Origin of the sequence: Aerosakkonema sp. BLCC-F183 (genome assembly GCF_041929145.1) — a bacterium.
Classification (GTDB): Bacteria; Cyanobacteriota; Cyanobacteriia; order Cyanobacteriales; family Aerosakkonemataceae; genus Aerosakkonema.
Genome location: NZ_JBHFNU010000048.1, coordinates 1 through 57671 on the forward strand (window position 1 = coordinate 1; position 57671 = coordinate 57671).

Sequence of the window (57671 nt, forward strand, 5' to 3'; positions counted from 1 at the left end):
GGGTGTAAGCACGATGGCTTTCAACCTCAACGGTTTCAACTTTAACCAATCGGTTGTGGATTCGCAAGGTCGCGTGATTGGAACTTGGGCTGATATTATCAACCGCGCTAACCTGGGTATGGAAGTAATGCACGAGCGCAACGCTCACAACTTCCCTCTGGATTTGGCTGCTGGTGTTTCTGCTCCTGTGGCTATGACTGCTCCTGCTATCAATGGCTAAGTTTAGTGTTTAGCTAATCGAAAAGCGCTCTCCTTTTAGGGGGGCGCTTTTTGGTTTGGAGGTTATAGCCTATAGCGCTAGTGTATTTACATATAACGGCAAGCAGCATCAGCTGCGTAAACTTACGTGGATGACCTGTTTTTGATTTGTGCCTTATCCTAAAAACAGGAGTTGTGCAAACTTTGCATCTTTGACGTTCTCACCGCCCTAAAAGTGCGGTGATTCTAAAAATCACTTTTTAGGTTTTCTCTGTAAAAGTAGATGGCGAGAGCAATTGAGAAAATAGAGCAGGATATAGCGGCGCTGGAAGAAGCAACTTCTGCGATCGCACAAGACTTCTACAACACTTACGAACGTTATCTCAACGGCTTGGGGCAAGCAATGCGACAGCAGCTGATCCTCGCAACTTATCACCTCTGCACCCAAGCATATCCCCAAGCATTCCTCAGTTTATCTTTCAGTCAGCGGCAGCAATTGCAGAAAGCAATCCGAAAGCTGGCCGAAAATGCCAAACAACAGTTGCTGGAAGTATTACATCCACCCAAATCCGGCTTATTGGCTCATCTTCCCACTCATAACACCAACTTTGACGAGTTGGTAAGCCGATTGTTTGGCAACCGAGCAGAAAGGGCCCCAAGTCCTGAAGCAGAAGAAAAAACAGCCCCAGGGGAGAGCGAAGAGAGAGAAGAAAAAGAAAGTTCCCCCTCCGTGTCTCTCCTCCCTCTGAATTCAGGCGAAAATCTTTCATTTGTTTCTGAGAATCTTGTAGCGAATGCTTTGTCCGTAGCCAATAGCCAGTCCCCAATCACCAAGCCAGACGAATTAGCCTTCTGGCAGGAGAAATTAGAGGGAGCGATCGCTAAAATTATCCAAAAAGTCTCTCGCGACACCAATCGCCTTTTACAGCAGTCTGGCATATTGCCTAAAAAATTGCCCGAACCAGTGTTAGAAGCAGCTGCCAAAGTAGAAGCATCAGGTGAAAGCGTGCCAGGGCCGCCTAACCTATTAAACTTGGTAATAGAAACCCAAGACGATTCTGCTGCGGACAAATTAGGCGAACAGGAATCGGAAAGTTCCACCCTGATTCAATTAACTGCTATTCATCTGCGCTTATCGGAAATTGAGTTTACCGATCCCAAAGTAGCCACTGTGAGACACCAAATTCGCAGCCTCTCAGCAAAACTGAACAACCTGGGGCGAGATTATCACAAAAAGCAGCGCGAAAAGTCGATCGCTGAAGCGGAAGGCGCTTGGCGTGTCAGTTGGTTCGATGAATAATCACTCATCCGTCATCAGTCATTTGTCAAAATTTAGTTGATATTTCTTAATTAACCGAAAAAAAGTGGTTTCAAGCCCCTAAATTTATCCGTGGGGTCAATCCAAAATCCAAAATCCAAAATCCAAAATCGAATGACCAATGACAGAACAGACTGGGTGCGTTTGCACAAAGCCCTCGAAGTAGAAGAAAAAAACGGCTTCACAGACTTGATGGGGAAGCAATACCGCTTCAGCGAGTTTCTCTGCCTGGAATTTGGGAAAATTCCCAACAATCTGGCCACCGAATGGCGACGCGAGTGGCTGGAGAAAGCCGATCGATTTGCCCGTTATGCCAATCTCACAGTGGAAGAGCGACAAAACCTCATAACCCAAACTCGTCAGTTTCTTCAGCAGATAGAGCAAGGTACGGAATCGGAAGGGCAGAGGGAAAACCCCACCCCCAACCCCTCCCCGTCTACGGGGAGGGGAGGAAGAGCAAGGGAGAATTTATCTTCTCCTGTTTCTCAATCACCACCTGCTAATAATCGCAAATCAAAAAACTTTTCGTTCTCGGCGATTTCGCTTGAGCAACCTCTCAGCAGTTTGGCAGAAGTAGGTTCGAGAAAATCACAATATTTAGCAAGGTTGGGATTGCTGACGGTACGCGACCTGCTATTCTACTATCCCCGCGATTACATCGACTATTCGCGCCAAGTCAGCATTTGCGATTTAATCGCCGGGGAAACAGTGACAATTGTGGGAAAAATCAAGCGCTGTAGTTGTTTTACCAGTCAGAAAAATAAGAAATTAACGATATTAGAAATTTTGCTGACAGACGGCCCGGATAAGATTAAGGTCAGCCGATTTTTTGCGGGTACTCGCTACACGAATCGCGGTTGGCAAGAGTCGATCAAAAATCGCTATCCAGTCGGTGCAGTAGTTGCGGCTTCTGGTTTGGTGAAAGAAAGTAAATACGGCTTGACTTTGGACGACCCGCAAATAGAAGTTTTAGCCAATCCGGAAGATTCGATCGAATCGATTAATATCGGTCGGGTAGTACCGATTTATCCTCTGACTGAAGGAGTGCCGGCTGACTTGGTGCGACAAGCGGTAATGGCAGCACTACCAGCAGTAGAGCAGTTGCAAGACCCCCTACCAGCAGTATTGCGGAATCAGTATGGATTGATTGGGTTACAAAATGCGATCGCCAACATCCATTTTCCCGCAGACAGCGCCGCCAAAGATGCCGCCCGTCGCCGATTGGTTTTTGATGAATTCTTCTATCTCCAGCTCGGATTTCTCAAACGCCGTCAAAACCTCCGCCGCACCCAAGCTAGCGCCATCCTCGCTCCTACAGGTCAACTGATCGAAGAATTCCACAAAGTACTGCCGTTTAAATTAACGAACGCGCAACAACGAGTCATTAACGACATCCTCAATGACCTGCAAAAACCGGAACCGATGAATCGATTGATACAAGGGGATGTCGGTTCCGGTAAAACGGTAGTCGGTGTAGTCGCCATACTCGCCGCGATTCAATCCGGCTACCAGGCTGCTCTCATGGCTCCTACGGAAGTACTCGCAGAACAGCACTACCGCAAACTGGTAGGTTGGTTTAATTTGCTACATCTTCCTGTAGAACTGCTCACCGGTTCCACCAAAACAGCAAAACGCCGCGAAATACACGCCCAGCTGCAAACAGGGGAACTGCCGCTTTTGGTGGGTACGCACGCTTTAATTCAGGATACCGTGAATTTCGATCGACTCGGTTTGGTCGTAATTGACGAACAGCATAGATTTGGTGTCCATCAGCGGGCAAAGTTACAGCAAAAAGGCGAACAACCTCATGTTTTAACAATGACTGCAACGCCAATTCCTCGGACATTAGCACTCACTTTACACGGCGATTTGGATGTCAGTCAAATCGATGAATTACCACCCGGACGAGAAGCGATTAATACAGTAGCTTTATCCGCGAAAGAACGCACCCAAGCCTACGATTTGATTCGTCGCGAAATCGCACAAGGGCGTCAAGTTTATATTGTACTGCCGCTAGTAGAAGAATCGGAAAAATTAGATGTGCGATCGGCTGTGGAAGAGCATCAACGCCTCTCCGAAAGTATTTTTCCCGAATTTCAAGTCGGCTTGCTTCACGGTCGCATGAATTCCGCAGAAAAAGATGAAGCAATTAATTTATTTCGCGATAATCAAACCCAAATACTTGTTGCCACTACTGTGATCGAAGTCGGCGTAGATGTACCCAATGCTACGGTAATGATGATCGAAAATGCCGAGCGTTTTGGTTTATCTCAGTTGCATCAATTGCGAGGTAGAGTCGGGCGCGGTGCAGCCAAATCTTATTGTTTGCTTATGAGCAGTTCTACAACTCCCGATGCGCGTCAGCGACTGAATGTTTTAGAACAATCCCAAGATGGATTTTTCATATCAGAAATGGATATGCGTTTTCGCGGCCCAGGAGAAGTTTTAGGTACTCGTCAATCAGGATTGCCCGATTTTGCTTTAGCCAGTTTGGTAGAAGATCAAGAAGTTTTGGAAATAGCCCGAAATGCAGCTGAAAAAATTATTTTAAGAGACGAAGGTTTGCAGCGATGGCCGTTATTAGAAGCGGAGTTAGAGTATCGCTATCAAAAGTTTATGAGCGGCACAATTTTAACATAATTCTCACAACTGCTTATTTGTACAGAGAAACCGGATTTCTTCAAGAAACCCGGTTTCTGTTCTGGGATAAAAAACCTGCACTCTCAACTATGACGCCAGATAGTTTTCATAATTGCAAGAATGTGAAAATCTTGTGGGGTGGGCATCGCCGCCGCCCTATTTATACAACTTAGATGCGTCGCAACTTAATAATCTAAACGCCAAATTTGACAAGCTGCCTTAGCCATTTTATTTTGTCTTTCTTCAATTTGTTTTGGCCCCCAAACTGGGTAATCTAAAATCTCTTGCGTAATCTTCAACTTTGAACTTTGATAAGCTTTAGCACACTTATCCTGAAACGAATTATTTCCTAATTTGCGATTAACTGATGAATCCAGCAGAGTCATGTTACCCAGTCTGTAAATATAGAGATTTGGATCTGCTTTCGAGAACTCTCCTAGCCAGGTATCTTTAGGACTTTGGGGTAAAATATGCTCTAGGTTTAACTCTGTTCCATTTGGATTCGCAACTAATTCTTTGTTTCCTGTATAATAACTGTTGATTTCGCTCAGGATGTAGCGTGCTAGCTTAGAACTGTTTGCTCCTAACATCTTTTGTGCGAACGAATTACCAAATTCTGTATCTTTGGGATAAATTTCCTTCAGTTGTTCAAAGATAGCTTTAACCGTTTTGGGCTTTTGTTCTCGAATATATTTGACAATCTTACCGTATGCAGATTCCAGTTTAGCGGGAGTATATCCGCAGATAACGCTGTAGCGAAAAGAAAGAATAACTATCATTTTGAGAACTTTCGGGAACATTTCCGCTGGCAAGTTATCTTTCGCCGCCAACAACACAGAATAACATTGGCTTAGTTTGAAAATATTTAATCTTTCTAGGTCATATTTAACATTCACATCATAAGAATCCCAAACAAAACTTTGGGAATTTTCCAGTGCGCCATAAACTTGAGCGGCTTCGCTCAATCCATTGAGAAAATTCAAAACATCTGATGAAGTTTTTAACTTACTGGCCATTTGGCGATATAAATCTTTCTCCGTCACGCTTTCATAGCTTGATAACCAGTAATGGCGGATAAATTTCGTTAATTCAAAATTGTCCGCTCGGAAATTGATTTCTTTCCATTTACTCTGCACTTCTTTAATGTGGTTTCCCGCCCTTGAAAAAAGATAATTTTTCAGTAAATCTGCAACAGACAGATCCAAACCTCTATCATTCAAAGTCTCGAAAATAAGGTAGGAATTGGCTTCATCAGCAACGGCAATGACGATAGCAATCAATTTATCTCCCACGCATTCTTCCAGTTGAAGTAAAACTTCTCCCACATCAACTGCTTTTTTGATACGTTCTTGAATGCGCTTGTATAAGCATAAATAGGAATCAATTATTAGTTTTTTAGATTTTTCTAAATGCTTATTTTTGGCAATTTGACGTAAGGATTCAATTCCTTTTGATTCTACTATATTCTCTTGATAGAATTGATTGTTGTTCTCGTTGAGGACTAGCTTTGGCTCTGTCTTGCGCGTCCGCAAATTTAAGGAACCCAAATACTTTCCTGAAATTTCTTGAGCTAATTGGTTATCCCCTTGTTCTTTGGCTATATCTCTGAGTACGCACATCAATATTGAAATCGTTGAGAGACGCTGTTGTCCATCTATTAACTGGAGTTCAGGCTTTCTAGAGTTATTAACAACAATCGAGCCTATAAAATGTTCGGTGCGTCCTTCATCAATAGTTTCAGTGATGTCTTGCCAAAGCTGCTCGACTTCTGTTTCTGTCCAAGAGTAATCTCTCTGGAAACTGGGTACGGAATAGGAGTTATTACCTCGAAGCAATTCTCCGAAGCTGAGCAATCGACTGTCAATACTGGTGGTAGACATGAGAATATTCCTGTAAGTTTATGAAGCACACATTGCACTTTAATACTTCACAAACTTGCCTTTATCCGGATGATTTTAGTAAGTTGTCTATGGCGATTAACATAATTTAACTTGGTGACAGCAGCATTCCGGTGGCCCAAGAGCGATCGCATTTTCTATTCTCATTGGCAAGACAGCATATTACCCGCTACCAGTTCAACCGTATTTACATTGTTGTATAAAATTACTGCTCCCTAGCAGCCATACTGTTGACTAATCTCATCTTTTACGTCTTATTGCAGGATTTACCTAGCTGTATCATAATTCCCTTTGTTTACAGTCAGGTAAAATATAAAACTCCGTGCCATCTCACCTAGCCAACTTAAACGCCTCTCCAAAAGCGGAATCTTCTGATGTCAGTTCAGAACTCCCATTTACCCTTCAAGAATTAAAATCTGCCATTCCCGCTGAGTGCTTTCAGCCATCCACCTGGAAATCCCTTTCTTTCTTTTTTCTAGATGTATCCGTAATTACAGTTTTTTATGCAATAGCCCACTTTCTCGACTCCTGGTGGTTTTGGCCAGTATTCTGGGTGATGCAGGGAACCATGTTTTGGGCCTTGTTTGTGGTAGGCCACGATTGCGGTCACGGTTCCTTTTCCAAACATAAATGGCTGAATAATGCGATCGGGCATCTAGCTCATACTCCCATACTTGTTCCCTTTCACGGCTGGCGCATCAGCCACAGAACTCACCATCAAAACACAGGCAATATCGATACCGATGAAAGTTGGTATCCCGTTACAGAAAGCAAGTATCGCCAGATGAATTGGTCTGAAAAGCTCATCCGCTTTCAAATTTTGCTGCTTGCTTATCCTCTCTATCTGTTTAAACGTTCTCCTGGCAAGAAAGGCTCTCATTTTCTGCCTAGCAGTCCTCTTTTTAAACCCGCTGAAAAATGGGATGTCATCACCAGTACTGTATGCTGTACTTTGATGGTAGGCTTATTAAGCTGGCTCACCTATGAATATGGCTGGCTATTTCTGCTGAAATACTATTTCGGCCCCTATGTCGTTTTTATAGTTTGGCTTGATTTAGTAACTTTTTTACACCACACGGAGGCTGATATTCCCTGGTATCGCGGTAAAGATTGGTATTTTCTCAAAGGTGCCCTTTCTACAATTGACCGAGATTATGGGTTTATCAATAACATTCATCATAATATTGGTACCCATGTAGCTCATCACCTGTTTCTCAACATTCCTCATTACCATCTCAAGACTGCTACTGAAGCGATCAAACCAGTACTGGGCGATTACTATCGAGAAAGCCGGGAGTCGATCTGGAAATCTTTCTTAGGTTCCTACAAAACTTGTCATTTCGTGTCAGATACGGGAGCGGTTGTTTACTACCGTTCTAAACAAGAACTGTAAAAAGGTCAAAGTTCGATCGCCAAGCCTTTTTCTCTGGATTGGTGGGCGATCGCTCTGAAATACCGATCTTTATGCGATCGTTACCCAATCTTCGGTTAGCAATCGCATTTTTTTATGCTTTAGCGCTACTTATAGTGTAATTTTGGCAAAATTATTTTGAGAATTTTATCCTAAACCAAATATTGTCGCAATATGAGGTAACAGCGTATTACAAGCTTCGCTAAAATTATTAGCTTTCGGTACTTCTGCCATCATCCCTCTCAACATTCCAATTGCCGATCGCGCCGTATTCTTCTTTTCTTCAACTTCAGGATTATTAGCCGCTTCAGCTAATGCCTTTACTTGCTCTAATGCCGTCGCTTTATTCTGGGGTTTCAAATTTTCGTCAGCCTCAATCATTTTTTCCAATCGCTCTAATAATTCTCTGCTTCCCTCTTGTTCCGGCGGTGGGGAAGCTGGTAACTCATCAATTGCATTTGTTGCGTCACTGCTAATCTTACCTAAATTTATCAATTCTTCTTCATTACCCAGATCGCGATTCGCCACACCAGTAACATCGTTTTGGGTATTTATGCTAATTCCGCTAATTTCTGGCATAATATCTCCGTCGATAGATTCTTACATTAAAGCTATGCTTTTTAATTTCAACATCTATCCAGAGATTAAACCCGATCGATCGCAGCCAAATTAATCTGAAAATAACTAAAAAATTATTTCAGTATATTAGTTAAAAGAAACTGTCAACCGTCCGCTTTGACGACGCTCAATGCTGATTGCTGATTGCTCGTTAAACGGCGCTCATGCAGAGGGAACGATCTCAAGCATACACTCTCCCATCTGCGCCTATCACCATCAACAACCGCCCGGACAGGGATTGACACAGGCAATATTTGCCGTAGGAATCGCGTCAATTTTTTCAGTGCTAAAATTTACTCTCCATGCTTGCCTTACCTTAGTATACAAATCCGCATCTTCAAATCCTTGAATTTGAACAATAGCAATAATTCGATTGTCCGCTTTCCCTCTAATTTGACAGTTAACTTGTTGTAACCATTCCTCCGGACGAAGTTTCGGTACTACCCGAACATCCAAAACTGCCTCAACAGGTTCGCCAGAACCATCAGGTCTTTGTTGCATACGCAGTTTTTTTTCTAAAATTAATATACCGCCAAAAGCAGTTTTTTCTGCTTCTGGATCTATCGAAGTAATGCCATACTGACAAGTAGCTTCGCCTATACAACTCCCTGATTTGTACCAACTTGGCAGCGGCTCAGAACTTGCAGGAGACTGAAGTCTTTTTTGCCCCCATTCTAAATAAATGGCAAGCGCCCTACTTTTGTAAGCATTTGCGGGATCTCTTTGTTGGGTAAATAAAGTAGCAGATCTTTGTAAATCTGCGATCGCCCCTCGATAATCTTCTCTATGAGTCTTGCTTACACCTCGGTTATAAAAGTCTTCTGCCCTAGTTTGAACTATTTCTTCCGCTGATGGCGCTATAGGAATTCCGCACAGTAATATAGCAATTCCTAAAACTGAGCTTGCTTTTGGTAAATAGTTCATAATTTTCGCTCTTTCCTAGTTGCTATACTAAATTATTAACTTTGTTAAATCTAAAACATTGCTGTATGAATAAGCAATACAAATACCAGGCTACCGGAGTAAATTTAGTTTATATAATCACAAAAGCCCAGCACAGCCAGGTTTTGCATAAATTTTACGCTAAATTACCAGATAAAGTACGGAAGACCCAGTTTTATTGCAAACTATTTATCAATCCTGTATAAGTCCGATCTGTTTGTCGTGCGATCTAGATTGCTATGTACCGAAAATTGTTTACGTCGGGTGAGTTGGGAAACCGTTTGGGTCGCCAGGGAATCTGGTCTGACCGCTTGTGGGTATTAGGATTGCTAATAGCAGCAATTACAATTTATGCTATTAATCTGGGCAACCTACCCTTGCGAGATTGGGATGAAGGAATTGTAGCTCAAGTGGCTCGCGACATTTGGCGGGCACCAAGCGGCTCAATGCGCTGGCTTTACCCAACCTTGGGGGATACGCCATACATCAACAAACCGCCACTCGTACATCTCCTCATTGCTTGGGCGTATTCGGTTGGAGGCGTTAACGAATGGACAACGCGCTTTCCGGGAGCAATTTTAACCGCTCTCTCCGTTCCGCTGCTGTACGGTATCGGGCGAGAAATTTTTCCCCAACGCCTACCCGCCATTTTTTCGGCTTTGATTTACCTAACCTTATTGCCGATTGTACGCCACGGGCGATTGGCGATGCTGGATGGTGCAGTAATGTGCTTTTTTCTATTTATGGTGTGGTGTTTGTTACGCAGTCGCCGTAACTTACGCTACTGTCTTGGCATTGGGATTGGCTTCGGATTGATTTGTCTGACTAAAGGTATTTTGGGTTTATTATTAGGTGCGATCGTCCTCCTATTTCTGGCCTGGGATACACCTCGACTCTTAACATCTTTTTATTTCTGGATTGGTATCCTGATTGGCAGTTTTCCAGTCGCTTTCTGGTATATAGCGCAGATCCTGCACTACCGTCAGACATTCATCAGTGAAGGTATTGTCGGCCAATCCTTGCAGCGTATTTGGGCACCCGTAGAAAATCATGCAGGGCCACCTTGGTATTACCTTCTGGAAATCTTGAAATACAACTGGCCTTGGCTGCTTTTTTTGCCCCAAAGTTTGCGCTTAGCTTGGGAAAATCGCAATCTCGGTTGGGCAAAGTTAGTCCTGATTTGGAGTGGCGTTTACTTATTGGTAATCTCGGTAATGAGTACAAAACTGCCTTGGTACGTATTGCCGATTTATCCAGCTTTAGCATTAGCACTGGGAACCTATTTGGCAGAAGTTTGGCATTGGCCAACCACAAAATCCTATCCCCGCGCTTGGAGCGTTAGTTTAGTACTGTTAGCTTTAATAGGTTGGGGTGGAAGTATTTACTTTGGTGGATTCTCTGCAAAACCAGAACAAGATATACAGATTATGTTGACTTCGGTTGCGCTAACCATGACCCTAGCAGCTGTCTTGGTTGCTCGTCGCGACCTTCAATTTATCCCAATTTTGTTTTGGGGTACTTATATTTCCCTAGTGCTGCTGATGACTTCGGAGCATTGGGTTTGGGAATTAGCCGAATATTATCCAGTTAAGCCAGTTGCCGAGATCATCCTCAAAAGCGGTATTCCAATCGGAGAAAAGATATATACATCTCACCCCAACTTTCGTCCTTCGTTGAATTTTTATAGCGATCGTCAAGTGATCCCCGCTTCTGCTATAAACTTAGACCTGAAGAAATATTGGCAGTCACAACCTGCCCCCTACTTATTACTCGATCCATCCTCTCTAAAAAATTTAAGTTTACAACCGATGCGATCGCTAGGCGCAGCCGCAGGTTGGACTCTAATTACGCGAGAAGTCGATGCCAAGAGAGTACCGTAGGTGAGTGGGGTAGTGGGCCAAAAAGATCGAAAACTCTTTTTCACCAAGAATCTTTTATGCCAACGGCCCATGCCCAATTCGCCATCACCAAATTGGTCACTCGACCAATTTGGTCACCCAATCCATAAATCCCTGCAAAGGATTTTGTTGAGTGGGCTTTTCATCCAGGGTTGCCAAACTGTAACCCAGGAAAATAGCGCTACCGACGATCGCAATCAGCGAAATAGGTTTGACAATGCGGAAATCCCGACGCATACGAGCCAAAGGGCGACTTTGACGACGTAACATCTGCCCATCAGTCCGCAGTTTTTTACTCGGTTGGGGGTCGCGGACATAATGACCGCTTTCACTAACTACAAAGCGTTCCTGGCAATACGGACACATATATAGTCCACTGCCCGTGTTACCCAGCTTCATTCCCTTAGAACGATGGCAAATCGGGCAAGAAACAGAATGACCATCAAATGTGTGAGCATTCATCAGAATTTCCTAGTTTTCCACGGGATGTATATATTTTTCAGTGCTGATTTGGGTAACACTGCCTTGACGCTGCTGCGCCAAGATTAGAGGTTTTACTTGTGATGAGCTGACGCCATAGCGTGACTTTTAGCGACTCCCATCTGCCTGGGGTACTTCTCGTTTATTTGAAGTGACGACAGGACGTTAGCCACAGATTTACATATTCGCCGATTTCATAGGACTACTAAACGATGACATTTTCCACACCCGTTGCTTTCCTGGCTTTACCCCTGACACCCAGAGGCAACTTTTCAGACTAGCCAACATCGATTGGATTATTTTGGCATCATCCTTAGTCTACCCTTGTTGACTGCCAAAACTGAACACCTGTAGTCTTCCTTATCGATACAATCTAAATGAGGAGCCAGTCACAAAATTTAACCAAACCGCCGATTATTGGCACTCGCCAAATCGGAGTACTTCTCTGTTTCTCTAATACTTTATATAGTCAACTTTATAATGACCTCCATCCCTCCTACTGCTGTGCGTCTCAACGAACAGCCATTGCTTAATACAGGACAATCTTGTCTTACTTCTAACCAATCATCCCGTCTAACTCGCCTTTTTAACCGTCTCCAGCCATCCCCAGAAACTGTCGTACTGATTCTGGCAGTACTGATTGGTAGCGGTACAGGTATGGGTGTAGTGACGTTTCACTATTTGATCGAACTGATCCACACCCTGATGCTACAGGACTTGATGGGAAAGATATCGGCTTGGGGTGCGTGGACTCTCGCCTGCGTTCCTACTATCGGTGGCTTGCTCGTTGGCTTAATGCGCTGGCGCTGGCAAGACTTAGGCCCAAGCATTTCTACATTAATTGCGACTACCCAAGAATCTCGCCACGCTGTCGCCAGACAGCTCAGACCGGTCACGAAGATGGTAGCAGCTTCGATTTCGTTAGGATCGGGTGCTTCTCTCGGACCGGAGGGGCCGAGCGTAGAAATTGGCGCAAATTTTGGTATGCTACTCGGCCAAGTACTACAAGTTTCTCAAGAACGACATCGTTTACTCTTGGGCGCTGGAGCTGCCGCCGGCTTGGCAGCCGGGTTTAATGCCCCCATTGCCGGAGTGTTCTTTGCCCTAGAGGTAGTGCTGGGAACTACTTTTGCCACCTCAGCAGTTAGCGTGGTGCTGTTAGCAGCTGTTGTATCCGCTTTAATCGCTCAGATTGGATTAGGGGCGCAACCTGCTTTTAGCTTGCCTGTTTACGAAGTTCGCAGCCCCCTGGAATTACCCCTTTACATGGGATTGGGTTTATTGGCAAGTCTGGTATCAATAACTTACACCCAAGCAATTCAGCTAGCTCAGCGCTGCTTTCGCGGACAAGTACCTTGTTTTAGCTGGTTGGGTCAAATTCCTAGATTTATTCATCCCATACTGGGCGGTCTCTGCGTAGGTTTGGTAGCTTTGCAGTTACCTCAAATTCTGGGCATCGGCTACGAAACTGTTGAGGCTATGCTCCAAGACGTGGAGTTTTCGCTACAACTTCTGTTAGTGTTACTGGTCGTCAAGCTCGTGATGACGGCGGTTAGTTTGGGTAGCGGATTGGTGGGCGGCATTTTTGCCCCAGCTATGTTTTTGGGCGCGTCTTCGGGAGCAGCTTACGGAAAAATTCTGGCCGCTTTGCTACCGGGAATGAGCGCCAATATCGCCGCACCACCGGCTTATGCAATGGTCGGAATGGCTGCGGTTTTGGCTGGAAGCGTGCGGGCTCCGCTGACATCTATTCTTTTGTTATTTGAGCTGACACGGGATTACCGTATTGTCTTACCTTTGATGGCAGCAGTGGGTCTTAGCGTTTGGTTGGTGGAAAGGCTTAAACCAACTGCCACTCAGGGTTTGAACCTGCAACAAATGGGCTTGAATGTAGAGAAAGACCAGTATCTGGAAATTTTGAAGCAAATGCCTGTGAAGGCAGCGATGCAAATACCGCGCTTGATGCTATCGGGCTCTTGCGGTGTCCTAGAAGCTGGCCTTGCTCTTACTGATGAGAGGTGCCATACGGCTTTGGTTGTTGATGCAAACGAGCAACTAATTGGCCTTGTTACTCTTAAGGATATCAATCGGGCGATCGCACGATCGCAAGCAGATCCTCTTGCTTGCAATTTAGCCACTCAGACCCTCGAATCTATCTGCACCAAAGAAATCCTCTACGCATACACTTCTGAGTCTGTTGCTGAGGCTTTAGACCGCATGGCAGCTCGTGGTTTGCATCAGCTACCTGTAGTTGAACGAGACAATCCCCAGCGAGTTTTAGGCTTACTAGAACGGGAGGGGATTAACTTAGCTTGTGATGTAGCAGTTACAGGTCAGGCACTCACCCGCTACCTATCAACTTCATCTAAAACGGATGAGTTGCCTCTAAACAAACTCAAGCAACCTGCTTGAAAACTTCAGGCAGCTTTGCGGGAATTTATCTTTGCTTGACAGCAGAAAGAAAGCATTCCCCTAGCTTCGCCTGACCGTGCAGCGGTGATCGGTCGGCGTATCTAACTATGCAGCTTTCTGCTTGGCATTAACGCTCAGGATTCTTCGTCCTCTGGAATTTCATCTGCATTTAGTTGACGCAGCCGAATATGTTTGCGTCCCAGAGAAATTTCAAATTCATCTCCTGGCTGTAGTCCCATCTGTTTGGTGTAAGCTGAGCCAATCAGTAAGTTGCCGTTAGATTGCACACTAATCCGATAGCTAGCACTACGTCCGCCGCGTCCGTTGCCACCTTGTTTGCTATCTAACTGAATGCCTTCGGCATCAATGAGAGCGTTCAAGAACTTCATCATGTTGACGCGCTCTACACCGTTTTTTGTGACGGTGTAGTAGCCGCACTCTTTGGCCTTTTCTTCTTTGCTCAGATTTTCCAGCTCTTTGACTCTTCTGAGGAGAGCTTCCCCAGTTAGGGTTTCGATCTTTTTGGTTTTACTCATTAACTTGACCCGAAAATTAATCCTTCAAGTATTTTATAGTATCTTACTTTAGGTGAACTTTGCTATGCTTATGAAGCTTTAACTTTGTATCAGCTCGCAAAATTATGTTACAACACCCTCACTCAACTTGTTATTTTGCATTGTTCGGCAGTTGTAGGGGCGTTTATCAACAAGAAGCTTCTTCACCCATAACTTGCCTCAACGGTCAGCAGTAGTGGCAAGAATTGTTCTATTTGCTTTGATGCCCCCATACCTTTATCGGCGGCATTTAAACCCTTATAAGCGACAACCTACCTTAACCAACTGACAGACTCCCTCTCTTAAGAGTAGGCGCGTCGTTATCAGATATGTTAGTGGGCCACTGTTGATAGGGTCTTTATTCTCGATCGATCGACTGCTACGAATGCTGCTGTAGAACAAAACTTTACTGCATAGTACGCGCCTTTATGATTTAATAGCCACATCTAGCTTCTGGCAGTTGCTTCTAGACGGGAATTAAAAGACTCTATAAATAGATCTGTGCCGTATGAGTTGTCAAGAGGATGAAACTAACCACTCGCGGACATTACAGTGTTAAGGCACTGCTAGATTTGAGTTTACAGCCAGCATATGGCCCCACTTCTGTGAGAGCGATATCGCGCCGTCAAGATATCCCAGCTCCATACTTGGAAAAACTGCTTATAGAGATGCGTCGTGCTGGTTTAGTCGAATCACTTCGCGGTGCCCAAGGTGGTTACAAATTGGCACGCCAACCCGCACAAATTTCTCTTGGACAGATTTTAGAAGCAGTTGGCGAAACTATTGAACCGCTCCCTCATCGCGCCCCCGATGCAAAGCTTGCTGAGGACTGGGTGACATTTACCGTTTGGCGACAGTTGCACCAAAAGCTCAAAGAAGCTCTCTATAGTATTTCCTTGGAAGACCTTTATTTCGATGCTCGCAGCTGGCAAGCATCCTTGGGGGAAGAAACGAGTTTTGTTGTTTAAGAGTCAGCAATTAGTGGAAGAATGAAGGATGAACGCACAAGGATCGAAGTCTACTGACAGCTGAGGGCTGAAAACGAACATTTGAGAAGGTATGCAGTTTGATTTTTGGCAACTGGAGCCAGCGCTCGTCTTGGCATTAGCAGCCTGGTTAGATTACCTGATTGGCGATCCTTGGGGTTGGCCTCATCCGGTGCAGCTGATGGGTTGGGTAATCGATCGCTTATCTAAATATCTAATACAAATTTTAAACAACCCTATTACCCTACGGTGCATTCATTTTACAAAAAAGATCGCTAATTTGCCGATAGATACCATAGCACCCCGATGTGCTGGCATAGTACTGGGAATCATATTGGTAATGGGTAGCGCGTTATTGGGTTGGTTAATTGTTGAAGCTGCCAAGTGGCTGCATCCTTTATTGGGCATTGCTGTTACGACGGTTATCCTAGCCAGCTGTTTTGCAGGCAAGAGTTTGAGAGATGCTGCTGAAAAAGTTTTGCAACCCTTAACATCTGGAGATTTAAGTGGATCTCGTTCTAGTTTGAGCCAATATGTAGGTAGGGATACAGATAAGCTAGCAGAACCAGAAATCCTGCGATCGGTTTTGGAAACGGTGACAGAAAATGCCACAGATGGGGTAATGGCTCCATTATTTTATGCCATACTCGGTGCATTTTTGCCGATCGTAGGTAGCGTACCCTTAGCGCTTGCCTATAAAGCGGCAAGTACTCTCGATTCAACCATCGGCTATCGAGAAGCACCTTATACATATATAGGATGGTTTAGCGCTAAACAGGAAGATGTTCTTACCTGGCTTCCTTGTAGATTTTTGGTAATTACCTTGGCAGTAATATCCGGTAGACCCAGGTATGTTTGGCAGATGTGTCTTCGGGATGCGCCATCAGACCCCAGTCCTAATTCCGGTTGGAGTGAGTGTGTTTACGCTGCCATACTGGGTGTGCAAGTAGGAGGTACAAATTGGTATCGCGGCGTTGCCAAACACAAACCCTTATTGGGAGATCCAATTAACCCTATTACTCCCGATCGAATCAGACAAGCAATGCAGCTGACACGCTGTTGCTTTCTGATTTGGTTGTGTATCGCATTAGCTGCCTTAAGCTTAAGAAGTATTCATTAAATTGATTTTTTGTCAAGTCAAACGAAATCGAAATAAAGCAAAGAATATGAGTTTATTAGACAAATCCTCGCTGTGGAGCTAGGAATTTACGTAGAAACCCGGTTTATAGAATCATCGTGTCTAAGTAGGGCTTGGGAAAAAGAAATTCGTCAAGAGCGATAAGATAAGATTTTTGAAACCACCCAGTTGGGTGACTTGGTGGAACGAAGTGGGATGACAGCAGTCAAAATTTATTTAGGATTTACGCGAGGAAGAGGAGTGTGTCATGCCCAAAAGACTTTTACAAGCAGCCATCATCACATTCTTACTCCAGCTACTGGCGTTAGTCAGCTCACCAACCGATCGGCAAGCAAGCACAGCATATCGTTGGCGATCGAATCAAACCCCTATCGCCGTTCTCGTGCATCGCCTGTTTCAATCACAGAAAACGTTGTTCAGGTGAGAAATGATTTCATGCGATCTATCTCTGTGGCACGCTAGACTGCTAGAGAAAGTAATCGATATGAGAGCTTTAAAGCCCTGCTTATCGTGCGAAACGATACCGAGTTATAGCAGCTAGTCGGTAGCCATGACGAATCGCCTTGCTCAATCCCCAAGTTTGTACCTGCGTAAACACGCCGAAAACCCCCTTGACTGGTGGCCTTGGTGTGACGAAGCTATAGAAGTTGCCCGCCACGAAAACAAGCCGATTTTCCTTTCGATCGGCTATTCGAGCTGTCATTGGTGTACGGTTATGGAAGGCGAGGCATTTTCTGACCCCGACATTGCCGAATATATGAACGCCAATTTTATCCCGATCAAGGTCGATCGGGAAGAGCGGCCAGACCTAGACAGTATCTATATGCAAGGATTGCAGATGATGGTCGGGCAAGGCGGCTGGCCCCTCAATGTCTTCCTAGATCCCAAAGACTTAGTTCCTTTTTACGGCGGTACATACTTTCCCGTACAACCTCGCTACGGACGCCCCGGATTTCTGCAAGTACTCCAAGCCATACGCCGCTACTACGACACGGAAAAAGCCAAGCTCGAATCAGTAACTGCGGAGATTCGCGGTTATCTCCAGCAAGCAGCCGCGCTGCAATCCGAAGGTAGCGAAAAATTAGATTCATCTTTATTACAAAAGGGTTTAAACACTAACGCCAGCGTACTGAAGGGAGTAGGTTATGGCCCTAGTTTCCCGATGATGCCTTATGCCCAACTGGTATTGCGCGGGGTGCGATTTGGTTCTCCGCTTGCAGCTGCAAATCAGGAATCCGAAAATGATTTTAGGCAAGTTTGTACCAAGCGTGGGTTAGATCTGGCGCTGGGAGGTATTTACGACCACGTAGCCGGAGGTTTTCATCGCTATACCGTCGATCCATCTTGGACAGTGCCTCACTTTGAAAAAATGCTCTACGATAACGGTCAGATTGTGGAATATCTGGCCTGTTTGTGGAGTAGCGGAGTAAGGGAACCGGCATTTGAGAGCGCGATCGCCGGTACGGTACGATGGTTGAAGCGGGAAATGACTGCTCCTGAAGGTTACTTTTACGCTGCACAGGATGCCGATAGCTTCCCCGATCGCACAGCTAAAGAGCCAGAGGAAGGCAACTTTTACGTCTGGAATTATAGCGAATTGGAACAGCTGCTCACTCCTGAAGAGTTAGCTGAGATGGAAGAGCAGTTTACAGTTACTGCTGAGGGCAATTTTGAAGGCAACAATGTTTTGCAACGCCGTCATCCGGGTAAGCTGAACGACACAATCGAAACGGCTTTAACCAAACTGTTTCAAATGCGTTATGGCGCAATGCCTGAAACTGTGGAAACTTTCCCGCCAGCGATTAACAATCAGGAAGCTAAGAGCGGGAATTGGGATGGTAGAATTCCGCCCGTTACCGATACAAAAATGATTGTGGCTTGGAATAGTCTGATGATTTCAGGGCTGGCACGAGCTTATGTTGTATTCGGTCAGATAGAATATTTTTTGCTTGCGGTTCGATGCGCCAATTTTATTTTGGATAGCCAGTGGGTGCAGGAACGCTTTCATCGCCTCAATTATGACGGAAAGCCGGCAGTTCTGGCTCAGTCTGAAGATTACGCCCTTTTTATCAAAGCGCTGCTCGATTTGCAGCAAGCAACTCTAAGAATTGCCGATGGAGAAGAAATTTCCGGTTACGAATTACCAAAAGCGAATTTTTGGCTCGAAAAAGCAGTTAAGGTGCAGGAAGAGTTCGATGAATTTCTGTGGAGTTTGGAATTAGGCGGTTATTATAACACAGCTAGTGATGCTAGCGGCGATCTGGTGGTGCGGGAGCGCAATTATAACGATAACGCTACTCCTTCTGCAAATGGGATTGCGATCGCCAACTTAGTGCAGCTCGCCTTGCTGACGGAAGATCTGCAATATCTCGATCGTGCCCAGCAAGCTTTACAAGCTTTTTGCAGTGTGATGAACCAACCCCAAGGCTGCCCCAGTCTATTTACTGCTTTAGACTGGTATCTCAACCACACTTTGATTCGTACTAACACCGAACATCTCCAATCTCTAATTGCGGAGTATGTGCCTACAGCCGTTTATGCGCTTGCGGATAATCTCCCAGACGGAAGTGTAGGGCTTGTTTGCCAAGGACTCAGTTGCTCGGAAGTCGCCCACAGTCGCGAGCAATTGTGGGAACAAGTTCGGAAATTAGGGGATAGGGGATAGGGGATAGGGGTTAGGGGTTAGGGGCAAGGGAAGAAGGAAGAGGGAAGAAAGAGAGGGAAGAAAGAGAGGGAAGAGGGAAAAGCGAAAATATTAATTCTTCTACTCCCCCGCTCCCCCACTCCCCCACTCCCCTATCCCCTATCCCCGACGCCCTTTCGACTGGGTGGAATTTGCTCGATCGCAATCAGGGATTCCATAATTGATTTGACAATTGGTGCGGCGACAGTCGAACCAAAGACTCTACCTTTCGGTTCGTCTACCACAGCTACAACTACATAACGAGGAGAGTCAACTGACAAAATGCCAACAAAACTGGTGATTTTGGCATTGGCGGAATAACCACCTGTAGAATTGGCTTTTTGGGCTGTACCTGTTTTGCCGGCGATGCGATATCCGGGAATTTGTGCATTTTTTCCGGTTCCCTTGCTGACTACGGTTTCCATCATTTCCAAGACCGTTTGGGTAGTCTTGGGTGAAAAGATCGGTCGCGGTGCGGGGAGTGTGGGTTGCCAGTGCATTTGTCCGTTGGAGTCAAATAAACCGCGAACGACATGAGGACTGACCAGCTTACCACCGTTGGCGATCGCACCGTGAAGTTGGGCCAGTTGCAGGGGAGTGATGGAAAATCCCTGACCGAAAGAGGCGGTGGCCGGTTCAATGGCCGAAGAGGTAAATTCTTCTTGACTTTTTAACTGACTGGATGTTTCAAAAGGCAGGTCTGTTTCCACAGTTTGTCCCAGTCCCAGGCGTTCCAGCCAGCCGTAGTAAACGCTTGACTTCAGTTGCTGTACGATCTGCACCATTCCGACGTTGCTGGAAACTTGCAAAATTTGAGCGATCGTCAGCCGTCCCTGACCGCCTCCCTCAGCGTTTTTAATCGGCCAGCCCGCCACTCGAATCAGGCCGTTGTCTACAAAGGTACTGTCGGGTGAGATCGCTCCAGTTTCTAGGGCAATCGCTACATTGAGCGGTTTGAAAGTCGAGCCCGGTTCGTAAAGGTCTGTCAGCGCCCAATTCTTAAACAGTTCTACATTATATTTGGAGTAATGGTTGGGATCGTAGGAAGGTTCGGAAACCATTGCCAGCAGGGAACCATCCCGCGCATCCATAACGATCGCTGTACCTCGCTTGGCCTGGAATTGTGCAATTTTTTCTTTGAGGGCAGAACGGGTAGCGCGTTGGAGTCTGCTATCTACAGTCAGTTGCAGTCGCAGATCGTCTGTATTCATTACTCCTACTGGCGCGTAGTCGGGCATGATCGCACCGTTTCCAGTCCGACTCAGCCTGACGGCTTTGATGGAACGTTCTAAAAGATTTTGTTGGCTGCGTTCTACACCTGCTTGACCGATGTGATCCATATCGACATAGCCCACAATGTCTGCGGCAAGTTCCTGCTGTGGGTAGAGGCGCGAGTAATGGGGCAATAACTCTAGGCCATCCACTCGCAAGGCGACGATGCGATCGGCTACTTCTTCCAATAAGGAATTTTCAAGGCGAATCCCACTTTTTTTTTTGTTGAATAGTTTTTCCAGATCTTCGACAGAACGACCTAACAGAGGGGAAAGTTTTGTGGCCACTTCTTGTTTGGAAGTTTTAAATAGCTTGGGATGCGCGTACAAGGTGTAAGCTGGGCGATCGATTGCCAGAATGTTGTTATTGCGGTCAACGATGGGACGTCGAGGCACATACGGACGTAAGGTAACAGCTTGTTGCTGCTTTGCTCTGCCTTCCAGTACAGGCCCGCGAACAACTTGCAGCCGATACAAATTCCAGGCTAAGCCCAATCCGCTCACAATTAAAACGATCCACACTACTATAATTCTGTGCAACGGTGCTTGTTGTGGCTGAGATTTGGGATTGTGCGATCGCTGATGAGTTTCTGAGTATGCTGAAATTTTGCCTGTATTCTTTGCGCCAAACTTGCGTTCCCAAGCAGAGATATTTTGCAGGCGGAGTTTGGCAATGGGAGCTACTAAATTGGCCCCAAGTTGCGCTTGTTGCTTGTCTGAGCTTTTGCGTCGCCCAGAGGGGTGTTTGAGCTTGGGTTGTCCGGTTCTGCTGCGACGCCTACCAGCATAACGAGAAGAGGGAGGCTCGGGTGAAGCCATATCAAAACCTGTACAAAAATGGCGATAACAATTGTTGGGGAATTATTGCTGAATGCTTCCCAGTTAGATTGATTTCTGTTCAATTAATAGCGCAAACACAATTTTGGAGATTGGCTTGCATTTTCTGCCAGACTTCCAATCTCTTTAGTACCCTACTGGTGTTGGAGTTAGCTGAGGATGGGAAACTGAGGCGGCAGCCGTTTTTTCTGTAGGAGCCGATCGCTGTGGTGAAGGTACGAGAAACAAATTATTTTCTGGAGTTGGGGAGACCAAACCGGTATCGGGGTTTTCTGCACCCTCGGCGAGTTTATTTTTTAACACTTCACCCGCAGCCGTCAGTTGACGTTCTTTTCGCTCCAATATTTCCAGTTTGCGGTATTCTCGGCTCCAGAGTTGCTGGGAATACACTGTCCCCCCGTAAACGAAGAGCGCCGCACCTGCGAGGAAAAAAGTTACAACTGTCGAGCTGCGTTGCAGCCAAATGCCTGCATTTAACCAAGCTGGTATAGATTCAGACCCAGACTTAATTTTGACAGTTTTATTGTTAATTGAGTTCGATCGCTGCTCGCGGACTGGACGCGAGCGCTTTGTCACTGCCTGCTCTAGCTTCAGCGTAGCTTGTTTGTCTCCCATTTGTCGTAACGAGCTTTGGGATCTGCTGCCGACCGCCCTTTTTTGAGCTTCGATTTCAGTAACAACCGATCTTCTGAATGGTAGCCTTTTTGCAGAAAACACAGATTTAGGCGCGATCGACATATGCTGTACCAATCTGATAGACATTCCCATTTCCACATACTTTTTCGGGATGGGGATTTTGAACTGAGTAGAGCTGTTCGGAAAGTAGGGTTTCACATCAAAAGCTGGAATCCTTTTGGAAATCCTCCTTTCTGACAGGATTCTAACATTGCTAAACCTCTCTCTCACCAACCCTATGGGTCTGGGAGATCTGATTGTAATAGCCATCTTTACCCTTAAACAATCTTCTGACCTCAGTTTGAAGATCCGAATGGAAATAATCTTACGTATCCTATCGAGCTTCCGATAGTTAATCTTTGTCAAATCTGGACAAAATGACTTCTTTAAGAGATAATTTACCTTTTTTGCAGTATCATATCAGAAGCGGCGACTTTGCTTCCCAAACAAAAATTGGGTTGTATTTGCACCCTAGCTTAGTAAATAAAGTATTGTTATCATCATCTAGTTACGAATTGTGACGCAATCGTTAACAGAGGAGTGTATGAACAAGAAAATCGTTAGTTTGTTTCTCGGATTCGGCTTGGCGGCTATGTTAGGAGCTTGTCAGGGTGGTGGCGATAATGCACCCGCTACCACAAGTCCATCTCCCGCCTCACCAGCAGCAGGAAGTTCTCCCGCTCCTGCCAAACCACCAGCCCCACCAGCGGCTACTCCAGCTAAACCGCCTGCAACTCCTGCTCCTACTAAATCGCCCTAAGCTGGTTTTCGGTACTCTGACGATCGGCTGGCATAAGTCCGACTACTGAGCAAAGTAATCAACCTTAGCAAAAAGTTATCAGAGGATAAGGCGTCAATTACCCCACCTGATTCTACCGAATCCAGGTGGGGCTTGTTTGTCAGCCCCCAGCGCTGGTACACAACCAATCTACAGGCAGTATCGTAAGAGGATCTGATGAATAGAATTTTTCCCTATATCGGAAAACTGCTGCTTTTGTACTCCTCTGGTGCGGTGCTGCTTTCTTCAACCGATCGAATGTTAGCCCTACCACCGCCAGATGATACACCCGAAGAAGTTTTGCGGACAGAAATTATTACTGGAGCGCGATCGCCGATTGATGGTAAACCTGTAGATGCTGCCGAGTACGCTCAGTTAAGAGCAAGCTTGGCAGAAGCACAACCTGGAAGACCTCAAGTCGATCCCGAAGTGCAGCATTTAATTTTCTTGCTGCGTTTAAGTTATCCGCTCCGCAAACTTTTCCCATTTTTGCATTTTTAGCAGCGATCGGCCATTACGGATCGATCTCTACTGGTGCTGGAAAAGCCTAGTTTTAGGGACTGGGCATTAGATATCTGCAAAAATTATGGTGGGATAGGAAATGTCTACTGGCAATAGCCGATCGCACAAGCATTTGGGCCGCTAATTGGTAAGTGCGATCGCCATAAATACCGGAGGCCCACAATAGCGCTGGCGCGATATTGTTGTGGGTAATTCAGGCGATCCTCTAGCACAAGATGTAAATACATGAAAAAATGTATAAAAATATAAAGTGCTTTTGCAACTCTGTCCTGTCTGAACAAGTCAGTAAGTTCCTCTTAGGTAGGTAGCCTCATGTCCATGACCATTGCTCCCGAGCAGATTGACCGGATTGTTTGGAATCAGCATCAAGACCCGTTTGAAGTGTTGGGTCCCCATTCTGTAGAGCAAAATGGCAAAACTGTTTGGGTAGTGCGAACCTACCTTCCCAATGCTGACGCTGTGTGGGTAGTTCTGCCAGAGGAACGCAAACAATACCCGATGCAAGCGGTGCACAATCCTCATTTTTTTGAATGCACCATAGATATACCGGAATTAGCAAACTATCAGCTGCGGATCAAAGAAGGGGAACACGAGCGGGTCACTTACGATCCCTATGCCTTCCGCTCTCCGTTGCTGACCGACTTTGACATTCACTTATTTGGGGAAGGAAATCACCATCGGATCTACGAGAAGTTAGGGGCGCACCTAACTGAGGTGGAAGGCGTTAAAGGTGTGTATTTTGCAGTTTGGGCTCCCAATGCGCGTAATGTTTCTGTTTTGGGGGATTTCAACTGGTGGGATGGTCGCAAACACCAGATGCGAAAACTGGTCAATGGTGTTTGGGAACTGTTTATTCCGGGACTGGAAGTGGGAGTCCACTACAAGTTTGAAATCAAAAACAATGCGGGTCATATTTACGAAAAAAGCGACCCCTACGGTTTCCAGCAGGAAGCACGACCTAAAACTGCTTCGATCGTCACAGATTTGGATACCTACACCTGGCACGATAGCGATTGGATGGAAAAGCGCCGTCACACCGAGCCCCTGAGCAAACCGGTGGCTGTCTACGAATGCCATTTAGGTTCATGGTTACACGCCGCTGCTGATGAACCGGCTAAGTTGCCGAATGGGGAAACCGAGCCGGTGGTAGTTGTCTCGGAACTCAGACCGGGGGCTCGTTTTCTTACTTATCGCGAGTTGGCGGCAAAGTTGATTCCCTACGTTAAGGAACTGGGATTCACGCATATTGAATTATTGCCGATCGCAGAACATCCTTTTGATGGCTCTTGGGGATATCAAGTGACGGGGTTCTACGCACCTACTTCTCGTTACGGTACGCCCCAAGATTTTATGTATTTTGTTGACAAATGTCACGAAAACGGTATTGGGGTGATCCTAGACTGGGTACCCGGTCACTTCCCCAAAGACGGTCACGGTTTGGCATTCTTCGATGGCACTCACCTCTACGAACACGCTGACCCTCGCAAGGGCGAACACAAACAGTGGGGCACTTTGGTGTTCAACTACGGTCGCAATGAGGTGCGTAATTTCCTGGTAGCTAACGCCCTGTTCTGGTTTGACAAGTACCACATTGATGGGGTACGGGTAGATGCGGTGGCTTCTATGCTCTACCTCAACTATTTGCGCCCGGATGGGGAATGGGTAGCGAACCAGTACGGCGGTTGCGAACACATCGAGGCGGCTGATTTCTTGCGTCAGACAAATCATGTCATTTTTAGCTACTTCCCCGGTATTCTTTCGATTGCAGAAGAGTCAACTTCTTGGCCGATGGTGTCTTGGCCTACCTATGTGGGAGGTTTGGGCTTTAACTTGAAGTGGAATATGGGCTGGATGCACGATATGTTGGATTATTTCAACATGGACCCGTGGTTTCGCCAGTTTCACCAAAACAACATTACCTTTAGTATTTGGTATCACCACAGCGAGAATTATATGCTGGCGCTGTCTCACGATGAGGTGGTACACGGCAAGAGTCCGTTGATCGGTAAGATGCCGGGAGACAGGTGGCAGAAGTTCGCCAATGTGCGAGCTTTGTTGACTTATATGTATACTCACCCTGGCAAGAAGACTCTGTTTATGAGTATGGAGTTTGGCCAGTGGAGTGAGTGGAATGTGTGGGGAGATTTGGAGTGGCATTTGTTCCAGTTCGAGGCGCACCAACAGCTGGTGAAGTTTATGACTGAACTCAACCACTTGTATCAAAATGAACCTGCGCTGTATACTTGGGATTTCGGTGAAGGTGGGTTTGAGTGGATTGATTGCAGCGATAATCGCCACAGTGTAGTTTCCTTCCTACGTCGGGATAAGGAAGATCCCAGTAATTTTGTGGTGGCGGTGTGTAATTTTACACCTCAGCCCCATAGCCATTATCGGGTGGGCGTGCCTGTACCGGGATTCTACAAGGAACTGTTTAACAGCGATGCCGGTCACTACGGCGGTAGCAATATGGGGAATTTAGGTGGTAAGTGGACTGATGAGTGGAGTTACCACAATCATTACCATTCGCTGGATCTGTGTTTGCCACCGCTAGGGGTGCTGATTTTGAAGCTGGATAAGGAGAAGACGGCTGAAGCTCTCAAGGCGGCGAATCCGGAATTTGAGGAGGAGTTGGAGGAGTAGGGGCTAGGGGCTAGGGGCTAGGGGCTAGGGAAGAGGGGCTAGGGAAGAGGGGAAAGGGAAGAGGAATGAGTGACTTTTGACTTTTGACTTTCTCGCCCTTAATCCCGCAGACAGTTACGATCGCTCTCTGTGCGTAACGCTCCCAACAATGTGGATACCCAAACGCAGCGCTTGGGAGCGTTGGTAGAATTATTTTGACCGCGAGTAATAAAGGTGATTCTGCCTAACTGTCCGTTAACGTGACCTTTGTACTGGAACTGTACTCTATGAATGCCATTGCTTGTGTACAATGTGGTGTTGTTTCGGTCGATCGCAATGTTGTCGGCATCTTCACCAAGCAGGTTGTTCCAAGGTAAACTATCTGTGGGTAGGCTCTCTGGATGTACAGACCATTGCACTCGATCGCTGTTAGTCCGGAAGCTGGTTTGCCAAATTCGTTTCTCCCTTTTACTGTTGATTTGCGCTTCGCGCATAGCATTCAACGCTTCCGCTTGAGCTGCATTGAGGCGTTGGCGATTCAAAAATGCCAGCCAACTGGGGGCGGCGATCGCTGCTAATATTCCCATAACAGCGATAACTACAAGCATTTCCACCAGGGTAAAGCCCTTATCGAAGGTTGAGGAAATATATTTCATTTTATAAACACAACAGATGCACTTAATTCAATTTTCTGACTTAAGTTAGCTATCCGGCAACCATATTTTTATATTCGATTTCCCTATGAGCGACTGGGTATAACTTGCCGATCTAATAGACCACTTTAGAGGCAATCATTATTATTACCTGCACGCATAGCTCCCAGTACGGTATCAACAAAAACACAACGCCTCGAACCATCTGCTTGATTGCGAGGCTTAAAAGTGATTTTTACTCCATTACTTCCCAAAGCTGCCCGATAGTCATCATGAACCAAACCTTTGTACTGAAATCTCATGCTGTAGTAGCCAGCAGGTGCTGTTGGTAGAGTTGTATTCGCGGTATCAATGGTAATTTTATCGCTATCTTCCCCAGTCATATTGTTCCAAGGGTTAGCTTGAGTGCTAGCACAATTAAAATCAGAAATTTCATTCGGAACGGGATGTACAGACCATTGCACCCTATTTATGCCATCGGTATCAGGGTAATCGCGAAAGCAGACTTGCCAAACTCGCTTTTCTCTCTGGGCATTTGCTTGGGCTTCCCGCAATACGCTAAAAGCTTCGGCTTGAGCGGTATTTACACGTTGTCTAGTTAAAAATCCCAGCCAACTGGGGGCAGCTATTGCTGCCAAAATGCCTACAATTGCTATAACGACGAGCATTTCTATTAAAGTAAAACCAGATATTGCTTGTTTTGAGATATGCTTCATTTTTTTCTCCTCAATAAAGCAGGATATGTAAACTAATTTCTTAGAATGTTTATTGGGCAGGTTTTTTGTCGATAACTCCACGGGCTACTGCTTGGGTTTTGATCGCTAGAAGTGGTGCTACTTTAATTCCTCCTTTACCAGTTGGATTACCTCTGAGGAATAAAACAATGTCTTGATTAGAAACATCTCCGCTCACATTAATAGCACTTCTGACACAAGCCATAAAGCTGGGGTTAGTGAATCCATTGGGGTTAGTTGACGGGGGGATACGATTATATATCTCACGACGATTGCCAGTGCTGTCAACATAGGTTTCTGTTGGGCATTCAGAAGGTTTAACCGTTAAATTATCTCGTGGGTCTGCACCAGGAGAAGTGCGATCGGGATAATCAAGAAAATCGACTAATACCGCTGTTGAGCTTGTATTTATATTCCCGCTAGATATTTTGACTCCCCTACTATCAAACGGCCAAGAAGCAAAGCTAACGCTATTTTCTGTAGGGTCTGTATATCCGTCCGATTTTGTCAAATTACTATCTGGTTTGTTTTGTGGGTACTTATACAATTGGTATCGCATAATTCGCGAAATACCTTTCCATCTATTATTATCGGGGTTATCATCGCTGTTTCTTACTTGAAGGTAAACTACCAAACTATAAGCACGTCGCCGAATTTTTAGTTGGTCGCACTCTTGTCTTTTAGGATTAACAGGATCGGCATTTGCAGACCCAAAATTATCGCAATTCAAGCTATTAAGAGAAGTGTCATTAATATTAACAGAAGTACCATTAATCTGCTCTGGTTTCCAAAAAACTAAAATTGGTTCGTATTTAGTATTAAACGGTAGATTAGCTCTTAAGGAAGTTATACCAATACCCCCAATAGTCCTTTGATTATTAATCTGTTCGTTCGTGTAGACATAAGCTGCCTCTCTCAGATCGTTTACTATAAAATCCATCGCCATTTGCATTTCTCTCTGAGTTTCCGATCTACCATATTCTCGACGCTCTGACTGCAATAGATCGGTGATCATATCTAACAACGCTAGAATGACAAAAGTGGATATCACGATCGCTACCAAAAGTTCCAATATGGTAAATCCCGCTTTTTTCCCTTTTTTAGCTTTAAATAGTGTTCGTTTTAGCAGAGACTTAATTATTTTTGTAGACATTGTTTTTGCTCGCTATTCAATCAATTCAAGATTGCCAAATAAAAAAGAAAATGCTTACTGATTTTCCAAAAATGTCTTGTAACTGCTTTGAGAGTCAGGGGTATCGCTTTTTACAACGCTTGTGTATATGATTGCTAAAGGTAGCTTTTTCTGAGCCCCAAGTGCTGTGCTAAGTTTCAAACTAGCAGCTTTCTCAGGCGGATCTTGCAGATCGCCAAAGTTCATTGTATCGAAATAAGCATATACTCTTACACCCATATTAAAAGCAACAGTTCTGCCTGATTGTTGAATTCCCTCACTGCGATAACTTTGCATTAAAAAGTCTGGTTTCCCATCGTTGTTGATATCAATTCTTAAAGCTGTTGTGGCATTTATTGAGTCAGGGCTGTCGTTAAATGCTGAGGGTTTTGACTGGCGACGAAAATCACGATCGGAAATACCTGCTTTGGGCGGTAAACAAGCGGTTTTGCTAGTTCCTGCTGGGCAAGTCTCATAATCATAATAGCTGCCCTGTTCTACTATGCGTCTGACTCTATCTATCTCTGCTTGAGCTAATTGTAAGGCTTGTTCGGCTCTTCGGTTTTGCACGCGAGTACCTACTGCTAGAAAGATTGGCGGTGTAAACGATGAAATAACCACAGCAACCACAGTAATTGCTACCAAGCATTCCAGCAAGGTTACTCCTTGCGATGATTTTCTTGGCTGGAGGAGTTTGATTATTTCTAATTGCAGCCTGCCACTTTTTATTGGTTGAATTGAGTGTGTTCTTCCTAACATTGTTTTAGCCTCCGTTATGACAATATTTGTGATATTTAAGGGAGAATGGGTATTTTTTGATTGCCTCTTATCCCATTCTCCTTCATCTACCTGTACTATTACGGGCATTCTGTGCGAGATGCTAGATCTATATCAGGTAGTCTGTTGTTTAACGCACGGCGTAACTTACAAATGTAGGGGTCGCTTACTTCCAGATCTCGGTAGAATTCGCTGCGGGGGCTAGCAGATTGGAGGAAGCGTTGTGCTAGAGGGCCAGCAGGTGCATATTGCAATCCTACATCATAACCCCAGCGGCGATTGGGTCGGTTGTAGTAGAAGTTCCATTCTTCATTTCTTGGTTCGTTAACGCCATCTGTACCATCTGGTTCCCAATCATCTTGGTCGTATGGTCCTGTCGCATAGGTACTGAAGCTTAACTGAACAAAGGAACCAGAAATATTCAGGTCTCGATCGAACCAATCTTCGATCATACGGGGGAAGTTGTGCAAACCACCATAACTCTGTTTGTTTTGAGAAGGAAGAATACCGCTAACGATGGTGGCGTTTACCTGGGTGTTGCTGGCTTTGTCGAGGACATTGGAAGTTCCGTAAGAAGTTCCGAATTGTCGGTAAGTGCCTTTATACTCTGCCGGAGCGCTACACTGACCATTGGTAACAGTAGCACTGTTAGGGCAATAGAACGGGTAACCATTTCTCGATATTTTGATAGGAAGACTGGTATTACTTACCGTCCCATCTTCCCGAATCCAACCGCGTTCTGGATTAACGTTGTCACCATTAGGGCCGTTGAAACCTCGGTAAGAATTTTTCTTAGAGGTATCATTTTTGATACCGTCCTCTACGCTTCCTGCATCGAAATTATCTGAAAGAATCGCGATCGCATCAGCTGCGATTTCAGCGGGTCGCCAAGTATCCTTATTTGGGCGGGCAAAACGATCGTCCAATACCTTTCGATCGTAGAACTGATTCCAATTGGGATCGTTTTTGAGCAGAATATCCTTGAACTCTTCTAAATCATTGGAATTTCCGTCAGTGCTGTGGAAATTGAAATTGCCTTGAATATAAACGGGGTTATCCGAAACAAACGCGATCCCATATCCTTGGTCGCCTGTATCTCGCTTCAAAACTTGCCCGTTTCGCAAACGGAAACCATAAGGACGACGGTCTGGGTCTGCGTAAAAATCTACTGGTTTGGGTGATATTTTCAGAGAAGTTAAACCTGGATCTTTTGGATCGTTGGGGTTTGTAGCGTTTGTTCTAGGGTGACCGGTATCGTTGGGATTTGTGTAAGCGCCATTGGAAGGTCTGGAAATCGCATCTTCCCGCACTGCATCTTCTCGGAAAGCATAAACAACACCGTGATTTGCCGGTAACCAGGTATCGCCGTTAAATGTAACGCTTTTGAGTTGCTTTAAATCTATGTCCAAAACTCGCACGTTCATCATTTCTCTGCCATCGAAGAGGGCGTTATCGATGATAGAAACCCATCTGTCGCTATTGTTCGGAGATTTTACGCGAAAATCATCTTTGCCCGGTGCAGAACCTCCTGGTGCGGTGCCAGTTGTCGGTAAACACCAAGCAGTGTCGTTGCAGCCTGTAGAGAAGTTGGCATCTTTTGGCCGCAATGCCATTGATTTTATTTCTGCTGGGCTGAAGCCTACATACCCTCCTGGAGGATTGGATCTGCCTGTAGTTTTTGTGATGTACTCTTCCGAACTATTAATATTAACAGGAGAAGTATTAATTGTTTGCCGATCGCTATGAGTGGCTACTGGGAAAATGTAGTAAAGAGAAGGATACTTAGGCTGAGTGGGGCAGAGGCTTACGGCTAGACGAATAAATTTCTTTTCTTTTTCTACATCTGTTCCCCAGGAACTAGGATTTCCCATTCCAAACCAGTTATTTCCAGACCCATCACTCGAATCGCTAAGGTCACAACCTACATAGACATATCTTTTCTGAGTAGCTGTGTCTGTAGTAACGTCATTTCCGTATTCAACACCAGCATATTTAAATTTGGGTGTCGTACTACCACTAGGAGGGTTAACAGCGTGCAACTTCACTTCATAACGGAACTCTGCTCCTGATGGTGCTGTTTGTGAGGTTGCAGAAGGCGACGGTGCAAAACCTAAAAGACGATCGCGAGCTATTTGCTCTTTTTGATAAACGAACTGAGCGATTTTTTTCTGATCCGCGTTTGTAATTTTGTCGATATAAGCATCAGGTTGTGAACCAATAGAAGGCGGAGTAACAGTAGGAGAAGGAGGAGAAGGAGGATCGTCGTAAATTCTCAGCGCAGTATTCAGACTATCTAAATCTGCTGCGTTATAATTATAACCTTGGAAATAGCTAATGTTATTTGCCAACATTCCCAAAGTTCCAGCAGCTGTGTGGATGTAAGATTTATCTGCAATGCTGAGATTGCTGTAAGTTACACTATCTAAATTAGAAACAGCGCGGTTTAGGTTAGAGAAATTACCCCACATTCTCAAGTAAGGGTCCGGATAAACGCGATCCTGCTTGGTAGGTGGGAAAGCTCCATCTTTTTCACCTGCAAAATATGCCAGGTTCCTTAAAGCTTTTCCTAAAGGCTGTCCCGCAGAAAGCTGACTATTAAAGGTATTTTCATCCTCACCACCACCTGCTACTACTTCATATTCCCATCCATCGGTGCCTCTGCCATTAAAGAAGTCACTGTACAAAATGCCACCAGGATACAAGGTTGCATCCGGCGTACCGGATGGGTAGCTGTAGAAATTAGAATTGAGGTTGAAGGTTTTACTGTTGCCAATAGTTCCGCTAGTGTTACTTCCCGTTCCCGGATGAGAAGTAGTTGCTACAAACGCAATGGGAAAGTACCCACTATTTCCGCCTTTATAATGGTAAACTGCTGTTGCCTGAACCGCTGCTAAATTATCTCTAAGCGTGCGTCTTTGCTGCTCTTCATGTTTGATTGGGTTTTGATTGGGTGGATACAGTGGATCGACTTCATTAGGGTCGTTACGGTTTCCATTTCCATTTAAGTCTGAATTAACCCAACCATAGGTATTACCCAATTGCAGCCTTTCTCCCACAATTATCCGCAATCCTTCTGCCCTAGCTCTGCGTTCCCAATAACCATCTAAACCCAGTTCTTTGAATTCTTGGTCTTGTGCGGGAACGACATCCTTGATCAGCTTTGTTTCGGAATTCGGTATTGCCAGACCGTTTTCAGGGATTTCTATTTTATCGTATCTCGGTTTAGGGCCGTAGCGATTGTCAGCTCGATAAGTATCGTCTACATATGGTGTTGCTTCTGTTTTGTTATAAATTCTTTTTCTGGTTTGGAAATAGCCTATAGTACCTGGCCCTGCGTTTGAATCCCAACCATCCACTCTAGCTAGTTTATTATCTGGAGGTGTGCCAGTCCGCGCTTGGGAAATATCTTGAGTAAAGAGAGCTACAGGATCGAGGGATATATCGACAGGATTTTTTTCGTTCTTTACCGAATCTTTCCCACTATCCATTTCCACACCATTAGTACTATTAGGTGAGTTATCTGGGTTAACGACGTGAAAAATACCTTTACTATCGTATGAGTTGGTAGATAATCTACCTACACCTATTTGTCCTAAATAAGCATTTGGTTGTCTGGGTGGGTCAGCGTTCAATGTCGCGATAGTTATTTCGGAAGCATCCTTGGTATAGAAACAAGACTTTTGGGCGCTAATTAAGAAGCTCCGGAATTTACTAGAGCCATCATTGCTACCGACAAATATATTACCGGCGCTGTACATCGCTCCGTTCCAGTTGAAGTTGCTACCTGGAAATACTTCCAAGTCATAGCGGAACCAAGCACCCCATTTGTTACCTTTGTCTAGCTGCCTATCTTGCTGAAATTCCAGAGTAGTAACTGTTCTTTTTAAACCCTCTTTATTGGAAATAACAATAGCATCTACCTGGAAAGTTTTGCGGAGAACGGCACTGCCAGCAGGATACCAATGATTTGGATTAATTGAAGTTGGGCTTGTCGAACTGGAGGTTCCCGAACCAGAACCTGTTAGCAAATTGCTGCATACTGGGTCGCTAATATTAATTGTATTCAACGGGCCATTACGTACAACCAAAGCAGATGCTTTGTTGGCATCCGAACTGCTTTCTAATGTGATATTGCCAGTCTGATTTCTTGTTTTAAGAAAAATAGAGTAAACAACTATTTCCTTAGTATTATCACCATCTACATCAGTTTGGTAAGCCCAAGCTGGGTCTGCCTGACCATCTCCATCAAGGTCTAACCGACCGTTCACCCCAGAAAGATCGTCTTCATCGGGAAATAGGTATGGATCGGGGTTTGCTGTTGAGACAAGTTGATAATTAGAGTTTAAGCCATTAGTTAACAAACTCATCAGAAATTCATCTGATGGCGGACCACTAGGCAAGCGCGTATCTTTTAGGAACAAATACTCCAGTTTTGCTTTTGCCCGTTCGATAGCAGGAGTGGCAGCATTATAAATCACCTGCTGTTCCCGTTCTCCCATCACCTGATTGGTACGGCTACCAGTACGAAACAGAATTGCGGCAATCACCAAAGCTACAACTAACAAAAGTACCGTTACAGTCGGTAACACAAAACCAGCTTTAGCCGTAGCGTGACGCCGCTTTCCATAACCTTTATGCAACAAATTACGTACCAGCCAGCGGCTCAATTTTCTGCTAGCACTTCTCGACAGCTGCCAAAACTGTTTGAATACGCTGTAGATGAATTTTTGAATGGCTCTGGTTTGTTTGCGTTTTAACATGGCTGCTTTCCTGTATGAGAGAGGCTATTTCCAGCAGGCTCAATAAGAGAGAATGGATAGAAAAGTGTAAGGGAAGAGAAATTTAAAATCCCTATTTACACTTCACAGAAAATTTAAAAATTTTGTGGCTAACCTATGTGCTAACAACTGCAAATCTGAGCATCAACCGAGAAAATACGCTCTTGCGGAACACAAAGGAAATTTAAAAACGATCTGTAATTTGACGGAGAAGCGGGGAATTGCTCGGTATAAGTGTATAAGGCACAGTTGTGTCCTTTTCCACAAGTATGGGTATCCGCTTGGGTAACTACACTTTGCTTTGAGCATATTCCGCACATCTTCAAGAAAAATTTATCGATATAACTCAGTTAAGGACTAAACTTATAGTACCCACGAGATTCAATAAACCGATCACCCTACGGAAAGATAAGCCTTCTGGTGTATGAGGGAGTGGGGGAGTGGGGGAGCGGGGGAGCGGGGGAGCGGGGGAGCAAAAAAATTAATCTTTTCCCTTTTGGCTCGTTCCCAGGTTTCACCTGGGAATGCTGTCTAGGAGGCTCTGCCTCAAGATGGCATAGGAGGCTCTGCCTCCAAACCTGCGTTACTAGGCCGAAGCCTGGTAAGGAGGCGAAATAGATCGACTCAAAATAGGACGATCGCTCTTGACAAAATTTATCTATTCTGAAAAACAATGCGGTGCGCTATCGTTTCTGCTATCCGGCACCCTACGAAAGCTTGCAGCAAGAAATCGATTAAAACTTATTGAGGTCAATGCCAGCTTCTTTCGCCATTGCTGACAAACCCTTGCGTTCGAGGGTCTTGATCGCTTTTGTAGAAATCCGCAGTCTCACCCAGCGTTTACCTTCGGGCCACCAAACTCTTTTCCACTGCAAGTTAGCTTCTTGCAGCTTCTTGGTGCGGATGTGAGAGTGAGAAATAGCATAGGCATTGTTGGCCTTTTTGCCTGTTAGTTGGCATACACGGGACATAGATTTTCTCCAGATTTAACTTTTTTGGGCACAATCTTCCATTATAGGGGCTAGGGCGTCGGGGCTAGGGCGTCGGGAAGAGGGAAAAGATTAATTTTTCCGCTCCCCCACTCCCCTGCTCCCCTGCTCCCCCGCTCCCCCACTCCCGCTCAACTAGCGGCGCGTTCGGTAAGACGAGTGAGGACTTGATTCGATCGCTCCAAGAAAGCCTTCATTTTTTCAGCATCGAATGCTTTGTGTGCCATTAAAGCCAAATCGTAAACGTGATGGCAAATCATATTAGCCAGTTCGCCGCTGGGTGATGTACCCTCAGCTTGGACGATACCGCCTTGACTGAGATTGACGAGATTGTGGATCAAGGGGTGAGAAGTATTCACCACCAAAGTATGTTCTTCAGGGAATTGCACGGCTTGCTGCTGCAACAAAGCGTTCATCTCCCGCAGACGGCGCAGAAATTCTGGTAGGAGTACCATTGCTGGTGGGGTACCTTGGGGGTCGTCGGATTTGAGCGCTTCCGTGCGGACGGTAACTTTTGTTTGGTTGAGCGCCTTCTCGAATAGCTCTTTAATCAGTTCGCTGCGAGTTTTGTTGGTTTTGGGGTCAACAATTTCGGCGGCTTTGTCTTTTTCGAGGAGGTTTTCATCCAGTTCGGAGTCTACGCGAGAGAACTTGACATCTTTATATTCCCGTTCCAAGAAAGAGATGAAGTGGCTGTCGATGAAGGAGTCCATAAACAGGACTTCCAAACCTTGTTTTTTGTGTAATTCTACGTAGGTTGCCTGCGTTACCGGATCGGAGCAGTAGAATACGCGGTTTTCGTGACGTTTTTGGTTGCGTTCCAGGTATTCTTTGAGGGTGGTGTATTCCGATTTTGAATTTTGGATTTTGGATTTTGGATTGTCTTGTTCTTGAGCGGCTGGGGTGACATCTTGCCAAGCATCACCTTCTTGAGTTTGCACCTGTACGGTAGCTGGGGTATTTTGCTCCCCTGCTTCGCCAGCAGGTGAGGACGCCTGCTCTACAGCTAATGTGGTGCGATAGATAATGATGTCTTCGACTTGCTTTTTGAACTTTTCGTCGTTCATGCAGCCGAATTTGACGAAAGTACCCAGGTCTTGCCAAGAACTGATATATTCGGAGCGGTTGTCGCGGTAGAGTTCGTTGAGGCGATCGCCTACTTTCTTAGCAACGAAGTCTGCTATTTTACGAACGGTGCGATCCATCTGCAAGGCGCTGCGGGAGACGTTGAGGGGAATATCCGGACTGTCGATGACGCCACGCATCGGTAGCAGGAATTTGGGAATGATTTCTTCGCAGTGGTCGCTGACAAATACTTGATTGCAGAACAGTTTAATATTGCCCTGCGTTACGTCTACTTCCGGTTTGAGTTTGGGAAAATAGAGAATACCGTTGAGTAAGAAGGGGTAATCGGTGTTTAAGTGTACCCACAACAGCGGTTCTTCTTGGAAGGGATAGAGGTAGCGGTAAAATTCTAAATAATCCTCTTTTTTGAGGCTTCTGGGGGATTCGCGCCACAGTGCCTTTTGTTTATTGATCTGCTCGCTTTCGAGTTCGATCGGCACTGGCATAAAATCGCAGTAGGTCTTCACCAATTGCCGGATGCGGGAAGGTTCCAGGTATTCGACTTCTTCTTCTTGTAAGAAGAGGGTAACGGTGGTGCCGCGATCGGTGCGGGGCGAATCTTCTAGAGTAAAGTTTGGGGAACCGTCACACGACCAGTGTACTGCCTGTGCGCCTTCTTTGTAGGAAAGCGTATCGATTTCGACTTTCTGGGCCACCATGAAGGAGGAATAGAAACCCAAGCCGAAGTGACCGATAATCTGTTGGTCGCCACTGCTTTTATACTTTTGGATAAATTCTTCGGCGCTGGAGAAAGCAACTTGATTGATATATTTCTTAACCTCCTCAGCGGTCATACCGATGCCATTATCGGTGATGGAGAGGGTTTGTTTGTCCTTATCGATGGAGATTTTAATTTTCGGTTCGCCGACTTCGCCCGTAACTTCACCAGCGTGGGACACCATTTTAAGTTTTTGGATGGCATCCACCCCGTTGGAGATCAGTTCCCGCAAGAAAACCTCGTGACCGGAGTAGAGAGACTTTTTGATGATGGGGAAAATATTCTCGGTATGGATAGTGATAGTGCCTTGTTCCAGCATAGTCATAAGTTGAGTCCAGGTTGCTTATACTATATCCAGGATAAATTGTGACTTTAGCGTCCCGAACGCCATATGTCTGTTGATTTCACCGTCGCCATCCCAACTTATAATGGCGAGAAGCGTTTACCGGAAGTTCTAGAGAGACTGAGAGAGTGCATCGCACACGCTGAGCGATCGCAGTCCATACAACACTTCCGCTGGGAAATTATTGTAGTCGATAACAACAGCAAAGACAACACAGCCAAACTTGTGAGAGATTATCAAGCTAGGTGGCCTTTAGATTATCCTTTAAAGTATTGCTTTGAAGCTCAGCAGGGAGCGGGATTTGCTCGCAAAAGGGCTATGGAGGAAGCACAAGCAGAACTGATTGGCTTCTTGGATGATGACAATTTACCTGCATCGAATTGGGTAGAAGCTGCCTGTACCTTTGGTCTGGCACATCCTCAAGCTGGTGCATACGGTAGCCAAATTCACGGACTATTTGAAATACCTCCCCCGGAAAACCTTCAGCCGTTACTGCCTTATTTAGCGATCGTAGAACGCGGTTCGGAACCACTGCTATACGAACGCAATAAAAAGTTACTGCCTCCCTCTGCGGGACTGGTCGTGCGTAAGCAAGCTTGGCTAGAAAGCGTTCCCAGTCAGTTAATTTTGACAGGTAGAGTAGATGGCAATATGCTGACTGGTGAAGACTTAGAAATGTTGTCCTATATCCAAAATCGTGGCTGGGAAATTTGGTACAATCCCGTTATGGAAATCGAACATAAAATTCCGCCTTCGCGTTTGCAAAAACAATACTTAATTCCTTTTTTTCGCGGAATTGGACGTAGCCGTCACGTTACTCGGATGCTGAGTGTGAGAGTTTGGCAAAGACCATTGGCTTTTTTGGGATATATGGCCAACGATTTACGAAAAATAATTTTGCATTTACTTAAGTATAGAAATAAAATCAAGTCAGATTTGGTCGCTGCTTGTCAAATGGAACTATTTTTAAATAGTTTTTTTAGCTTTTATTATCTCTGGAAAAATGGATATTTTAATAGCAAAAATAAAAATTGACAAGCAAGCATATTTGAGATTGAAAAGATAAATTATTACAAAATGTCCTTAGACTTTAGTATAGCTATTCCTACCTATAATGGGGCAAGCCGTTTGCCAAAGCTTCTGGATAGGCTGCTAATGCAAAATAATAGCGATCGACTTTCCTGGGAAGTGATTATCGTTGATAATAACAGCACCGACGATACAGCAAAAGTTGTCCGGAACTATCAAGCTAATTGGCCTCAAGCTTATCCTCTTAGGTATTATCTTGAAAAAGAACAAGGATCTGCCTATGCAAGGTTAAGGGGTGTCAAGGAAGCTAACGCTGAGTTAATTGGTTTTCTTGATGATGATAATCTGCCAGATCCTAACTGGGTAGCAACAGCTTACTCATTTAGTAAAGAGCATCCAAAAGCTGGTGCCTGGAGCGGTCAAACGCATGGTGATTTTGAAATTCCCCCTCCCGAAAATTTTAGAAGAATACAAGCTTTTTTGGCAATCAGAGAATATGGCCCAGAACCAAAGCTCTTCGCTCCAGAAAATTTAAGCCTCCCGACAGCTGCGGCTTTAGTAGTTCGCAAACAAGCATGGAATGAGAGCGTTCCCACTCGTCCTACCTTAAGAGGTAGATTAGGGGGTTCGATGTTGGGGGGAGAAGACTACGAAGCATTGCTGTATATGCACAAAGTAGGTTGGGAAATTTGGTATAATCCGGAAATGCACACTTATCATCAGATACCGCGATCGCGATTGGAAAGAAATTACTTACTTTCTCTCTCTCGTGGCTGTGGGTTAGCTACTTGCCATTTGCGTCTGATTAACGCTAAAAATTGGCAGAAACCGATTGCGATCTCGAAAACTTTACTGGGAAACTTGCGGCGTATGGCACTACACTTAATCAAGTATCGAGGAGAGTTGAAAAATGATGCGATCGCCGCCTGTGAAATGGAATTTTTCATAGGTAGCTTTCTCAGTCCTTTTTATTTATTCAAAATCCATATACAAAAATAATTTTTTATGAAATGATGAACAACTGGTGGTAATTGGAGTAGATAATATATGCCAGTAATTTCCACGATAATTCCAGTTAGAAATAGAAAAAATTATACTCAAAATATTCTTACCCAAATTTATAGTCAGTTAAGCAATAAAGATTACCATAAAAAATTTAATGTAATTGTTGTAGATGATGGTTCCACTGATGGTACTAAAGAACTAATCCGTTCTCAATTTTCCGAAGTTAACCTCCTTGAAGCAGATGGCTCTCTTTGGTGGACGGGAGCTATTTGTCAAGGGATGAATTACGCGATTGAAGTTTTAAATTCAGACTATATTGTTTGGTTAAATGATGATATATCTATATCCGAAGACTTGATTGATAATATCAAACAAATTTGCGACTCTCATTTATCAAAAGAAGCCATAATCGGAGGAATAGTTCGAGATCGAACATATCCAGATTGGGTTGTATTTAGCGGAATGCTTAGAAAAAAGCTAATTCGCAGCATGGATTATTTTGCATCGGAAAAAGAAATATTCGTTGACACTCTCAATGGAAACATAGCTATTATTCCCCGGACAGCAGTTGAAAAAATTGGTTTGCCGGATGCACGCAGATTTCGCCATTATGGCGGTGATTTTGAGTTCGTGAGTCGCGCCAAAAAGTCTGGATTTAAAGTTATTTTATCAAGTCGTTTGCAAGCTACAACAGACTGCCAGATTGCCGACTTTGTTCGTTATATGCCTCCTTGGATGCAATGGCATATAGAAAATAATATTTTTAAAAAAATCAAAATACTGCAAGGATTCACAAATTTAAAATGTCATCATAATATCTGGCATATGTTAAATATTATTTATTGGGATTTTGAACATATACCTAGCTGGAAGTATATAAATTTTTATGTTCGGCAAGTTATTAAAGTTATTGCTTGCAATTTTTGGCAAAGAAGCAGGGTTGAACGAGAACTACAAGATTATTTTAAAGAGCAAAATGCTCCCCAGCCAATTATTGATGCAATTATGTCTGAAATAAGTCGCAAATAATTTACATTTAGCTAACATGGCATTAATATCTGTAATTATTCCAGTTTATAACGGTAAAAAAACTATTCGAGAAACCATAGAATCAGTTTTGCATCAGACATTTTCGGATTGGGAATTAATTGTTATTAACGACGGTTCTAATGATGGTACTTTAGAAGTTATTGCTAACATCAAAGATACACGATTAAACGTTTTCTCTTATCCAAATGCTGGACAAGCTGCTAGCCGAAATCGTGGACTTTCTAAAGCTCATGGTGAATTTATTGCCTTTTTAGATGCAGATGACGTATGGATGCCGGATAAACTAGAGCTGCAATTAAAAGCTTTACAGACAAATAGTCAAGCAGCTGTTGCTTATAGCTGGACTGATTGTATAGATGAATCCGGGCAATTTTTGCGTCGAGGCAATCATATTAACCTAACTGGTAATGTTTATGCACAGATGTTGTTGACTGATTTTTTGGAACATGGCTCTAACCCTTTGATTCGCAGAGATGCTTTAAACCAAGTTGGTAGTTTTGATGAGTCACTTCCTCCTGCTGAGGATTGGGATATGTGGTTGCGCTTGGCTGCACGCTATCAATTTGTCGCAGTACCGTCTGTGCAAATTTTATATCGAGTTTCTGCTAATTCAGCATCTTCTAATCTCGGAAAGATGGAGGCAGCTTGCTTGCAAGTTATTGAAAGAGCTTTTTCTCAAGCTCCTGACTCTCTACAATTTTTGAAAAAGTACAGCATTGCAAATAATTATAAATATTTAATTTTCAAAGCACTGGAAGGTTTACCAGAACGAGGTAGAGCCCTAGTAGCAGTAAGGTTTTTCTGGCATACCGTGAGAAACGATCCTGGTATTTTGGGCAAAAAAGTTAGTTTTAAAGTATTATTTAAAATAATTATTTTGCTTCTCCTGCCTGCTCCTCAATCTCAGGCTTTAGTTAATAAATTTAAAGGATTATTCAATACCAGCACGATACTTGGCTACCTGCGGCAGGCTATCTGAAAATAGTCAAATAGTCGTGTGCGTTGCAAGCGCGATCGCATTTTCTTAAGTCCCAGCTGCACAACGGTGAATCATATCAACATACGCTGAACGCAGTTGCTCCCAACTAAAGCGATCGTAAACGCTATGATGGTAACCGAGGGGCTTATGCTTATCCTGACTTTCAGTCAGGACTTTAGTTATTAAATTTGCCAAGCTTCCTGACAATTCAAAATTACCAAAATAACCTTCTTTCCCCAACACATAACGGGGAATATCGTAATCATGAGCTAAACATGGTAACCCATATGACATAGCTTCGACAAACACGCGCCCAAATGCTTCGCGCAAAGAAGCTAGCACAAAAACATCAGCAATTCTGTAATAATCATCTACTTGATTGCGAGGTACTGTTCTTATTTGAAAATTATCTGAACCTAATAATTGATTGCCTAACTGGATTAGTTTATCTGATTCCTTTTCTTTTTGTCCCAATAGTAAAAGAAATGGTCTTGGCTCTGGCAAAGTAGCAACTTCATGAATAATATAATCCACTCGCTTGTGAAAACTGTTAATAGCTGCTACGGAAAGAATTAAAGGTTTCTCTTTAGGTAATCCCAGCCTATTTCGTAAAACTTCTCGCTCCTGGACTGAAAGCATTTGTAGTTCGGACGGTATATTGAATCCAGAAGGAAGCAGAGTATGTTTTGCCGCAGGTTCTTTATAATTTAGAGTATTTTCAAAGCTCGTTGGAGTCAAGTGCTGCACATGATTCCAACGAGTAAAAGGAGGAGAAAAAGGGCCACCATTACGGAAAAGTAGCTTATAATTTTGTTTTGTCAACCGCCGCCAGTGCCAAAGTAAATAACCTAACCCGTCATCACTGAAATAAATCACATCTGGTGTTTGCCGATGTATATATGGCAATAGACTAAAAACAAAAGATGCTTCTTCAATAAAGTACCCTCCTTGCCTCAGAAAATAATCTCCTTTGTGCAAAGATTCACTCAAAGTTTTGACTAAATGTCCTATTTGAATTGCCATCCAAGTAGAGCGCGGCATATTCCATAAAGTTATGGATTTTTCCTGAGAATAACTACCTCCTTTAAAGAGAGTTACATCCAAAGAAGGTTCCTGGGATAATACAGGAAAACATTCTTGAAAAAACGACTCGTAGCCGCGCTGAACATTACCAAGACCAGAACAAAGAAGAAAAACTTTAATCATTTGGTGGTCTTAAGAAGGCATAGTTTGAGGTTCCAGTAAACCCAGAGGCTGTTTTTTGCTAAATGTTAGCTTATTATCCGCGCAGTCGATCGCAATTATATCGCCCGGAACAAAAGCGCCCTCCAGCAGCATGGTAGCAATGGGATTTTCCAGCTCTCGCTGAATCGCTCGTTTCAAGGGACGAGCGCCGTATACTGGATCGTAGCCTGCTTCTGCCAAACGATCTTGGGCGGCAGATGTAAGCTGAATGCTGATTTTTTGGTCGGCGAGCAATTTTTGAATGCGCTGCATTTGAATGCCCACAATTTGGCGCAATTCGCTGCGACTGAGGGTGTGGAATATGATCGGCTCATCGACGCGGTTGAGAAATTCCGGACGAAAATGTTTTCTTAAGGCTTCCATTACCTTTTTACGCATTTGTTCGTATTGGGAATCATCTCCATTTTGGATTTTAGATTTTGGATTTTGGGTTGCAGAATCCAGTTCGGATTTTTTATCTATTCGTCCTTGCTTCTCGCCTAATAGGTCAATAATTAAATTCGAGCCTATATTACTCGTCATCACAATTACAGTATTGCGAAAATCCACCGTTCTCCCCTGCGAATCGGTGATTCTGCCATCATCCAACACTTGCAGGAGGATGTTGAACACATCCGGGTGCGCTTTTTCCACTTCATCCAGCAACACCACCGAGTAGGGACGCCTGCGAATTGATTCGGAAAGTTGTCCGCCTTCCTCATATCCGACGTATCCGGGAGGCGCACCCACCAGTCGCGATACGGAATGTTTTTCCATGTACTCGGACATATCGATTCGCACTAAGGCATCTTCCGAATCGAACAAAAACTGGGCTAAAGCGCGGGCTAACTCCGTTTTTCCGACTCCACTTGGCCCCATGAACAGAAATGAGCCGATCGGTCTTCCGGGGTCTTTCATTCCCGCTCTGGCGCGTCGAATCGCCGCTGCAACGGCTGAGACGGCTTCCTGCTGTCCGACTACTTTTTTATGCAGTTGCGCTTCCAATTGCAATAATTTCTGCCGTTCCGACTCTAGCAGGCGATTAACGGGAATTCCCGTCCACTTACCGACGATTTCAGCGATATCGGATTCCGTCACTTGTTCGCGCAGCAAGGTGGAACCTTGGGATTGCAGTTTTAAAAGTTCCGCTTCTTTAGCTTCCCGATCGCGCTGCACTCCCTCCAGTTTGCCATACTTCAACTGCGCCGCTTTATTGAGATCGTAAGCTCTTTCAGCTCGCTCGATCTGCACCCGCAGTTGTTCTTCTTCCTCTTTTAAAGTATTGATCGCTTCCAGAAGATTCTTTTCACCTTGCCATTGGGAAGAAAGTTGTTCTTGTTCTTCCTTCAATTCGGTAATTTCATCTTCAATTCCGCGCAAACGTTCTCGCGACGCCTTACTTTCTTCCCCTTCCAGGGACAACTTCTCCATTTCCAGCTGCATCAGTCGCCGATCGATCCCCTCTAACTCTTCCGGTTTCGAGGTAATCTCCATTTTCAACTTAGCAGCTGCTTCATCGACAAGATCGATCGCCTTATCTGGCAAAAATCGATCCGAGATGTAGCGATGGGAAAGCGTCGCCGCCGCCACCAAAGCAGAGTCTGTAATCTTAACCCCGTGGTGAACTTCGTAGCGTTCCTTCAGTCCGCGCAGGATGGAAATCGTATCTTCAACCGTGGGTTGATCCACGTAAACTTGTTGAAACCGCCTTTCCAACGCCGCATCTTTTTCGATGTGCTTGCGGTACTCATCCAACGTGGTTGCCCCTATGCAGCGCAATTCCCCACGCGCTAACATCGGTTTGAGCAAGTTGCCGGCATCCATCGCCCCTTGAGCGCCCACACCCGCACCGACGACGGTATGCAGTTCGTCTATAAATAAGACGATTTGCCCTTCCGAGTGGGTGACTTCCCGCAATACCGATCGCAGGCGGTCTTCAAATTCTCCTCGATATTTGGCTCCGGCAATCAAACTGCCCATATCCAGGGAAATCAATCTGCGATTTTTCAAAGATTCCGGTACGTCGCCGTTAATAATACGCTGAGCTAAAGCTTCTGCGATCGCGGTTTTCCCCACTCCCGGTTCTCCAATCAGGACTGGATTGTTTTTCGTGCGGCGGGATAGCACTTGAATCACGCGACGAATTTCATCATCCCGTCCGATTACCGGGTCAAGTTTACCAGCTTTTGCCTGTTCTGTCAAGTCGCGCCCGTACTTTTCTAAGGCGTCGTAACGATTTTCCGGATTTTGATCGGTAACCTTTTGACTGCCGCGAATCGCTTTGATGGTAGCTTCCAGCTTTTTGACATCTGTATCGAAAGGTTTGAGTAACCGACGACCGATGCGATCGTCTTCCGCAAAGGCTATGATTAAATGTTCGACAGAAATATACCCATCTTGCCAAGTTACCCTTGCCGACTCAGCACGATCGAGCAATACATCTAAGTTTTTGCCCAGATATATATCATCGCTCTTAGCAACGATTCTGGTTTGTGATTTTGCATAAGATTCCAGTTGGGACACCAGACGGGCGGAGTCAATGCCGGCGCGGTTGAGTATGCGGTGCGCCAATCCTTCTTGTTCCAGAAGTGCGATCGCTAAATGTTCTACCTCCAGATACTGATGTTGATAGCGACGCAGCACCTCTTGCGATTTGACAATGGCTTCCCAAGCTTTATCGGTAAATTTAGTAGCATCCGTAGGCTGCACAGTAGTTCGTTCCTCTTTATCAAAGGGTTTCTCAATTCTTACCCCTGATGACCATGATACTGAAAACCATCAGCACTTACTTATCGAGTAATAAGGGCGTTGGGGAGAATAAGCGAAACTGTCTATTTTAGATTTCTCTTAACTTTTCCCCATTGTTCACCCAATTGTGAATCGTGCAAACTAGAAGGGAAAAAACAATCGCTAGAATGACAAGAGGATTTTTGAGATGAGCGAGGTTTTCTCCGGTGGCTGTCTGTGCGGGGCTGTGCGCTACCAATGTCAGGCATCCCCCTTCGCCGCCATGCACTGCCAATGTTCTGACTGTCGCAAAACCAGCGCCACAGGTCACAGTTCTAAGTTAGCTGTCCCCAGGTCTGCTGTCAAAATCTCCGGGGAACTGAAATTCTACGAATCGCAGGGCGAGAGTGGCAATATGGTGCGGCGCGGTTTTTGTCCCAACTGCGGTTGTTCCATCTACGCGGAATCTTCTGGCTTTCCGGAAATGGGTGCGATTACTGCCAGCAGCTTAGACGATCCTTCTATTTTCCAACCCAGCATGGTAATTTTTGCGGCGAGCGCTCCCGCTTGGGATTATACTGACCCACAACTGCCCAAATTTGACAAGATGCCACAGATGTAGAAATAGAATTTCTGCTAAGCAATAATTTGGGCAGAAAATCTGCGAATTATTGCTTTTTTTAGTAATTGGCCAACTTACTCTCACTTTCCCAACTACTCGACTACGACTCGCCATTCGCGAAGTTCGTACTTAACGCAGCCATTTTTCACTAGGGGATCTTGGGATACGATCGCTCGCGCCTCTTCCATCGTAGCCGCCTGAAATAGGAGCATTCCGCCGCCGCGTTCCACCCAGTACCCGCTACGCGCCTGATGTCCTTTGGCAATCAAATCTTGTACGTAAGCTTTATGAGCAGGTACGTATTTGTCAAACGTAGGTTTATCGACAATTCCTTGTTCGATTTTGACAAACCAAGGCATTCAAATTAATCCTTTTTGTGCTATGTTCGCTTTGTAGTATTGACAAACTTTTAGCTGTACATCTCTGTTGTAATTGTACTATTATGGACAAATCAAAAAAAAGATTTTTCATCGCACTTCTACCGCCCCAGGAAATGCAGGAGCGGGCTAATGAGATTAAGCAATATTTTGCCGATCGCTACAATAGTCGTCATGCCCAAAAGTCTCCCCCGCATATTACCTTGCAACCGCCTTTTGAATATGCGATCGATTCAGTCCCGACTTTGGTAGAATCACTCAGCAGTTTTGTCAGTACGCGACAGGGAATCCCAATTACACTATCGGGATTTGCAGCTTTTCCGCCGAGAGTCATTTATATCAATGTTATCAAAACGCCCGCACTCTTATCTTTACAAAAAGACTTGATGGAGCGGATGGAAACATCTTTAGGTATTGTAGAGCCTGTCTCTAAAAAACGCCCTTTTGCCCCTCACATGACAGTTGCTTTTAAAGACTTGACACGGCAGAATTTTCATGCTGCATGGCCGGAATTCCAGGAGCGATCGTTACAATATGAGTTTGTTGCCGATAAGCTAACGCTGCTAATTCATGACGGCAGTCGGTGGAATATTCACTCACAATTTCCCCTCTCGTAGGGTGGGCATTGCCCAACACACCAGCAACTGTATGGTAGAAAGACAAAAAAGAAATCGATAATTCTGTGATGTGAAAGGAGAAAAATACGTGCCCTACCAACTAGCTGGACAATCTTTAGCAGCTTTAATTAGCATAATGGGAGTTACCCCTCCCCCAGCAGCACTTGCTAGTTATGCTATTTTCGTTTCTTCTACTAAAGAAGTTGTTTTGCCCATTCATTTACAACCCTGCGCTATAGCAAAATCCCTCCCTTATTTAGCATATAAAACTAAAAATAACAACCTCAATAAAAAGGCTGTTATCAAGTTTTTATCATCAAAAAATCTGGCGAAAATAGCATCAGATAGCGGTCTTAATTCGGCAAGAATTACAGTGTGCGAAATTTCGGGAAAATGTTGGAACTATCAAGGCGATCGACCGCCGCAAAGTGCCGCCAGTTTAATTAAGGTTCCGATCGCGATCGCACTTTTGCAAAAATTATCCAAAAATCACATCAGCTTGGATGAAACGATTTATGTCGATCGCAGCAACTTTACTGAAGAAGATTATTCACCCATCAAAGCGGGTAAATCTTATACTTTCCGATATTTGTTGACGGAAATGATTGCCCGGAGCAGCAACATTGCCACCAATCAAATAATAGATTATTTGGGATGGAATTATATCAATCAAGTATTAGATAATCTAGGATATCCCACAACTCAAGTCGGTTACAAGCTCACAGGAGAATCGACTAAACCAACCAAAAATCGCGGCTTTGGAGCTAATCGAGTTACGAGCAACGAACTTTCAGTCATGATGATGCAGATTTACAATTGCGAATATCCGGAATCTAATGTAATTATTGATATTTTTAATCAGCAAGTCGATCGCGAGTTGGGATTTGATGCGTTAAAAACATCGGCGGGAAGTTGGTTAGGCGAAAAAACCGGAGAAAATAGCAAAGTTAGAGGCGCTACCTTAGCAGCAGACATTAATAGTAAAACTTATATTATTACTGTTACTGAAGATAACGGTAAGAGCGCCCCTAAAGTTCGTAATTGTATTTCTAAAATTGTGGATTATATTGCTAAGAATGGGCGGATTTAAACCCCACCCCCGCAGACAGGGGTGGGGATGCTTTCAAACTTAATGCGGTTTCTGGATAATTTTCTCCACAACGCGCCGCTTAACTTTGGGGTCGATCCCAATTAAGCGGACATATTCTCCGGTATGCTCATTTAAGCACGATTCCAGAGATGCGATCGCATCGGACACCTCACTTGTCTGAATTGGAGAACAACTTTGCCAAGATTGAGTGCGGAAACGACGCTCATCCGCGTGTTCCGTACTGATGCGATATCCTTGAGCGAGTAACTGGCGTACCTGTTCCTGCGTTTCCGCACTTAGTTTCGCACCGTTTACCTGACCGTTGCTGGTGGCATAATTTACTTTGTATACTGTTTCAGCTTTGGTTGAGTTATTCGGTACTTCATTTTGGATAGGAGTAGTAGGTGCAACATTCGCAGTTGGTTGATTGTAGTTTAATCGCCCCGCATTGTACTCTTCTACCAACCTTGAATTTTTCACTCGCTGTTGTTCTTGCACCATTAAGTTACCAAATTCAATTAAGCGAGGTAGTCGGAAATCTGGCTTGATGAAATTCGGTTTTCCATCAGCGCTATTTACCACGCGAGAAGAAACTCGATCGATCCCAACTTTGTGGATAAATTCCCTAATTAGTTCGTCGTAAATCCTAGCTCTCACTGCGCCAAAAAAGTCAATAGCTTGATCGATAAAAGTATCGACAAACTGATCAATTTCACTGGGAGAAAGCCCATCTTGGGAAAAGATACCGCTGACAATACCAATTTTATCTTCGCGGTTTGGTTCCCAGAAAAACTTGTCCATCCGACCATCGCGAACTAACGGCGCATAGAGAGTGGATAAGTCATTTCCCGTAACAATAATTGGCACGCGATGTAGGGGTGTTGAATCATAACTGCCGGGAAGTTGTACGTTAGTTGGGTTATCGGCAATATTCATCAGCGTGGCATTCACCAACTGGGTATTTACCGTGTATTGCGTGCCTTGATCGAAGCGCCCTGCACCTGCATCCAAATCGTTAATCATTATCGCAGTCATTTTGCCGCGAACCTTAATCAATTCTGCTGCTTCTCGATAGCGCAAGCGCAGCAAACGCGCCGGATCTCCTGCATCTGGACTTTCTAGTTCTCCACCAGAAATATGCACTGCTTCGATGCCCATTTTCTCGAAGACTAATTCACATTGAAAGGATTTTCCTTCTCCTTTGCGTCCGTGAATGCCGAGAATTAGAGGAACTCTTACTCCCGGAAGTTCGAGGAAGTTTTTGGTGATATGAACGGCAAGTTTGTCAAGGAACCTGGGAGAGATGTAGTAAGACATTGGTGTGTGATTCGCGATCGCATCTAACTCTAATGTTAAAATTCTATAACATTAGATAACAAGTGGGATAGTTTTATTAGTTTGATGAGTGCGATCGCTTTTATTTATTTTAACCGCAGAGTACGCATATAGTAGGTTGGGTTGAGGTAACGAAACCCAACCATTAATTTAACCGCGAAGACGCGGTAGCGAAGCGAAACGCGATAGCGTTTTAGGACACGAAGGAAGAGGGGGAGAAGGGAAGCGATCGACAGTAGCAATTATAGATGAGTATGATGAGAGTAAATTGGAGATAATCTCACTGGGTAATAGATGACAAGGCAGCTGCACGACCAATTTGCCAAACAATATCTAAAGGAGTTATTAGCGCCTCTGGGACAACTGACAACCAGTCAGGATGTATCGCCGGAAATCCGCCAAGTAGATGTTTGGTTTGTACCAACCGCATCCTCATCTACAGAACGGCAGCTGTTGGGTTTGTTGGGGCAAATGGCATCATCTGATTGCGTATTTGAAGCTTTTCGGAATCAGCCCAACCCCATTGAGGTGCGAAACTGTCTGCTTAAATTGTATTCTCTCCATAGCCAAATTTTACGCAAAGCGAGACGAGAGAACGATGCTGTTTCAGAAGCGGAACTGCCAGTTTTGTGGATTTTATCACCTACCTGTTCGGCAAATTTGCTCAATGGTTTTGGCGCAAAACTAGATAATACAGGAAACTGGGTTGAAGGAATTTACTTTTTGCCAGAATACCAGAAAACGGCGCTGGTAGCGATTAACCAGTTACCAACTACAGAAGCAACTTTATGGTTGCGAATTCTGGGGCGCGGCGAAACTCAAAAACAAGCAGCGCGGGAAATAGAAGCGCTTCCGAGTAACCATCCTTTTAGAAGGAATATTCTGGAAATTGTAGGTAGGTGGTACATCAACTTGCAAACGAGTCAAAATTTAGATGAAGAGGATAGGGAGGTACTTATGAACTTATCACCAGCTTATCTGAAATGGCGGGAAGATACTTTACAAGAAGGACGGCGAGAGATGGTGGAAAATTTGCTACAAATTCGATTTAGTTCTGTGGATGAGGTGTTAGCTGGCGCGATACCTTCTATGTTGCAGTTACCGTCGCAGGAGTTGACTCGGTTGTTGTTGACTCTTTCTCGCGAGGAGTTGTTGGAACGGTTTGGAGGGGGGTCTAATTAGGGCGATCGTTTTTATAGGGACTTTTAGTAGACCCCAGAAACCCAGTTTCTTCAAGAAACCGGGTTTCTCTTTTTGTGAGATAATCAGTTTAGTTCTGCTACCGCAACTTAGCACGGGTGGGTTATGTCATTTCCAGAATATCTTAAACAAATTGAAACTAATTTACAATCAGGTCAATCCACTGAGCATACCCACCGTGCTGCACTCCAAGTATTAATTGAATCTTTATCTAAGGGAATACGCGCCACCAACGAACCGAAACGAATTAAATGTGGCGCACCTGATTATATTGTTACGCAAGGGCAAACTGTTCTCGGTTATATCGAAGCTAAAGATGTTGGTAAATCTCTGGAGAAGGAAGAACGCAGTCAGCAAATGGCACGTTATTTGAAAGGACTGGGAAATCTGATATTAACCAATTATTTAGAGTTTCGTTGGTACGTTGGCGGTGAGCATCGGTTAACCGCCCAACTTGCTAAATTTGGCAGCAATAAAAAACTTAAATTAGAAGAAAATGGTGTAGAAAATGTTACTCTTTTACTCAATCAATTCTTAACCGTTAATACTCCAACCGTCAACAGTCCGAAGGAATTGGCTAAACGCATGGCATCAATTGCCCAATTAATTCGAGATGCAATTCAACAAGCTTTTGTTGATGCTGATGAAGGCGGTACACTCAAGAGTCAATTAGAATCTTTTCGGAAAGTATTGCTGGGGGATTTAACACAAGCGCAATTTGCGGATATGTACGCCCAAACAATCTGTTATGGAATGTTTGCCGCTTGTTGTAATACTCAAGATATTAGTCAATTTAGCCGCCGCAATGCACCTTATGAATTACCCAAAACTAACCCTTTTTTACGCGATATGTTTGGGCATATTGCAGGGCCGAATTTAGATGAGCGAATTGCTTGGGCGGTGGATGATTTGGCCGAATTACTCAAGCGTACTGCAATGGATGAAATTCTCAAAGATTTCGGTAAGCGCACTCGTCAGGAAGACCCAGTTGTTCACTTTTACGAGACATTTTTGGCTGAATATGACCCGAAAATGCGGGAAGCAAGAGGTGTTTATTATACACCGGAACCTGTAGTTTCTTATATTGTTCGCAGCGTCGATCGTATCCTAAAAAATGATTTTGGAATTAAAAAAGGTTTGGCAGATGATAGTAAAATTAAAGTTCCTAGTCCAGATGGCAAAAGCAATACAGAAATTCATCAAGTTTTAATTCTCGATCCGGCTACGGGAACGGGTACTTTTTTACATGGGATAATTGACCATATTTATGAAACGTTTAAGAATAAAAAGGGAATGTGGTCTGGCTATGTTTCGCAACATTTATTACCTCGTTTGTTTGGTTTTGAATTATTGATGGCTCCCTACACGGTAGCTCATATTAAATTAGGTTTGCAATTAAAAGAACTTGGTTATGATTTTGAACAAGCACAAAGATTGCAGATTTATTTAACTAATACACTGCAAGAAGCTTTTCAAATTCCTCCGGCTGATGGTTTTACTGATTGGATTCGCGATGAGGCGGATAAGGCTAAAGATATTAAGCAAGATATTCCCGTGATGGTTGTATTGGGGAATCCGCCTTATTCTGGCCATTCAGCTAATACGGAAGCTACATGGATAAGTAATTTACTTAGAGGGAAAGACACGCTAAAGGATAGCGAAACGGGAAGCTATTTTAAGTTAGATGGGAAACCTTTAGGTGAAAAAAATCCGAAATGGCTAAATGATGATTATGTAAAATTCATCCGTTTTGCTCATTGGAAAATTGAACAAACGGGCTATGGTATACTTGCTTTTATTACCAATCATGGCTATCTCGATAATCCCACTTTTCGGGGGATGCGTCAAAGTTTGATGGAAACATTTGATGATATATACATATTAGATTTGCACGGAAATAGCAAGAAAAAAGAAAGTAGCCCTGACGGTTCAAAAGATGAAAATGTTTTTGATATTCAGCAGGGTGTAGCTATCGGAATTTTTATCAAGGGAATGCGTCATAAAAAGAAAAATGCAACAGTTCATCATGCTGATTTATACGGTGTACGTGAGGTATATGAAAATTCAAGTAATGGTAAACAATTAGTAGGTGGCAAGTATCACTGGCTATGGGAAAATGACTTGGCTACAACTCAGTGGAAAACTCTCGCGCCCCAATCACCCTTTTATCTTTTTGTTCCTCAAGAAATTGACTTACTAGCAGAATATGAAGCGGAATGGCAAGTAACAGATATTTTTTCTGTAAATAGTGTTGGTATAGTTACTGCTCGCGATGCGTTGACTATTCATTTTAGTGAAAATGATATCTGGAAAACTGTTACTAACTTTGCTAATTTATTACCAGAAGAAGCAAGGACAACTTACAATTTGGGCAAAGATGCACGCGACTGGAAAGTTGAATTTGCTCAGAGAGATGTGAAAATTCATCCTTTTGCAGAAACCCAAAAATCAGGCCCTTTTAAAGAATTTATTAGACCTATCCTTTACCGACCTTTTGATGTTCGTTACACTTACTATACAGGTAAATCTAGGGGTTTCTTGTGTATGCCTCGTAGTGATGTAATGAAGTATATGCTAGGAGGAAAAAACATAGCGCTGCATCTTTGTAGGCAAACTGTTAGCGATGCTTGGCAACATATAATGGCAACGAATCAGATAACCGATGATTGTTACGTTTCTAACAAAACTCGTGAGCGTGGCTATACATTACCTCTCTACCTCTACCCCGAAACAGAAGCAGAAAAACAAATGGGAATGGTACGCCGTCCCAATTTAGCATCTGAATTCATCAAAGATTTTTCATCACGCCTGCAAATAGAATTTATTCCTGATGGCAAAGGCGATAAAAATAAAACTTTTGGGCCAGAAGATGTATTTGATTATATGTACGCTGTCTTCCATTCTCCCACTTACCGCACCCGTTACGCCGAATTTCTTAAAATCGACTTTCCCCGCCTACCGCTAACATCAAATCCTGATTTATTCCGTACTCTCTGCAATTTTGGCAATCAACTTGTCAAACTTCACCTCTTAGAAGAAAGTGGTAATGAAATGGCTACTTATCCTATAACTGGCGATGATATTGTGGAATCAGTTCGTTACACTGAAGCAGGAGAAAATGCAGAAAAAGGACGAGTTTGGATTAACAATAATCAGTATTTTGAAGGGATACCGCCGTCAGTATGGAACTTTCATATTGGCGGTTACAAAGTGTGCGAAAAATGGCTGAAGGATCGCAAAGGTCGGCAACTTAGTTATGATGATTTAGAGCATTATCAAAAGATTGTTTTGGCTTTAGCAGAAACTATTAAGTTAATGGATGAAATAGATAAAGCCATTACTGAATATGGTGGCTATCCAATTGAATAAGTGAGCTTTGATGAAATATGCGATCGCCTTCTCGCTGCACAAAAAATATCGGGTTTGCGAAATGCGATCGCTAATTAGTGAAAACTGCGGTCGCATTTACTTGAAATACACAAAAAAAGTTATTTTTTTAACATTAAACCAATGTTTATAACAATAGATCGGGAGTTAATTATGAAATTTCACCTTTAGATGTTATAAAACTTAGTACAGGTTAAACAACAAGGTATCTAAGAGATTTTTTTTATGCTTATCCAACCCCTATCGTATCAAACACTTGAACAAGCAATTGCTTTAGTAGATAAAGTTTTTCCCTACCAGAGACAAAGCCGGTATGAAAATGCCAGCTTCGCCTTTCGCGCCAGCCTCGAAAAAAATAATCCATCATATAGCTCACTTCTTTATCAAATGCAAATTACGGAAGCAAACTATTGGGTTACTATTGATGAAAGTTCGGGCAAAGTAGTAGGAACTACAGGATTATATTCCTACACTAAAGATGAATCAGAAGCATATTGGCTGGGCTATACTTGTGTAGACCCATATTTTCGCGGTCAAGGAATAGGAGGTATGTTAGTTGATTTTGCTATTGAAAAAGCGCCATCGTCAGGCAAAAAAATTCTTAGATTGTATACATCAAATTATCCAGACCAAGCAGTTGCACAAATTCTTTATGAAAAGCGCGGTTTGCTGATTACTGGCGAAGAGCAGATCGAAGGAACTAACTTCAAAAAGATATACCGAGAACTAAAGTTATAGCGATCGCCCTCCCACTTTCCCTCCCTGAAAAATAAAGTAGGGGCAATTCATGAATTGCCCCTACTTTAAAAACTAACGATTCAGTTGTACCAACTAAATATTAGTAGCCTCTGGTATTCGGCTTGGAAACGATGAAGCTCAGCACTTGGCACTGCTTCACGTTATCAAAACCCACAACGCGGATATAGCAGCTGGAGTATTCAGAACGACAAGCGCGTACTTCTTCCAGAACTTCTTGAGCAGTGGTAGCCTTGAACAAAGGCAGCTTCCACAGAGTCCAGTAGTGCATTTCCGGCGCAGAAGATTCGCTGAATTCTACGGCTGGGATGTAGCCTTGCTCTAGAATGTACTGAACTTGCTTAACGATTTGGGCGTCGGTAAGAGGGGGAAGATAAGAGAGAGTTTCGTAACGACGCTCTTTGGGTAGAGTTTTCATTGCTTACAGGTCTTCCTTGGTACTTGTAATTCTGGTCTATCTGCTAACGATCGAGCTTATTCAGATTCACCTTGCGGTTCTGTTTGCCCTTCAGGAGATGCGGCGGGGTCAGAAATAGTCAGTTGCGTAATGCGTTCCAAATGCTGACGCCGATGCTCCATATTTGCCTGTTGAATACCGGTGCGAACCATCTCTGGCAAAAAATCTGTTACTTCCTCTGCTAGATGCTGGCGCACGGTCATCACTCGTAACGCCAGTTCCTGCTTTTCCCGGAGCAACTCCTCCAAGTAAGCTTCTCCATCTTGGATTTTGCTTTTCGTAGAAAAGTTATTCAGCCAGTAAGCTAGCGGAGGATTAGTCTCGCTCAGTTGAGCCATGATAATCCGCACGGCTTGATAGGTCAAGTAGCTGATCAGCGTCTTGCTGGTATCTTTCGCGACTTGTTTGAGATCCATTTTGACCCCGCCTCCGGCGATTTTAAATTTTAGACTTTGGATTTTAGATTAATAAATAAATCCAAAATCCAAAATCGGCAATCCAAAATCGATTACAGGGTATCCATTGCCTCGAACTCGAACTTGATTTCCTTCCACAGTTCGCAAGCCGCAGCCAGTTCGGGGCTCCACTTGCAAGCTTCGCGGATCACGTCGCCACCTTCCCGGAAGAGGTTGCGACCTTCGTTACGAGCTTGGATACAAGCTTCCAAAGCCACGCGGTTAGCGGTAGCGCCGGGAGCGTTACCCCAGGGGTGACCCAAAGTACCGCCGCCGAATTGCAGGCAAGAATCATCGCCGAAGATTTCTACGAGCGCTGGCATATGCCATACGTGGATACCGCCAGAAGCAACTGGCATTACACCGGGCATGGAAGCCCAGTCTTGGGTGAAGTAAATACCGCGAGCGCGGTCTTGTTCGATGTGGTCTTCGCGCATCAAGTCTACGAAGCCCATCGTGATGCCTTTTTCGCCTTCCAGCTTACCGACGACGGTACCGGAGTGCAGGTGGTCACCACCAGACATCCGCAAGCACTTAGCCAGTACGCGGAAGTGGATACCGTGGTTCTTTTGACGATCGATAACTGCGTGCATAGCGCGGTGGATGTGCAGCAGACGACCGTTGCGACGGCACCACTTAGCCAAAGTAGTGTTAGCGGTGAAACCACCAGTCAGGTAGTCGTGCATGATGATGGGCGTGTTGATTTCGTTCGCGAATTCAGCCCGCTCCATCATTTCTTCGCAGGTGGGGGCGGTCACGTTCAGGTAGTGACCTTTGATTTCACCAGTTTCAGCTTGAGCTTTTTCGATCGCTTCTTGAACGAACAGGAAACGATCGCGCCAGCGCATGAACGGCTGAGAGTTGATGTTTTCGTCGTCTTTGGTGAAGTCCAAACCGCCGCGCAGACATTCGTAAACTGCACGACCGTAGTTCTTAGCAGATAGACCCAGTTTGGGCTTAATCGTACAACCCAGCAAAGGACGACCGTACTTGTTCAGCTTGTCCCGCTCTACTGTAATCCCGTGGGGAGGGCCTTGGAATGTTTTCAGGTAAGCAATCGGAATCCGCAGGTCTTCCAGACGCAGCGCACGCAGAGCTTTGAAACCGAATACGTTACCTACGATCGAGGTAAGCATATTGGTTACAGAGCCTTCTTCAAACAGATCCAATGGATAGGCAACAAAGCAGATGTACTGGTTGTCTTCGCCAGGAACCGGTTCGATATCGTAGCAACGACCTTTGTAACGATCGAGGTCGGTCAGCAGGTCAGTCCAAACTGTTGTCCAAGTACCGGTTGAGGACTCAGCAGCCACAGCAGCACCAGCTTCTTCTGGAGGTACTCCGGGCTGAGGCGTTACGCGGAACGCCGCCAGAACATCAGTATCTTTCGGTGTGTAATCTGGCGTGTAATAAGTCAGCCTGTAATCTTTAACTCCGGCCTGATACCCAGCTTTCGCTTGAGTCGTCGTTTTCGCGTAAGACATATGTCCCTTCCTGGGAATTACTGCAATTTTTTTTTGCCCATTTGGCAGATGCTTAAAACTATATCAAGAAATCAATTAGCTACACTTCAAATTTTTTTTAGAATTTCATAACCTCTCTTTATGTATTTTTAATAGGTATAAATTTTTGTTGCACCATCCATGCAAAAAGTGACATTTTGTGGTTTGGGGATCGCTCTTGCGGCTGGGGGGCAGGGGAGCGGGGGAGTGGGGGAGTGGGGGAGTGGGGGGCAGGAGGGCAGGAAGAAATTCTTAATGAGTGACTTTTGACTTTTTGACTTTTTGACTTTTGACTTTTGACTTTTGACTTTTTGACTTTTGACTTTTGACTTTTGACTTTTGACTTTTGACTTTTGACTTTTGACTTTTGACTTTCCCTAGCCCCTAGACTCTCTTAAGCAGTAGCCTATTTGTGAATCGTTCGGTCAGGAGAATAACTATGTCATTATTGAGTGGGCGCATCAGTATTTTCCTAAGTGCCGCGCTGCTGGGATTGGCAGCATTCCTGGGAGAAACCGACACCAGAAGCGTCCTAGCTCAATCGTCCGGAAGAGATGAGACTCCCTTCTACCCAGCACAACCGCCGCCACCAGAAGTCGATCCCTTGCGAATACAGCGCCAAACGCCTCAGCAACGAGAGTATCGCGTCAGTGCTTTACTACGCGATGTTCTCGGCAAACTCTGGGTAGGTTC

At 44.4% G+C, this 57671-nt stretch carries 45 protein-coding genes and 1 pseudogene (1 of these 46 running past the window's edge); 24 read left to right on the top strand and 22 right to left on the bottom strand.

What is annotated here, in order from left to right; all coding sequences use genetic code 11:
* The 3 genes and pseudogenes from ACE1CD_RS13065 to recG form a co-directional block, all read left to right on the top strand.
* Positions 1 to 220 (top strand): annotated as a pseudogene (locus ACE1CD_RS13065) (photosystem II q(b) protein); the annotation flags it as partial.
* Between the two features lie 261 nt (positions 221 to 481).
* Positions 482 to 1498 carry a hypothetical protein gene (locus tag ACE1CD_RS13070; RefSeq protein WP_374824570.1) on the top strand — a complete coding sequence of 339 codons (1017 nt, stop codon included), beginning with the start codon at positions 482 to 484 and terminating at the stop codon, positions 1496 to 1498.
* Positions 1499 to 1630: 132 nt separating this feature from the next.
* Positions 1631 to 4156, top strand: a complete 2526-nt coding sequence (gene recG / locus ACE1CD_RS13075; protein WP_374824573.1) for an ATP-dependent DNA helicase RecG — start codon at positions 1631 to 1633, stop codon at positions 4154 to 4156.
* Positions 4157 to 4341: 185 nt separating this feature from the next.
* Here recG and ACE1CD_RS13080 read toward each other — a convergent pair whose 3' ends face one another.
* Positions 4342 to 6036: a DUF262 domain-containing protein gene (locus tag ACE1CD_RS13080; RefSeq protein WP_374824576.1), complete on the bottom strand. Its 1695-nt coding sequence runs from the start codon at positions 6034 to 6036 to the stop codon at positions 4342 to 4344.
* 340 nt (positions 6037 to 6376) lie between these two features.
* Between ACE1CD_RS13080 and ACE1CD_RS13085 the strand changes: the two genes are divergently transcribed.
* Entirely contained in the window at positions 6377 to 7447 is a 1071-nt protein-coding gene (locus tag ACE1CD_RS13085) for a fatty acid desaturase (RefSeq protein WP_374794766.1), read from the top strand.
* A 165-nt stretch (positions 7448 to 7612) separates the two neighbouring features.
* On the opposite strand, the gene ACE1CD_RS13090 is transcribed toward ACE1CD_RS13085, so the two are convergent.
* Both ACE1CD_RS13090 and ACE1CD_RS13095 read right to left on the bottom strand, forming a co-directional pair.
* A complete protein-coding gene (locus ACE1CD_RS13090; protein ID WP_374824579.1) occupies positions 7613 to 8044 on the bottom strand; it encodes a hypothetical protein in 432 nt (143 codons plus the stop codon).
* 255 nt (positions 8045 to 8299) lie between these two features.
* Complete coding sequence (locus tag ACE1CD_RS13095; protein WP_374794767.1) at positions 8300 to 9007, bottom strand: hypothetical protein; 708 nt, start codon at positions 9005 to 9007, stop codon at positions 8300 to 8302.
* 257 nt (positions 9008 to 9264) lie between these two features.
* On the opposite strand from ACE1CD_RS13095, the gene ACE1CD_RS13100 reads away from it, so the two are divergent.
* On the top strand, positions 9265 to 10905 hold the full coding sequence (locus tag ACE1CD_RS13100) for an ArnT family glycosyltransferase (RefSeq protein WP_374794768.1): 1641 nt from the start codon (positions 9265 to 9267) through the stop codon (positions 10903 to 10905).
* A 96-nt stretch (positions 10906 to 11001) separates the two neighbouring features.
* Here the strand turns inward: ACE1CD_RS13100 and ACE1CD_RS13105 are convergent, their stop codons facing one another.
* Entirely contained in the window at positions 11002 to 11385 is a 384-nt protein-coding gene (locus ACE1CD_RS13105) for a hypothetical protein (RefSeq protein WP_374794769.1), read from the bottom strand.
* A gap of 498 nt (positions 11386 to 11883) precedes the next feature.
* Between ACE1CD_RS13105 and ACE1CD_RS13110 the strand changes: the two genes are divergently transcribed.
* Entirely contained in the window at positions 11884 to 13815 is a 1932-nt protein-coding gene (locus ACE1CD_RS13110) for a chloride channel protein (RefSeq protein WP_374824582.1), read from the top strand.
* A 134-nt stretch (positions 13816 to 13949) separates the two neighbouring features.
* Here the strand turns inward: ACE1CD_RS13110 and ACE1CD_RS13115 are convergent, their stop codons facing one another.
* The gene (locus ACE1CD_RS13115; protein WP_190469457.1) at positions 13950 to 14351 is read right to left on the bottom strand and encodes an AbrB family transcriptional regulator; all 402 of its coding nucleotides are present in this window, start codon (positions 14349 to 14351) and stop codon (positions 13950 to 13952) included.
* 542 nt (positions 14352 to 14893) lie between these two features.
* On the opposite strand from ACE1CD_RS13115, the gene ACE1CD_RS13120 reads away from it, so the two are divergent.
* From ACE1CD_RS13120 to ACE1CD_RS13135, 4 genes are all read left to right on the top strand, one after another.
* On the top strand, positions 14894 to 15337 hold the full coding sequence (locus ACE1CD_RS13120) for an Rrf2 family transcriptional regulator (RefSeq protein ID WP_374824585.1): 444 nt from the start codon (positions 14894 to 14896) through the stop codon (positions 15335 to 15337).
* Positions 15338 to 15428: 91 nt separating this feature from the next.
* Positions 15429 to 16475: an adenosylcobinamide-phosphate synthase CbiB gene (cbiB, locus tag ACE1CD_RS13125; RefSeq protein ID WP_374824588.1), complete on the top strand. Its 1047-nt coding sequence runs from the start codon at positions 15429 to 15431 to the stop codon at positions 16473 to 16475.
* A 213-nt stretch (positions 16476 to 16688) separates the two neighbouring features.
* The gene (locus ACE1CD_RS13130) at positions 16689 to 16955 is read left to right on the top strand and encodes a hypothetical protein (RefSeq protein WP_374794772.1); all 267 of its coding nucleotides are present in this window, start codon (positions 16689 to 16691) and stop codon (positions 16953 to 16955) included.
* An 88-nt stretch (positions 16956 to 17043) separates the two neighbouring features.
* The gene (locus ACE1CD_RS13135) at positions 17044 to 19158 is read left to right on the top strand and encodes a thioredoxin domain-containing protein (RefSeq protein ID WP_374824591.1); all 2115 of its coding nucleotides are present in this window, start codon (positions 17044 to 17046) and stop codon (positions 19156 to 19158) included.
* A 131-nt stretch (positions 19159 to 19289) separates the two neighbouring features.
* On the opposite strand, the gene ACE1CD_RS13140 is transcribed toward ACE1CD_RS13135, so the two are convergent.
* Positions 19290 to 21266 carry a peptidoglycan D,D-transpeptidase FtsI family protein gene (locus ACE1CD_RS13140; protein ID WP_374824594.1) on the bottom strand — a complete coding sequence of 659 codons (1977 nt, stop codon included), beginning with the start codon at positions 21264 to 21266 and terminating at the stop codon, positions 19290 to 19292.
* A 144-nt stretch (positions 21267 to 21410) separates the two neighbouring features.
* Positions 21411 to 22046 carry a hypothetical protein gene (locus ACE1CD_RS13145; protein WP_374797158.1) on the bottom strand — a complete coding sequence of 212 codons (636 nt, stop codon included), beginning with the start codon at positions 22044 to 22046 and terminating at the stop codon, positions 21411 to 21413.
* A gap of 457 nt (positions 22047 to 22503) precedes the next feature.
* Between ACE1CD_RS13145 and ACE1CD_RS13150 the strand changes: the two genes are divergently transcribed.
* Together ACE1CD_RS13150 and ACE1CD_RS13155 are read left to right on the top strand one after the other, a co-directional pair.
* A complete protein-coding gene (locus ACE1CD_RS13150) occupies positions 22504 to 22719 on the top strand; it encodes a hypothetical protein (protein WP_374797160.1) in 216 nt (71 codons plus the stop codon).
* 195 nt (positions 22720 to 22914) lie between these two features.
* Entirely contained in the window at positions 22915 to 23238 is a 324-nt protein-coding gene (locus ACE1CD_RS13155; protein WP_374824597.1) for a hypothetical protein, read from the top strand.
* Between the two features lie 104 nt (positions 23239 to 23342).
* On the opposite strand, the gene ACE1CD_RS13160 is transcribed toward ACE1CD_RS13155, so the two are convergent.
* Positions 23343 to 23486 (bottom strand): hypothetical protein, encoded by a 144-nt coding sequence (locus ACE1CD_RS13160; protein ID WP_374797164.1) that lies wholly within the window; start codon positions 23484 to 23486, stop codon positions 23343 to 23345.
* 91 nt (positions 23487 to 23577) lie between these two features.
* Here ACE1CD_RS13160 and glgB point away from each other — a divergent pair, with 91 nt between their 5' ends.
* A complete protein-coding gene (gene glgB, locus ACE1CD_RS13165; RefSeq protein WP_374824931.1) occupies positions 23578 to 25899 on the top strand; it encodes a 1,4-alpha-glucan branching enzyme in 2322 nt (773 codons plus the stop codon).
* Positions 25900 to 25997: 98 nt separating this feature from the next.
* Here glgB and ACE1CD_RS13170 read toward each other — a convergent pair whose 3' ends face one another.
* The 7 genes from ACE1CD_RS13170 to htpG form a co-directional block, all read right to left on the bottom strand.
* Positions 25998 to 26534, bottom strand: a complete 537-nt coding sequence (locus tag ACE1CD_RS13170) for a Tfp pilus assembly protein FimT/FimU (protein ID WP_374824600.1) — start codon at positions 26532 to 26534, stop codon at positions 25998 to 26000.
* Positions 26535 to 26659: 125 nt separating this feature from the next.
* Entirely contained in the window at positions 26660 to 27247 is a 588-nt protein-coding gene (locus tag ACE1CD_RS13175; RefSeq protein ID WP_374824603.1) for a Tfp pilus assembly protein FimT/FimU, read from the bottom strand.
* A gap of 49 nt (positions 27248 to 27296) precedes the next feature.
* Positions 27297 to 28418, bottom strand: a complete 1122-nt coding sequence (locus ACE1CD_RS13180) for a PilW family protein (RefSeq protein ID WP_374824605.1) — start codon at positions 28416 to 28418, stop codon at positions 27297 to 27299.
* A gap of 54 nt (positions 28419 to 28472) precedes the next feature.
* Complete coding sequence (locus ACE1CD_RS13185; protein ID WP_374824608.1) at positions 28473 to 29195, bottom strand: prepilin-type N-terminal cleavage/methylation domain-containing protein; 723 nt, start codon at positions 29193 to 29195, stop codon at positions 28473 to 28475.
* A gap of 98 nt (positions 29196 to 29293) precedes the next feature.
* The gene (hpsA, locus tag ACE1CD_RS13190) at positions 29294 to 33973 is read right to left on the bottom strand and encodes a hormogonium polysaccharide biosynthesis protein HpsA (protein ID WP_374824611.1); all 4680 of its coding nucleotides are present in this window, start codon (positions 33971 to 33973) and stop codon (positions 29294 to 29296) included.
* Positions 33974 to 34725: 752 nt separating this feature from the next.
* Complete coding sequence (rpmB, locus tag ACE1CD_RS13195) at positions 34726 to 34962, bottom strand: 50S ribosomal protein L28 (RefSeq protein ID WP_374797176.1); 237 nt, start codon at positions 34960 to 34962, stop codon at positions 34726 to 34728.
* 149 nt (positions 34963 to 35111) lie between these two features.
* On the bottom strand, positions 35112 to 37148 hold the full coding sequence (htpG, locus tag ACE1CD_RS13200) for a molecular chaperone HtpG (protein WP_374824613.1): 2037 nt from the start codon (positions 37146 to 37148) through the stop codon (positions 35112 to 35114).
* 66 nt (positions 37149 to 37214) lie between these two features.
* Here htpG and hpsE (ACE1CD_RS13205) point away from each other — a divergent pair, with 66 nt between their 5' ends.
* The 4 genes from hpsE (ACE1CD_RS13205) to ACE1CD_RS13220 are packed head-to-tail and all read left to right on the top strand — an operon-like array spanning position 37215 to position 41229.
* On the top strand, positions 37215 to 38201 hold the full coding sequence (gene hpsE, locus ACE1CD_RS13205; protein ID WP_374824616.1) for a hormogonium polysaccharide biosynthesis glycosyltransferase HpsE: 987 nt from the start codon (positions 37215 to 37217) through the stop codon (positions 38199 to 38201).
* 42 nt (positions 38202 to 38243) lie between these two features.
* The gene (gene hpsE / locus ACE1CD_RS13210) at positions 38244 to 39194 is read left to right on the top strand and encodes a hormogonium polysaccharide biosynthesis glycosyltransferase HpsE (protein ID WP_374824619.1); all 951 of its coding nucleotides are present in this window, start codon (positions 38244 to 38246) and stop codon (positions 39192 to 39194) included.
* Between the two features lie 48 nt (positions 39195 to 39242).
* Positions 39243 to 40229 carry a glycosyltransferase family 2 protein gene (locus ACE1CD_RS13215; protein WP_374824622.1) on the top strand — a complete coding sequence of 329 codons (987 nt, stop codon included), beginning with the start codon at positions 39243 to 39245 and terminating at the stop codon, positions 40227 to 40229.
* A 16-nt stretch (positions 40230 to 40245) separates the two neighbouring features.
* Positions 40246 to 41229, top strand: coding sequence for a glycosyltransferase (locus ACE1CD_RS13220; RefSeq protein ID WP_374824625.1), 984 nt, complete (start codon positions 40246 to 40248; stop codon positions 41227 to 41229).
* A gap of 45 nt (positions 41230 to 41274) precedes the next feature.
* On the opposite strand, the gene ACE1CD_RS13225 is transcribed toward ACE1CD_RS13220, so the two are convergent.
* Complete coding sequence (locus tag ACE1CD_RS13225) at positions 41275 to 42435, bottom strand: glycosyltransferase family 4 protein (protein ID WP_374824628.1); 1161 nt, start codon at positions 42433 to 42435, stop codon at positions 41275 to 41277.
* 9 nt (positions 42436 to 42444) lie between these two features.
* On the bottom strand, positions 42445 to 45162 hold the full coding sequence (locus ACE1CD_RS13230) for an ATP-dependent Clp protease ATP-binding subunit (protein ID WP_374824631.1): 2718 nt from the start codon (positions 45160 to 45162) through the stop codon (positions 42445 to 42447).
* A 226-nt stretch (positions 45163 to 45388) separates the two neighbouring features.
* Between ACE1CD_RS13230 and ACE1CD_RS13235 the strand changes: the two genes are divergently transcribed.
* Positions 45389 to 45802, top strand: a complete 414-nt coding sequence (locus ACE1CD_RS13235) for a GFA family protein (RefSeq protein ID WP_374824633.1) — start codon at positions 45389 to 45391, stop codon at positions 45800 to 45802.
* 92 nt (positions 45803 to 45894) lie between these two features.
* Here the strand turns inward: ACE1CD_RS13235 and ACE1CD_RS13240 are convergent, their stop codons facing one another.
* Positions 45895 to 46161 (bottom strand): YciI family protein, encoded by a 267-nt coding sequence (locus tag ACE1CD_RS13240; protein WP_374824636.1) that lies wholly within the window; start codon positions 46159 to 46161, stop codon positions 45895 to 45897.
* Between the two features lie 83 nt (positions 46162 to 46244).
* Here ACE1CD_RS13240 and ACE1CD_RS13245 point away from each other — a divergent pair, with 83 nt between their 5' ends.
* Positions 46245 to 46796 (top strand): 2'-5' RNA ligase family protein, encoded by a 552-nt coding sequence (locus ACE1CD_RS13245; RefSeq protein ID WP_374824639.1) that lies wholly within the window; start codon positions 46245 to 46247, stop codon positions 46794 to 46796.
* Positions 46797 to 46884: 88 nt separating this feature from the next.
* Positions 46885 to 47886: a serine hydrolase gene (locus ACE1CD_RS13250; protein WP_374824642.1), complete on the top strand. Its 1002-nt coding sequence runs from the start codon at positions 46885 to 46887 to the stop codon at positions 47884 to 47886.
* Positions 47887 to 47925: 39 nt separating this feature from the next.
* On the opposite strand, the gene ACE1CD_RS13255 is transcribed toward ACE1CD_RS13250, so the two are convergent.
* Positions 47926 to 49203, bottom strand: a complete 1278-nt coding sequence (locus ACE1CD_RS13255) for a ribulose bisphosphate carboxylase small subunit (protein ID WP_374824644.1) — start codon at positions 49201 to 49203, stop codon at positions 47926 to 47928.
* Positions 49204 to 49515: 312 nt separating this feature from the next.
* Here ACE1CD_RS13255 and ACE1CD_RS13260 point away from each other — a divergent pair, with 312 nt between their 5' ends.
* From ACE1CD_RS13260 to ACE1CD_RS13270, 3 genes are all read left to right on the top strand, one after another.
* Positions 49516 to 50403 carry a hypothetical protein gene (locus tag ACE1CD_RS13260; RefSeq protein WP_374824647.1) on the top strand — a complete coding sequence of 296 codons (888 nt, stop codon included), beginning with the start codon at positions 49516 to 49518 and terminating at the stop codon, positions 50401 to 50403.
* Between the two features lie 123 nt (positions 50404 to 50526).
* Complete coding sequence (locus ACE1CD_RS13265) at positions 50527 to 53790, top strand: type ISP restriction/modification enzyme (RefSeq protein ID WP_374824650.1); 3264 nt, start codon at positions 50527 to 50529, stop codon at positions 53788 to 53790.
* Positions 53791 to 54033: 243 nt separating this feature from the next.
* Complete coding sequence (locus ACE1CD_RS13270) at positions 54034 to 54546, top strand: GNAT family N-acetyltransferase (RefSeq protein WP_374824652.1); 513 nt, start codon at positions 54034 to 54036, stop codon at positions 54544 to 54546.
* 100 nt (positions 54547 to 54646) lie between these two features.
* On the opposite strand, the gene ACE1CD_RS13275 is transcribed toward ACE1CD_RS13270, so the two are convergent.
* From ACE1CD_RS13275 to ACE1CD_RS13285, 3 genes are all read right to left on the bottom strand, one after another.
* A complete protein-coding gene (locus ACE1CD_RS13275; RefSeq protein WP_374797226.1) occupies positions 54647 to 54982 on the bottom strand; it encodes a ribulose bisphosphate carboxylase small subunit in 336 nt (111 codons plus the stop codon).
* 56 nt (positions 54983 to 55038) lie between these two features.
* On the bottom strand, positions 55039 to 55437 hold the full coding sequence (locus ACE1CD_RS13280; RefSeq protein WP_374797228.1) for a chaperonin family protein RbcX: 399 nt from the start codon (positions 55435 to 55437) through the stop codon (positions 55039 to 55041).
* A gap of 92 nt (positions 55438 to 55529) precedes the next feature.
* Positions 55530 to 56960 carry a form I ribulose bisphosphate carboxylase large subunit gene (locus ACE1CD_RS13285; protein WP_374824655.1) on the bottom strand — a complete coding sequence of 477 codons (1431 nt, stop codon included), beginning with the start codon at positions 56958 to 56960 and terminating at the stop codon, positions 55530 to 55532.
* 457 nt (positions 56961 to 57417) lie between these two features.
* Here ACE1CD_RS13285 and ACE1CD_RS13290 point away from each other — a divergent pair, with 457 nt between their 5' ends.
* Positions 57418 to 57671, top strand: partial view of a two-component regulator propeller domain-containing protein gene (locus ACE1CD_RS13290; RefSeq protein ID WP_374824658.1) — the beginning only. It continues 820 nt past the right edge of the window; the window shows 254 of its 1074 coding nt (coding positions 1-254); it begins with the start codon at positions 57418 to 57420; its stop codon lies off the right edge, out of view.

Bases quoted from the DNA above. Each gene is read 5' to 3' on its own strand.
- ACE1CD_RS13070 (WP_374824570.1), top strand. From the start codon at position 482: ATGGCGAGAGCAATTGAGAAAATAGAGCAGGATATAGCGGCGCTGGAA.
- recG (WP_374824573.1), top strand. From the start codon at position 1,631: ATGACCAATGACAGAACAGACTGGGTGCGTTTGCACAAAGCCCTCGAA.
- ACE1CD_RS13080 (WP_374824576.1), bottom strand. From the start codon at position 6,036: ATGTCTACCACCAGTATTGACAGTCGATTGCTCAGCTTCGGAGAATTG.
- ACE1CD_RS13090 (WP_374824579.1), bottom strand. From the start codon at position 8,044: ATGCCAGAAATTAGCGGAATTAGCATAAATACCCAAAACGATGTTACT.
- ACE1CD_RS13095 (WP_374794767.1), bottom strand. From the start codon at position 9,007: ATGAACTATTTACCAAAAGCAAGCTCAGTTTTAGGAATTGCTATATTA.
- ACE1CD_RS13100 (WP_374794768.1), top strand. From the start codon at position 9,265: ATGTACCGAAAATTGTTTACGTCGGGTGAGTTGGGAAACCGTTTGGGT.
- ACE1CD_RS13105 (WP_374794769.1), bottom strand. From the start codon at position 11,385: ATGAATGCTCACACATTTGATGGTCATTCTGTTTCTTGCCCGATTTGC.
- ACE1CD_RS13110 (WP_374824582.1), top strand. From the start codon at position 11,884: ATGACCTCCATCCCTCCTACTGCTGTGCGTCTCAACGAACAGCCATTG.
- ACE1CD_RS13115 (WP_190469457.1), bottom strand. From the start codon at position 14,351: ATGAGTAAAACCAAAAAGATCGAAACCCTAACTGGGGAAGCTCTCCTC.
- ACE1CD_RS13120 (WP_374824585.1), top strand. From the start codon at position 14,894: ATGAAACTAACCACTCGCGGACATTACAGTGTTAAGGCACTGCTAGAT.
- cbiB (WP_374824588.1), top strand. From the start codon at position 15,429: ATGCAGTTTGATTTTTGGCAACTGGAGCCAGCGCTCGTCTTGGCATTA.
- ACE1CD_RS13130 (WP_374794772.1), top strand. From the start codon at position 16,689: ATGACAGCAGTCAAAATTTATTTAGGATTTACGCGAGGAAGAGGAGTG.
- ACE1CD_RS13135 (WP_374824591.1), top strand. From the start codon at position 17,044: ATGACGAATCGCCTTGCTCAATCCCCAAGTTTGTACCTGCGTAAACAC.
- ACE1CD_RS13140 (WP_374824594.1), bottom strand. From the start codon at position 21,266: ATGGCTTCACCCGAGCCTCCCTCTTCTCGTTATGCTGGTAGGCGTCGC.
- ACE1CD_RS13145 (WP_374797158.1), bottom strand. From the start codon at position 22,046: ATGTCTATCAGATTGGTACAGCATATGTCGATCGCGCCTAAATCTGTG.
- ACE1CD_RS13150 (WP_374797160.1), top strand. From the start codon at position 22,504: ATGAACAAGAAAATCGTTAGTTTGTTTCTCGGATTCGGCTTGGCGGCT.
- ACE1CD_RS13155 (WP_374824597.1), top strand. From the start codon at position 22,915: ATGAATAGAATTTTTCCCTATATCGGAAAACTGCTGCTTTTGTACTCC.
- ACE1CD_RS13160 (WP_374797164.1), bottom strand. From the start codon at position 23,486: ATGTATTTACATCTTGTGCTAGAGGATCGCCTGAATTACCCACAACAA.
- glgB (WP_374824931.1), top strand. From the start codon at position 23,578: ATGACCATTGCTCCCGAGCAGATTGACCGGATTGTTTGGAATCAGCAT.
- ACE1CD_RS13170 (WP_374824600.1), bottom strand. From the start codon at position 26,534: ATGAAATATATTTCCTCAACCTTCGATAAGGGCTTTACCCTGGTGGAA.
- ACE1CD_RS13175 (WP_374824603.1), bottom strand. From the start codon at position 27,247: ATGAAGCATATCTCAAAACAAGCAATATCTGGTTTTACTTTAATAGAA.
- ACE1CD_RS13180 (WP_374824605.1), bottom strand. From the start codon at position 28,418: ATGTCTACAAAAATAATTAAGTCTCTGCTAAAACGAACACTATTTAAA.
- ACE1CD_RS13185 (WP_374824608.1), bottom strand. From the start codon at position 29,195: ATGTTAGGAAGAACACACTCAATTCAACCAATAAAAAGTGGCAGGCTG.
- hpsA (WP_374824611.1), bottom strand. From the start codon at position 33,973: ATGTTAAAACGCAAACAAACCAGAGCCATTCAAAAATTCATCTACAGC.
- rpmB (WP_374797176.1), bottom strand. From the start codon at position 34,962: ATGTCCCGTGTATGCCAACTAACAGGCAAAAAGGCCAACAATGCCTAT.
- htpG (WP_374824613.1), bottom strand. From the start codon at position 37,148: ATGACTATGCTGGAACAAGGCACTATCACTATCCATACCGAGAATATT.
- hpsE (WP_374824616.1), top strand. From the start codon at position 37,215: ATGTCTGTTGATTTCACCGTCGCCATCCCAACTTATAATGGCGAGAAG.
- hpsE (WP_374824619.1), top strand. From the start codon at position 38,244: ATGTCCTTAGACTTTAGTATAGCTATTCCTACCTATAATGGGGCAAGC.
- ACE1CD_RS13215 (WP_374824622.1), top strand. From the start codon at position 39,243: ATGCCAGTAATTTCCACGATAATTCCAGTTAGAAATAGAAAAAATTAT.
- ACE1CD_RS13220 (WP_374824625.1), top strand. From the start codon at position 40,246: ATGGCATTAATATCTGTAATTATTCCAGTTTATAACGGTAAAAAAACT.
- ACE1CD_RS13225 (WP_374824628.1), bottom strand. From the start codon at position 42,435: ATGATTAAAGTTTTTCTTCTTTGTTCTGGTCTTGGTAATGTTCAGCGC.
- ACE1CD_RS13235 (WP_374824633.1), top strand. From the start codon at position 45,389: ATGAGCGAGGTTTTCTCCGGTGGCTGTCTGTGCGGGGCTGTGCGCTAC.
- ACE1CD_RS13240 (WP_374824636.1), bottom strand. From the start codon at position 46,161: ATGCCTTGGTTTGTCAAAATCGAACAAGGAATTGTCGATAAACCTACG.
- ACE1CD_RS13245 (WP_374824639.1), top strand. From the start codon at position 46,245: ATGGACAAATCAAAAAAAAGATTTTTCATCGCACTTCTACCGCCCCAG.
- ACE1CD_RS13255 (WP_374824644.1), bottom strand. From the start codon at position 49,203: ATGTCTTACTACATCTCTCCCAGGTTCCTTGACAAACTTGCCGTTCAT.
- ACE1CD_RS13260 (WP_374824647.1), top strand. From the start codon at position 49,516: ATGACAAGGCAGCTGCACGACCAATTTGCCAAACAATATCTAAAGGAG.
- ACE1CD_RS13265 (WP_374824650.1), top strand. From the start codon at position 50,527: ATGTCATTTCCAGAATATCTTAAACAAATTGAAACTAATTTACAATCA.
- ACE1CD_RS13270 (WP_374824652.1), top strand. From the start codon at position 54,034: ATGCTTATCCAACCCCTATCGTATCAAACACTTGAACAAGCAATTGCT.
- ACE1CD_RS13275 (WP_374797226.1), bottom strand. From the start codon at position 54,982: ATGAAAACTCTACCCAAAGAGCGTCGTTACGAAACTCTCTCTTATCTT.
- ACE1CD_RS13280 (WP_374797228.1), bottom strand. From the start codon at position 55,437: ATGGATCTCAAACAAGTCGCGAAAGATACCAGCAAGACGCTGATCAGC.
- ACE1CD_RS13285 (WP_374824655.1), bottom strand. From the start codon at position 56,960: ATGTCTTACGCGAAAACGACGACTCAAGCGAAAGCTGGGTATCAGGCC.